This window comes from Chitinophaga rupis, from assembly GCF_900109685.1.
Taxonomy (GTDB): domain Bacteria; phylum Bacteroidota; class Bacteroidia; order Chitinophagales; family Chitinophagaceae; genus Chitinophaga; species Chitinophaga rupis.
The window spans coordinates 285,663-343,333 of sequence record NZ_FOBB01000002.1 but is presented as its reverse complement, the minus strand read 5'-3'; the positions used below and the strand labels follow the sequence as shown (position 1 = coordinate 343,333).

Here is a 57,671-nt window from a genome sequence, read left to right as displayed (position 1 = left end):
CGCGTAGCAAAGCATTAGCAATAGATACGCTGTCAGCGCCCTGGAAGCCCGGCCTGCCGGCGAAGCTGCTTGCCAACCGCCCGGATATTAAACAGGCGGAGCTGGAGCTGGCTGCATCTAAAGCAGATGTGCAGGCCGCCCGCAAAGCATTTTTACCTTCTTTGAATATTACGCCATACGGAGGTTTTAATGCTTTTAAAGCCGGGTTGCTGCTGGAGCCTGCATCCTTTGCCTATGGCGTATTAGGCGGTATTACTGCGCCACTGTTCAATCAAAAACAATTACAGGCGCAGTACCGCATAAATGAATCCGACAGCAAAATATCTTATTATCATTACCAGCAAAAGATCCTGCAGGCTTACCAGGAAGTGTCGGTTGCATTGGGTAATGTGCACAACCAGCAACACATCTACGCCTTACGTGAAAAGGAAGTAAGTGTGCTGCAAAGTGCAGTATCCACCGCAAATGACCTGTTCTTAAGTGGTTATGCTTCTTATTTAGAGATCATTACCGCGCAAAAAAGTGTGCTGGAAGCAGAGCTGGCGCTCATTCATGCCCGCCGTGATATGATGGCCGGTACTGTACAATTATACCAGACCTTAGGCGGCGGATGGCAGTAACTACTTAACAATGAATCATTAACAAAGCAGCAGGAATAATTGTCAATTGTACAGTTTCTATACATCAAACCATCTACTGTACAATACTTTATTCCCTGCTGCTTTTTTTGATACTTATTAATTTAAGTAATACATGTATCTGTACAAATTGTTTGCGTTAAGATACAGGGTAACCCCGGGAGATTTCTTCATGCAATGTTTCATCTTATATCCCCCTCAAAAAAGTCAATAACAAATAAACCCGCTTCATAAACATTCACTATGCCCCTTTTTACTGGCATTCGGCAGATATTACAAAAAATCATATTCCTACCACAAATGAAATTCGCGTGTTAAAAACATGTTACCACCGGATCACCGTTTGCTTTTTTTGTAAATTCATGTAAGAATTACTCAAAATACACACCTATGAACCTTACATTTTACCACCTTGCTCATGATGAAATAAAAACCATGATTGTTTTAGCATCACCTTTCGACTGATCATGCAATTGAAGTACCATTTAAATGAGAATGCATGTCAGCGATAATACGCATGTGAAATAACATGTGAAGTGTGAAATAACAGATTGGATTTTAGAACCAGTGGACTATATCTTTTAAATACGGCCCTATTTTAATCTTTACTCCCTTGAGAAGATTGAAAAACCTTTTTTGCCTTTATTGAAATCACCTTGCCTGGTTACACCTATAAGTAGTTTTAATATATATTTTTTTTGAGAACCCATCCAGGCAAATAGGCCGTATATATAGGAACAATAGAACCAACTATTTGCAATAACCATAGAACTATCCGGTATCGAACATAAAAAACCCTTGTATCTAACAGTCTTACACTACCTGTTTACATTGGTATGCTTTGCCGGAATAAAATCATAACCATGGGAAAAATAAAAATTATCGGAGTGACTCCCCTGGAGCAACCGGATGCAGGCCTTGTATTGGCCTTGCTGAAAGCAAAAGCCTTACCTGTACTTCATTTGGGCCGTGATCTGTCAAAAGCCCAGGCCGCACTGAACACCATTACCGCAAAAACCAGCCAGCCGTTCGGTGTATGTTTTGCAGATGAGCAGCTGGCCTCCATTTCCCTGCCGGCACAGGTTACACTGGCAATTATTCCTTATGGTTTTAAAATAACGTTACCCAAACATGTAGCAACTTATTACCAGGTACATACGGTTGGTGAGGCGCACAAAGCCAAAGCAGCCAATGCACAGGGCATTATTATAAAAGGAAATGAAGGCGCAGGCACCGTGAGCGACGAATCATCCTACATCCTGTTCCAGCGCGTGGTGCGGGAAATAAGCGGACTGGAAATATGGGTGCAGGGCGGCGTAGGCATACATACCGCCGCAGCGCTGGCAGCTACCGGCGCTACCGGTGTGGTGCTGGACAGCCAGCTGGTATTATTCCCGGAAAGCAATGTACCTGCCCCCATTAAAAATATATGTGAAAAGCTGAATGGTAATGAAACCCGCGTAATAGATCATTACCGTGTGCTGGCAAGGCCCAATTCACCCCTGTTGCCTGAAAAGGCCACCCAGCAGGACTTAGCGCCTTACCTGGGTATAACGGATATGGATAAAGGTTACCTGCCCTTAGGCCAGGATATAGCCATTGGTATTGACCTGGCATTACGTTACAAAAAATTGAACCGCTTAATATTTGGTTTGCAGGAAGCCGCTTACGGCCACCTGCAGCAAGCCAAAGCATTAAATGTATTAAGCCCGGGTAATGCCTTATCCAAAGAGCTGAACATCCCCTATCCTATTGCACAAGGCCCCATGACCCGTGTGAGTGATGTACCTGCCTTTGCCGCCGCAGTAGCGGATGCGGGCGGGCTGCCCTTTGTAGCGCTTTCCTTATTAAAAGGCGAACCCGCCAGAAAGCTGATCCAGCAAACCAAAACCCTGGCAGGCAACAAACCCTGGGGCGTAGGCATCCTGGGATTTGCGCCGCCTGAATTACGGGAAGAGCAGATCGCTTATATTAAAGATGAAAAACCACCCATCGTATTAATAGCCGGCGGCCGGCCTTCACAGGCTAAGTCGCTGGAGCAGGCAGGCATTAAAACCTACCTGCATGTACCTTCCACTTCTTTGCTGGATATGTTCATTAAAGAAGGAGCTAAACGTTTTGTGTTTGAAGGGCGGGAATGCGGCGGTCACGTAGGCCCCTTATCCAGCCTGGTGTTATGGGAGCGGCAGGTAGAACGCTTGCTGCAGGAAGAGCATGCCGACCAGTTCAGTGTATTCTTTGCCGGTGGTATTCACGATGCATTGTCAGCCGCCTTTATTTCCGTAATGGCAGCACCCTTAGCGGCACGCGGCGTTAAAACCGGCGTACTAATGGGCACCGCCTATATTTATACACAGGAAGCCGTAAGCAGCGGCGCCATCCTGCCCCAGTTCCAGGAACAAGCCATTAACCATAAAGACACCATTTTACTGGAAACCGCACCAGGCCACGAAACCCGCTGCCTGTACACCCCATTTGCCGATTTCTTTAATGAGGAAAAAGAACGTTTACAATTAGCCGGCGCCGATAAAAAAGAAATATGGGCGCAGCTGGAACAGCTGAACGTAGGCCGTTTACGTATAGCCGCCAAAGGTATAGAACGCCGCGGGAATGAGCTGCTGAACATTAACACAGCAGACCAGCTCACGGGTGGCATGTACATGATAGGCCAGGTAGCTGCCTTAAGGGACCGTATCACCACCATTGCTGATCTGCACAAAACGGTAGCAGCAGATAATTATGCCATTATAGAGCAGGCAGCATTACCCGCCGTACCTCATGCGCCGGAAAAAGCGCTGAACGTAGCTATTGTAGGCATGGCCTGCATTTACCCCGGCGCACGCAACATAGAAGAATACTGGCGTAATATTATACTGGGTAAGGATTGTGTGACCGAAGTGCCGGATGAACGCTGGAACAAATCACTTTACTATGATCCCGCATCTACCAACGGGGAAAAAACGCCTTCCAAATGGGGTGGCTTTATTCCTAAGATAGATTTTGATCCCGTAGCCTTTGGCATTCCCCCGCAATCCCTGGCAGCCATTGACCCCACGCAGCTGTTAAGCTTACTGGTGGCCAAACAGGCGCTGGATAACGCGGGTTATGGAGAGCTGAATATTAACCGTGAAAATATATCTGTGATCATTGGTACAGAGGCGGGCACGGACCTGGCCAACAGCTATGGCTTCCGCTCCCTCTTTACCCAGATCTTCGGGGAAATGCCGGCAGAGCTGCATGAAGCATTGCCCAAGCTCACAGAAGACTCTTTCCCCGGTGTGCTGGCCAATGTAATTGCCGGCCGTATCACCAACCGTTTAGACCTGGGCGGGCGTAACTACACGGTAGATGCTGCCTGCGCCTCTTCCCTGGCAGCTATTGACCTGGCCTGCCAGGAGCTGATCCTGGAAAAGTCCGACATGGTAATAGCCGGTGCAGCAGACCTGCACAACAGCATTAATGATTACCTGATGTTTTCCAGCACACACGCTTTAAGCCGCAAAGGCAAATGCGCCACTTTTGATGCTAACGCAGACGGCACTACGCTGGGAGAAGGCATTGCCATGATGGTGCTGAAACGTGTGGAAGATGCCCAGCGCGATGGCGATACCATTTACGCAGTAATAAAAGGTGTAGGCGGCTCCAGCGATGGTAAAAGCCTGGGCCTTACCGCACCACGCAAAGCCGGCCAAACCAGCGCCCTGCAACGGGCCTACGAGCAGGCCGGTATTTCTCCGGTAAGCGTAGGGCTCATAGAGGCACATGGCACCGGCACCGTAGTAGGTGATAAAACAGAGCTGAGCGCTATTTCCGATATGCTCATCCGCTCCGGCGCTACCCATGCACAAACACACCTGGGCTCCGTAAAAACGCAGATAGGGCATACCAAGTGCGCCGCCGGTCTGGCAGGGCTTATTAAAGCAGCGCTATCTGTATACCACGGGGTAAAACCACCTACCCTGCACCTGAAAGATCCCAATAGTTTTTATAATGCAGCAACCAGCCCCTTTGCCTTTAACACGCAAACCGGCATCTGGAACGAGGATAAAAGAGTAGCAGGCATCAGCGCATTTGGTTTTGGCGGCACCAACTTCCATGCAGTGATAGAGAATGATGTGAATACGCCGCAACCTGCCACCGTGCTCAATTCCTGGCCGGCGGAGCTGTTCGTGTTCCGTGGCGCAACGTATGAAGCTGCACAGCAACAGCTGCTGAAAGTAAAAGGCCTGCTGGAAAAAAATGATAACATTCCGTTGAAGGACATTGCCTTCAGCCTTTATAAAAACCACACTTCACCCGTTCAGTTATGTATTGTGGCCGACAGCGCAGACGATCTGCTGCTAAAGCTAGACCTGGCCTTGTCCGGCGCCGCTACCAACGGCGTGTACACCACACAGCAGCTGGAAGGTAAAGTAGCCTTCCTGTTTCCCGGACAGGGCAGCCAGCGGGTTAACATGGCGCGCGAGCTGTTTGTTACCTTCCCGGTAATGCGCCGTTTGCTGAAAGACAAACCGCAGTATGAACAGATCCTGTTCCCCTCCGCTGTTTTTGATGAAACAGCGGCCAAAGCGCAACGCAATGCCATTAAAGACACCCGCCTGGCGCAACCGCTTTTAGGTATGGTGGATCTGGCCATTGCCACCTTTTTACAGGAGCTGGGCATTGTGCCGGATATGCTGGCAGGCCATAGCTATGGTGAGCTGCCGGCCCTGTGCTTTGCCAAAGTGTTTGAAGAAGATCAGCTGCTGCCTTTAAGTGAAAAAAGAGCAGCTTCCATACTGGATGCCATTGGCGCTGATAAAGGCGCTATGCTGGCCCTGAGCTGCCGGGAAGAAGTGTTAACCAGCGCCATTGAAGGCGAAGCCGATGTGTACCTGGTGAACCACAACTCGCCCCTGCAATGGGTAATGGCCGGCACCACACCCGCTATTGCAAGGCTGTCAGCCAAGCTAACAGCCGCTAACATCTCCTTCCAGCCGCTGGAAGTAGCCTGCGCATTCCACAGCCCCCTGCTGTCCGGCGCCAAAGGCTTATTTGCCGATGCGCTGAAGGATGTGAGCTTTAAAACGCCTGCTATTCCCGTATGGTCAAACACCACTGCAGCAGCATACCCTACGGAGCCTGCATCCATTAAGGAAAGGCTGGCAACACACCTGGTACAGCCGGTGCGTTTTACAGAAGAAATAGAACAAATGTATGCACAGGGCGCACGTATATTCATTGAAGTAGGTCCGGGTAAAGTGTTAAGCAACCTTACCAGGTCTATTATAGGTGATGATGAGCTGATCCTGCATACAGAAGATAAAGACCAGCCGGGCATTACCCACCTGCTGCACACCATTGCCCGCTACATGGCAAGTGGCAGAACCGTGCAGCTGGACCGTTTATTTGACGGCCGTAATGCAAAGCAGCTGGACCTGGAAGCCATTGACCAGTATAAAAAACCAAGTACTGTCTGGCTGGTGAACGGGCAGATGGCAGTACCCGCTTACGGAAAGCTGCCAGCCCATGGCGCCATGCCCATTATAACACCACTGGCATTAAAAGGTACGGAGCCTAATACAGTAGTGATCAATAATAATAGTGGTGCGGAACAGATGGTAGAAGCTTACCTGAACAGCCTGAAACATATTGTACAGGCACAGCGCGATGTGATTTTAGGTTACCTGGGCCATACCCCGCAAAGCTTCCACAGCGCAGACCTTCCCATGCAGGACCCGGCGCCCCGCAAGATCATTGCCGTACATACCGATGGTACAAACATCACTAACCTCAGCGATACTTATAATGGCTCCAATGGACATAATGGCAATAACGGCCACCATAGTAACGGGTCAAACGGGCATGCTTACACGAATGGTGTGCAAACCCTGGCCGTGGAAAAAGATGTAAAGGCCATTCTGCTGTCAGTGATCAGCGATAAAACCGGTTACCCGTCGGATATGCTAGGCATGGAAATGGATCTGGAAGCAGACCTGAGCATTGATTCCATTAAACGCATGGAGATTATTGGAGAGCTGAAAACCCGCCTGGGCGGCTTTAATAGCAGCACGCACAGTGAAGAATCGCTGGTTGAGCAGCTGGCAGCCATAAAAACGCTGAAAGGGCTGGTGGACTGGTTAACAACCAACGCACAGGAAAACGCAGCTACCGCACCCGCTCCCATACCCGCAGTTACTATCCAGGCAGCTGCAACACCCTCCAAAGGTTTATCTGTTACTGAGATCCAAACCGTACTCTTAAATGTAGTAAGTGAAAAAACCGGTTACCCGCCGGATATGCTGGGCCTTGAGCTGGACCTGGAAGCAGACCTGAGCATTGACTCCATTAAACGCATGGAGATCATTGGAGAGCTGAAAACCCGCCTGGGTGGCCTGCAGCAGGCCAATGGCAATGGGGAGGAGATGATGGAAAAGCTGGCATCCATAAAAACCTTACAGGGTTTGATCAGCTGGATAGCAGAAAGCACTGCCGGTAATTTTGAACCAGTGCAGGAAGCTAAAAAGATCATTGAAGAAGGTTTTGTAAAAGAGAGCCTGAAGGAAAAGCTTTCCCGCCTGCGCTTTGAGCTTACGCCCTCCGCCATGCAGCGCCTGTCGCCCGCGCAGTTAAAAGGCTTACACTTTGCCATAACAGATGATGGCGGTCCCATTGCAACAGCGGTTAAACAGCTGCTGGAACAGCAGGGCGCACAGGCCTCCATAATAACGGAAGCTGACTCACTGGAAGCCTATCACGGCCTTATTATACTGGATATTTTCTCCTCGCCAAAAAGAAACGATATTATCACCTCCGTTTCCATGGTGAAGAAGCTGGATTTTGAGAAAGTGAAATGGGTATATGCCCTCTCTGATTTTGACGGGCATGTAACACAAGCGGCAGATCACCTGTTGCTGCAGCACTTCCAGGGTTACAGCGGCTTTTTCAAAAGCCTGGATAAAGAGTATGAGCATACTACCTGCCGTACCATTAACCTGGCCAATAAGCTGTCGCCGGAAAAAATTGCCGCCATTGCATTAGATGAAATTCTCCATCCGGAAGGCCCTGCAGAAGTTACCTATCTTAACGGGCAGCGCCAAACGCTGGAACCGGTGCATGCCCCGCTTACCATTGGCACTACGTCCGGCATTCACCTCACCAAACAATCTGTGGTGCTGGTATTCGGCGGTGCACAGGGCATTACAGCGGAGCTGATGATCCGTTTCTCTAAAGAATATCCCTGTCATTATATCCTGGTAGGCCGCTCTGCCGATCCGCGCAAGCTCTCACAGGAAAGCCTGGTGCATCTTAAAACCAAAGACGAGATCCGCCAGTACCTGGTAGCGCAAGGTGAGCTGAAAAAACCGGCCGACATTGAAAAACGTGCAGCAGAGATCCATAAACATAACCAGATCCTGAATACCCTCACAGCTCTGGAACACAACGGCGCTACGGTTAGCTATCATTCGCTTGACCTGCGGGATGAAGCCGCCCTGCGCGCTTTCATGAGCCAGGTGTATAAAGAGTATGGCCGTATTGATGGCGTGGTGCATGGCGCCGGCCTGCTGGAAGATAAGCTGTTTCACCAGAAAACACCGGAATCCTTTGAGCGCGTATTCTCCACCAAAGTAACACCGTTGCGCGTGCTGGCTGAACACCTGAATGCAGATACGCAGTTCGTGGTCCTGTTCTCCAGCGTAGCCTCTGTATATGGTAACCGCGGGCAAACGGATTATGCAGCCGCCAACAGTGTAATGGACCGTTATGCACGGGTGTTGAAACAGCAGCTGAAAGCTAAGGTGATGGCCATTAACTGGGGCCCCTGGAAAGGCACCGGCATGGTATCCCCTTCGCTGGAAAAGGAATACGAACGCCGTGGCATAGCCTTAATACCACTGGGCGATGGTATGGAAACCTTTATTGATGAACTGAAGTATGGCAATGAAAGCCAGGTAGTGATCATGGCCGGTAATGTTACTTTCTGATAAAGAAAGAGGGAAATAAATCATAAAAATGGACCACAACATAGACGTAGCTATCATAGGTATGTCCTGCATTTTCCCGGGCGCCCCTGATGTAGCTGCTTTCTGGAAAAATATCATCAACAGGGTAGATGCGATACAGACCGTACCGGAAAACCGGATGGAGAGTATGTTCTTTGACGGGGAGGTAGCGGTAGACCGGTTCTACTGCCGGCGCGGCGGGTTTATAGATGATTTTGCGGAATTTGATCCTATACAATTTGGCATACTGCCGCTGGTAGTGGAAAGCACGGAGCCGGAGCAGCTGCTGGCCCTACACCTGGCCCATAAAGCGCTGAATGATGCCGGTGTGTTTGAAAAGAATTTATCGCTGGAAAAAACAGGCATCATCATTGGCAAAGGGAACTACCCCGGACCCGGCGCAGTAAGAGGTATTGAAATTATTAGAACTGGTGAACAAATAGTACGGGTATTGCAGCACCTGCTACCCAATTTAAGATCAGAAGAATTAGACCTGGTAAAAAAAGAGTTCCAGGTAAAGAAAGGCCGCTTTGGCCCGGATACGGCCATGGGCCTGATCCCTAACCTGGTAGCCTCTCTGGTGGCTAACCGCCTGAACCTGGGTGGCACAGCGTATACCATTGATGCCGCCTGTGCAAGCTCCCTCATAGCAGTAGATCATGCCGTGCAGGAGCTGAGCAGCCGCCGCTCTGATATGGTAATAGCCGGCGGCGTGCATGCCTCGCAGAATGCGCCTTTCTGGAGCATCTTCACCCAGCTGGGCGCCTTATCACGCAACCAGCAGATCAGGCCTTTTGACCAGCGTGCAGATGGCGTGATCATTGGGGAAGGCTGCGGCTTTGTAGTGCTGAAAAGACTGGAAGATGCCATCCGCGACGGACATCGTATATACGCTGTCGTTAAGGGTGTAGGCGTATCCAGCGATGGCGCAGGCGTAAGCGTAATGAGCCCCTCCGTAAAAGGGCAAACAAAAGCCATTCTGCAAGCCTGGCAGCAGGCCGGCGCTGACCTGCGTGATATTGGTTTAATAGAAGCGCACGGCACCGCCACCCAGCTGGGCGACAAAACAGAGCTGGAAACCCTGCTGAATGTATTTGGCAGCGCAACGGATCTGCCCAAAGCAGGCATTGGCACCATCAAATCCATGATAGGCCATGCCATGCCCGCAGCCGGTATAGCAGGGCTTATTAAAACCGCGCTGGCACTGCATCACGGCCAGCTGCCCCCCACCCTGCATTGTGAAGAACCCTTACCTTTTATGGAAAAAACACGGTTCACACCTATACACTACGCAACGCCCTGGGATGAAACCAGGCTGCCGCGCCGTGCCGGGGTGAACGCGTTTGGCTTTGGTGGCATTAATGCACACGTAGTAATGGAAGCCGTAGCTATCCAGGAAGGTATTGCTAAAAAACAATTCAACGGCATAGGCGCTGCAGCGCAAAAAGATGCGGTGCTGTTACTGGCAAGGCCCAATAAAGCCGCGCTGCTGCAGGCATTGGAAACCAATGAAACCTTTACCGGTGAAGGCGCTTACCGCATAGCCATTTTTGATCCCACACCGGAACGTATACAACGCGCTCTAAAAATTGTAAACAAAGATGTGCCCTGGCGTAACCGGCAGGACATCTGGTTCTCCAACGAACCCATGTTATTACAGGGTGGTAAAATAGCCTTCCTGTTCCCGGGGCTGGATGGCCTGGCCGGGGGCGAAACCAGCAGCGTAGCACAGTATTTTAACCTGCCCGGCTTACCGCGGGTAGCCGCCACCGATGGCGTGTTAGGCGCAGCGCAGCAGCAAATGGAGAACAGCGGTATCCTGGATAGCGCCCTGAAGCGCTTAGGCGTACAACCGCACCTGAATGCAGGGCATAGCCTGGGTGAGTGGCTGGCAGGCCGCGCCGCTGAAATGGTAACAGAGCAATCACTGTTACGCCTGCAGGCGCAGCTGGACCCTACCCTGTTTGAACAAAAGAACGCTACCTTTTTGGTAGCAGGCTGCGGCTACGAACGGCTAAAACCATTGCTGGCCGCCACTAAGGACATTTACCTTTCTATTGATAATTGCCCGCAGCAGGTGATCCTTTGCGGCACCAATGAAGCGGTGGAAGAATTTATCCATACCTTAAAAGCAGAACAGGTCTTTTACCAGGTGCTGCCCTTCCAGTCAGGCTTTCACTCCCCCTTTGTAAAAGACAAGCTGGAGCTGCTGCTGGATGGTATGAACCAGTTAGAATTCCAGCAGGCGTCAGTACCGGTATGGTCTGCCACTACATTAACCACTTACCCGGATGATGTTGCCGCCATCCGCGCGCTGAGCGTGGAGCATTTGGTAGAACCGGTGCGCTTCCGGGAGCTTACAGAGAAATTGTATGAAACCGGTGTACGTGTATTCGTACAGGTAGGCGCCGGTGGTTTAATAGGTTTTGTGGATGATACGCTGAAACAAAAAAATTACAGCGCCGTAGCCGCCAGCGTGCCCACCCGCTCCGGCCTCACACAGCTGCAACGCGTACTGGCTGCCCTGTTTGTAGAAGGCCAGGCCGTGGACAGTTCATTTATGGAAGCACCTGCAACTGCCGCTTCCACTATAAAAAGCAAACCGGCTAATCGCCCTATAAAGCTGCAATTAGGCTCTCCCATTGTGCGGGAGCTGCCTTCCCTGAAAAAGCTATCGGTACCGGCTGCCAACCGCAGCGCAGTGCCGGAAACAGCAGCCTCCCCGCTGATGCAGGCTTTGCTGAACAATTTTGCAGAGATCTCCGACATACAGCAATCCGTAATGGAAATATTCCAGCAAAAGGCTACCCATCGCAATGGCACTAACGGCCATGCCCATACGGCGATGCATGCTGCCCCACTGCAAAAACAGCCGCTGGTAAAAAAGCTGGATGTATCGCTGGATACGCATCCTTACCTCATAGACCATTCCCTGATACGCCAACGGCCGGGCTGGCATTGTGCAGATGACTGTGAGCCCGTGATACCCATGACCATGATCCTTGAAATGTTTGGCGATATAGCCAAAGAGAACGCGCCCGGCATGGAAGTACAAAAGATCATGCAGGTAAAAGTGTTCCAGTGGATGAATGTGGCCACCCCCTTCCGCGAAACCGTAAAAGGAGAATGGAAAGCACCTGACCGTATTTACCTGGACCTGGAAAAATATGCCAATGCAGAAGTACATTTATCACAGCAATATGGCACGCCGGAAAAAACGGCAGCAGATATTGGTACGCCTTTGCAGATTACTATCACGCCGCAGCAGATCTACTCCCAGCGCATGTTTCACGGCCCTGCATACCAGGGTATTACCGAAGTAAAGGTAATTGCTGAAAAAGGTATTGCCGGTATTATTGAAGGCGGCGCCGGCAAAGGCTCCCTGCTGGATAATGCCGGGCAGCTGTTTGGATTATGGCTGCAGCTGACCCTGCCAAAAGACCGTATAGCCTTCCCAGTTAAGATCCAGGAAGTAGAGTTCTACCAGCAGATGGAAGACCAGCAGGGCAGCTTTGAATGCACCTGCCAGCTAACTTCCCTGAACGATGAATTTGCATTTGCAGATTTTATCCTGAAACGGGATGATAAGGTATGGGCCATCATCCGCGGCTGGCAGAACCGCCGCCTGGAAATTGATGAACCGCTGTGGAATGCGCTCATCTCCCCCAAACATACGCTGGCAAAAGAAATTGTGCCTGGTGTGTTTATGTTCCACAACGCTTACAGCCGCGTGAACTCCTGGGATTTTATTGTGAAACGTTACTTTAACCAGGAGGAGAAAAAACATCATAACAGCATGCCCCTGCATAAAAAGAAAGAATGGGTCATTAGCCGGGTAGCCGTAAAAGATGCAGTAAAAGCCCTGCTGCTGGAAGCAGGTAACCTGTATTACCCGGTGGAATTTGCCATCAGGTCCAATGAAGCAGGCCAGCCCTTTACGGAGGGCGACATGACGGGCAATGTACACATTTCCCTGGCGCATAAAAATACAGATGCCGTAGCCATTGCCCGCTTTGGCAAACCCGTAGGCATTGATATAGAAGAAATACGGGAGCACAACACCGCTTTTGAAGGGCTGGTATTTGATCCCTCAGAGCTGGCGCTGCTGGGTAACCGCAACCATGCGGAGTGGCTTACCCGCTACTGGGTAGCCAAAGAAGCCTATGGCAAATCACTGGGCAAAGGCCTGCAGGGCAACCCCAAGGCTTATGTGGTAGAGGCCATTAACGGCGAAACCTTAACCATACAAGGCGTACACATTCAAACTATTCAATACAAAAACTACATTATCGGATGGACCAGTTAACACAACCCGCTAAGCTGAGCGAAGCAGAGATCCTGCCTGTACTGAAACAATTCATCACAGAAGTAATAGGTGAAGAATTTGTGGAAGACCTGGATATTACAGCAGCCAGCTCCTTTACCAAAGACCTGGAAATGGACAGCATTGAGATCGTAGCCTTTTCTGAAAAAGTAAAAAACCATTTCGGCAAAGACATTGATTTTACCGGCTGGTTATCCAATATGGACCTGGACCAGATCATTAGCCTGAACCTGGGCGATATTACCAAATACATCCAGTCATGCCTGTAGTGGACCTGCCACATACACGCATTCACCTGCAGGAGATGAACAAGGGAGCAGCCGAAACCGTGTTAATGGTACATGGCATGTTCACCAATCTCTCTATCTGGTACTTTAATATTGCGCCCATACTGGCAGAACGCTACCATGTGGTATTGTATGATCTGAAAGGCCACGGTATGAGCGGCCGTTCGCAGCATGGTTACGACCTGCAATCCATGAGCGATGAGCTGTTAGCGCTAATGGACGCTTTACAGCTAACATCCGTGTACCTGGCCGGTTACAGCTATGGCGGCTTAATAGCCCTGAAAACAGCCATCCGCCACCCGGAAAAAATTAAAAAGCTGGCGGTGATCGAAAGCCCCAATCCTTATGAGCAGGAAACCATGAACGTAGTGGATGTGTATAGCAAAGAGTTGCTGGTACACTTCGTGAACGGGCAGGGCGACCACTCCCCTGCAAAAATGGGCAAACGGCAGCTGGAACGCCGGCACCGGCTCTACGAATTCCTGTTAAAGGAAAGCACCATCCGGCAGGATATGCAGCAGGAAAGGCATTTCTTCAGCAACGGAGGTATTAAAGACATACCGCACGAAACGCTGCTTATTTACGGTAAGGATTCCGACTGTGTAAGCGCCGGGCTGGAGCTGCAGGAAAAAATAAAAGATGCCCGTTTACTCTTTGTGAACGGCGATCATAACATACCGGTGCAGGAGCCTTTTACCATTGGCAATGCACTGAAAGATTTTTTTTACACTCAAGAATAACCATAACGGCTATGGCAAAATTTGCTTTTGTTGTTCCTCCATTAACGGGCCATATTAATCCAACACTGAGCGTAGGCGCGGAATTGCTGCTGCGCGGGCATGAAGTGGGCTGGATAAGCCTGGAACCTGCCCTGCAGGAAAAACTGCCGCCCGGCGGACAGCTGCTGCTGATCCAGTATGATGAAACAAATAATGGAGAAGAGAACCAGCCCTACATGGATGCTATCCAGCAAAAGAATGTGTACGGCGTGGAAAGCATTAAATTCCTGTATGACGATGTGCTGGTGCCGCTGAACAGGTATATGTTTCCCGGCATTATGGAGTGGCTGGATACTTTTCAGCCGGATGTGGTGATCAATGACCATGAGCTGTTTGCCGGCGCCATGGCAGCCGTTAAAAAGGGCATTCCCTATGCCACCGCCGTTACAGCGCCTGCCGCAGTACGCGCCATGGACAATCTGCCCAAAGTAAAGGAATGGGGCGATCAGCGTATAGTAGCCTTACAGCTATCATTAGGCTTAACAGCTACACAACCCATCCAGTGTTCGGACCAGCTTACGCTGGTATTTACCTCTAAAACATTTTTTGGCGATAAAGAATTACCGGACTATTACCAGTTTGTAGGGCCGGTAATTGCGCACCGCCCGGCTAATATTCCCTTTGAATGGGAACGGTTTTACCATATGGGCCAGCCGCATAAAGTGCTGGTATCAATAGGTACCACCTTTGACCATACCTATAAAAAAGATTTCTTCAGCAAAGTATGCACCGCATTGGGTAATGAGCCACTCACGGTAGTAGTAGTATCTGACCCCGCGCTTTTTGATACCTGGCCGGATAATTTTATTGTACAGGAAAAAGTGCCGCAGCTTGGGCTGCTGCCTTACCTGGATGCCGTAGTATGCCATGGCGGGCATAATACCGTGTGTGAAACGCTGGCCCATCATCTGCCGCTGGTAGTGATACCCATTGCATACGATCAGTCTTTTGTAGCCGGCTGCGTAACCGCTACGGAAAGCGGCGTACGGCTGAACTTTAAACGTTTTAAAGCAGAACATTTGAAAAATGCAGTGTGGGATGTGCTGCAGGATCCGAAATACGCGGCAGCAGCGCAACAGGTGAAAACATCTTTTGAAAATGCAGGCGGCACCGGCAGAACAGCGGCTTTGCTGGAAGAGCTGGCGGTGAGCGGTCCACTGACCACTGTCCACAGTCCACAGTCTTTAACACAACAATTGTAGATCAATATAAAGCCCGGCGGGCTTTTCGCGGACAGTGGTCCGTGGTCTGCCGTAGTCCAACAAAACACGATCCATGAAAAAATACCTATTCGTTGTCCCTCCCTTCTTCGGGCATATCAGCCCTACGCTCAGCGTAGGCGCCAGCCTGTTAGCCCGCGGCCATAAAGTAGCCTGGGTAGGCATCCAGGAAATTGCCGCCAAACATGTACCTGCCGGTGGCGAGTTCATTGTACCGCATGCGGAGCTGGAAGAACATTTACCTGAAATACAACGGATATTAAAACGGCAGGACGATGGCCCGCATATTTCAGGAGCCGAAACCCTGAAGCTGGCGCTGGAAGAAACCTATATGCCCTTTTGCCGCTTCATTATGAAAGGCCTGGAGCGCATTGTAGACGAGTTTCAGCCGGATGTGATCGTGAGCGACTGTATCACCTTCGCCGGTGCTATTTGCGCGCACAACAAAGGCATTCCCTGTGTAACTACCACCCCTGTGCCGCCGGATGTGGGAGGCGATGCAATGAGCGCGCCCAAGGTGCATGCCTGGTGGGTGCATAACATTCTTTCCCTGCAGCAGGAGTTTGGTATTTATACGCCGCAGGCGATCGTAAACTCTAATCAGCTGAACCTGGTGTTCACTTCGCAAACATTTGCCAATGTGCCTAACGCACCCGCACATATGAAATTTGTGGGGCCGGTAAAAGGCCGCCCCAATGAAACACCGTTCGACTGGGAACGCCTGCGTAAGGTAACCACGCCAAAGGTATATGTATCCCTGGGCACGCTGCTGGTAGATATTCGTAAGGAGTTTTTCAGCAAGCTGATAGAAGCCTTTGCAGATCAGCCTTTGACTATTATTGCCGCCACCAGCCCTGATATTTTTGAAACCTGGCCGGATAATTTTATTGTGCAGGGTTTTGTACCGCAATCTGAGCTGATGGCGGAAATGGATGCTGTGATCTGTCATGGTGGTTTTAACACGGTGAACGATACTTTCGTGAACGGCCTGCCCATGCTCATTACCCCCATTGCCTACGATCATTTTCATACCGCATCCCTGATAGAAAAGGCCGGCTGTGGCATTAAGCTGCGCTATAAACGCCTACGGGTAAACGATCTTAAAACAGCCATGTGGGAGCTGCTTAACAATCCGCAGTACCGCAGGGCCGCACAGCGTATCCGCGAAACCTTTGTACAGGCCGGCGGTAATGATAAAGCAGTGGAATACCTGGAAAGCTTTGCAGCAGAGGCTAAGATGGTAGCGTTCTAGTCCATAGACTACTGCAAAACGGATAGGCTTCTAATATTACGCAGATCAGCAAATTGAAATATGCTATGGACCATGGACCATCGACTATGGACTATACAAAAATTAAAACATGAAACGTAAACTACTTTTCCTGGAGCGCTTCATTTATGGAGATGGCATCATTCCCAAGAATATCACCTTTACGGTAAAGATTAACGGCTCCTTTACAGAAGTGGCGTTGCGGAATGCGCTGGCTAAGATCCAGGCCCGGCATCCATTGCTGACTGTAGGTGTGCAGGAAGATAGCAAAGGACAGCCCTGGTTTGTATCTCCCATGCCGGTGCCGGATATCCCGGTGCGCATCCTCACACGTACATCGGATGAGGACTGGATGCGGGAATCTGAAAAGGAATGCCAGCAACGGTTTGATATGCAAAATGGTCCGCTGCTGCGCATGGTGTGGCTCCGCTCCGCAGAAGTATCGGAGCTCATTATGGTATGCCATCACTGTATTTGCGACGGCGCCTCCATTGTAACCTTGTACAAGGAAATGCTTACGTTGCTGGATCAGCCGGACCTGGCCATTGGGCAATATGAAACATTTAATACAGTAGAGGACCTGGTACCGGAAGCTATTTTATCAGACAAAAAATTACAGCGTAAAGGCAAGGTCACAGCGGCCATTTTACGTTTGTTCCTGCTTTTTGTATCCGGCAAAAAACAGATCCGCTGGGGTAAGGATTATACGGTGCGCTGGAAAATGGACAAAGCTGCAACCGCAGCCCTGGTAAGGCGTTGCAAGGTACAGCATACTACTATGCACGCAGCTTTATGTACAGCATTCCTGCTTGCGTTCCGTCATGTAAGAGGCAGCAAAAATGTAAAGAACCAGGTATTTTGCCCGGTCAACCTGCGGCGTTATATCCCGGAAATAAAAGATGATATGCTGTTTGGTTTTGCCACCAGCACTACCTTATCTATTGATAAAGATCCCATGCTGGATTTCCAGGAGCAGGTAAAGCGGCTGAATAACCGCCTGTCGGAAAAGCTCTCCAACCTGAAGGTGTATGAGGAGATCATGCTTAATGAATACCTGCACCCGGTAGTAAAAAAATTATCGCAGTACCTGGGCACGGCCAGGGGCAATAATGATCTTACGTTCTCCAATATGGGCCGGCTGGATATACCAAAAAAATTCAGCTCCTTTGAAGTAGAGGCGGTACACAATCCCATTCTCATCTTTAAATCAGCCAATCCGAACGGCATTATTGCCAGCACATTTGATGAACAATTAAATTTCTCTTTCCTCTCTAACGATGCGTATTTGTCGTATGAAGAGGCCAGCGCCATCCGGGATAAAGCCATGGAGCTTTTACTGGAAGGAAAACGGGTACCTGAAGCAGTGCAATTGGTGTAAAGGGTGAAGATGATCAACTGATGCCGGTATGCCACCACTGCATTTGCAACACAGCTCTTATTCAACACATGGATGTCGGCGCCCAGGCTGGCCGTTATGAATACCTTATAAAAAATTAAATCTCAACGGATGAAACGAAAACTCATCATCGGTGAAAGGATCATGTACGGAGATGGCAACACGCCCTTGAACAGCTGTTTTACGGCCAGGATCCGGGGCACTGTTTTCCCGGAAAACCTGCGGCATGCGCTATCCAGGATCCAGGCCAAACATCCGCTGCTGAGCGCGGGCGTGGTCACAGATAAAAAAGGCCACCCCTGGTTCACCACCAATGAGCAGATAACGGCTATACCCGTACGAAAAGTAGCCCGCCATAGTGATAACGACTGGCAGCGGGAATCCATGCAGGAATGGGCTACCCCGTTTGACATGCAGAACGGCCCTTTGTGCCGGGTAGTATGGATCCAGTCGCCGGAGGTATCAGAGCTGATCCTGGTATGCCACCACTGCATTTGCGACGGTGGCTCTGTAGCCACCATCCTGCAGGAGCTGCTTGTCCTGCTGGACCAGCCTGACCTGCCGATGGAACCTTACCTGGCCTTTAATGATATTCACGAGCTGATACCCGCACCTTTTCTGGAGAACAAACAGTTACGGCAAAAGGGCAGGAAATCGAGGGTGCTGGCCTGGCTTACGTTGTCTGTAGTATTGCTGGGCAAAAAGCAGCCGCCTAAAGGCCGTGACTACCTGCTGCACTGGAAGCTCAGCAAAGCACAGTCTGCCGCATTTGTGAGCCGCTGCAAAACAGAAGGCACTACGGTGCATGCAGCCTTAAGCGTGGCGCTACTGCGGGCTTTTAAACAGGTGAAAGGTGAGCAGGCTAAGAATAAGATCATATCGCCGGTGGATATACGCCGTTTTATTACGGCCATCCGCCCGGATCATTTGTTTGCCTACGCCCCTACCGTAAATCTTTCTTTAAGTGAAGATGCACCAGCTTCGGCCAAAGGCTTCTGGGTGCAGGCCTATAAGCTAAAGGATGACCTGGCGGAGAAAATAGCGGAAGTAAATGTGTTTATACAGCTGATGATCGGGGAATATGTACATAGCTCTGCAAAAAAGCTGGTGAAGCTGTTAAAGGTCACCAATGGGAATCATGACGTTACTTTCTCCAATATGGGGCGGTTAAACGTACAGGAGCACTACCAGACCTTCCAGGTGGAAGCTATTATGAGCCCTACGGTGGCTTTTCCCTGGCGCAATCCTAATACCATTGTAACCACTACATTCCGTGGGCAAATGGACTTTGTGTTTATATCGAATGAGAACTTTTTGCCGGAGGCAGAAGCGGTAGCTATAAAGGAAGCGGCCATGGCATTAGTGCTGGCGGAGGCGGAAGTGGAAATGGCGGTGGAAAATTAACTTTTCCGTTAACACCTTATTAGCTAAAATGTGCTATCTGTTTTTGTAAATTACTCTTGATATTAAATGAATTTTCCTATTTCATCAGGGGACCGGATTTCCATCCAGTCCCCCTTTTTATTTCCCCCCCACCCAACCACTATACACATCATATAAAAATCGCATCATTAACTTCTGATTAGCATCCCCTCATTCTGTAGCGCGTAATTTTGCCCGGGATTTTTTAATATCTTATTTTGAGGAATAAGGGATCCACCCCGCTCTTTTGCGCGGGGTTCTTTTTTTTATATATTCAGAGCACAGTAATACGCTGCCATCTCTTATATACCTCTATTCTCAGCCATCTGCGTATAGACAAATAAGCATTAGTATATTCAATGCCATACTAATAACCCGCATCATTAACCATTAGCCTTAAACCGCAGGCAGTCATCCGCCGCCCATTAATTTAACCGGTCTTTTGTATCTTGCCGCATGAATTTTAATTCCGCCTTGATAAGAATAATATTCATTACTGTTAGCATTCTTTGTTCCACCCTAAGCCATGCCCAACACCTGTTACGCAAAACCGTAACAGTTAATGTCAAAAAACAACCCCTGGTAAAGGTATTGAACAGCATAGGCGAACAGGGACAGTTCCATTTTTCCTACACCAGCGATGTAGTAAAAAACGACAGCCTGGTTACCCTTTCGGCTGTTAATAAACCCGTAAAACAGATCCTGGATCAGCTCTTCGGCGGCGCTTATCAATACAAGGAAGTAAGCGATCATATCATTATTGTACCTGACTTTTCCAAACAATTCACCATCAGCGGGTATGTACAGGACCGGGAAACCGGCGTAAAAGTGGTGAACGCCACCGTATATGAAAAACAGCAGTTCATTTCCACCCTTACCAACGAACAGGGTTTTTATCGCCTGCGCCTGAAGGGCAGCGACCGCAATGCAGCAACCATCACGGTAAGTAAAGACCTGTACCGCGATACTACCCTTGCCGTGCATGCCGGTGTGGACCAGGAAATGGATATCTCCATAAAACATGCCCCCACCGTAATGCTAATGCCGGTGGATATTGGCGTGGAAAAAACCTGGATGGGTAAGTTCTTCCTTTCGTCCAAACAGCGTATGCAAAGTTTGAACCTCAGCAGCTTTTTTGCAGATAAGCCTTTCCAGTCCTCTATTGTGCCCGGCCTGGGCTCTCATGGCCACCTGGATGCGCAGGTGGTTAACAAAGTTTCATTCAACCTGATAGGTGGCTATGCCGCAGGGCTGAATGGCGTTGAAGTAGGCAGCATTTTTAATATCGATAAAAAGGATGTGCAGTACGTGCAGGTAGGCGGCATTTTCAATGTAGTAGGCGGGAAAGTAGTAGGCCTGCAGGCAGCGGGTATCCACAACTATGTGCTGGATACCGTTACAGGCCTGCAGGTAGGCGGTGTGCTGAACATCGTAAAAGGAAAGATGGTGGGGCTGCAGGCAGGTGGTATCTATAACAACACCCGCGATTCTGTAAAAGGGGCACAGGTGGGCGGTGTATTTAACCTCAATGGCAAAAATGTGCAGGGTATGCAGGCAGCCGGTGTGCTGAACCTGGCGAAGGATGATGTGCAGGGATTGCAGGTAGGCGGCGTGAGCAACATATCAGATACCATGCAGGGCTTCCAGGCTGCCGGCGTATTAAACCTGGCTAAAGGGGATATGTACGGCATGCAGGTAGCGGGCCTTGGCAACATAGTGCACGGCACTGCCAAAGGCTTCCAGGTAGCAGGTGTATTTAACTATGCGGATACTTTACGCGGCCTGCAGTTTGCGCTTGTGAATGTGTCCGATACTTCCACCGGTTACAGTATTGGCCTGCTCAACATTGTTAGAAAAGGCGGTATCCACCAGCTCTCTTTATCCACCAACGAGATCACCTTACTGAACCTGACGGTTAAAACAGGCACCAAAAAGCTCTACTCCATTTTTACAGCAGGTTATAACCCCGTGGCTAATAAAAAGGCTTTCCTGTTCGGGTTTGGCCTGGGGCATATTTTTACGTTATCGGATAAAATGTACCTGGCTGCGGAGTTCCTCTCCCCCAGCCTGTATCTGGGCAGCTGGGAAAAGTTACAGCCTCTGGTACGGTTGCAGCCTTTACTGCATTACCGGCTAAACCGTCTGTGTAGTGTGTTTGCAGGTCCTGCATTTACCATTTATTATGATGAGCAGGAGGTTATCCGTAAAACCGGCTACCGTAGCCGCCCGGGCGCAATAGGCTGGAATGCGGGGATCACCATATTTTAATTACGGATTGAGCCGAATGCTGAATGCTAAACGCGAAACACTGTTTGTGTTTTGTTCAATGCACAGCCTAAGGACCTTAGCGTTAAGCATTTGGCGTTAAGCGTTCGGCATTCATTCATAATTCGTAATTTACCCTAAACATTGTCATTACATGAGAACTCTCATTCTAGTACTCCTCCTGATACCCTTTTGCCTGCTTGCGCAACAGGAGCCGGTAGATCAGGCTATGATGCAAAAGATCAGGACTGAAGGCCTGGAGCATTCGCAGATCCCTGTCATTGCGCATTACCTGACGGATGTTAACGGGCCGCGCCTGACTAACTCCCCCGGCTACACGCATGCAGCCAAATGGGTAGTGCAAACCCTTAAACAATGGGGCCTGCAAAACGCTGCCATGGAGCCCTGGGGCCAGTTTGGCAAAAGCTGGAGCCTCACCGGCTCTTACCTGGCGCTGAAAACGCCCTACTACCAGCCGCTTATTGCCTATCCCAAAGCATGGAGCACCGGCACCAAAGGCCCCATCACCGCACCGGTAGTATTGCTGGATACCTTATCTGAAGCTGCTATAGATAAATTAGGAGCCAGCATTAAAGGAAAGATTGTGATAGTACGTCCGCGTGATACAGCGCTGGTATCCAACTTCAAACCCTTTGCCACCCGCTATGCAGATACTACCGACTTTAGCAAGCTGCCTGATATGTATATGTTAGAGCGGGATGACATAGCTAAATACGGCGATTTTTTCCAGAAGCTTTATGCAGTAAGGAAACACCTGGCGGCCAAAGGCGCCGCAGCCTTACTGAATGCCAATCTGCATGGCAGGGACGGCACCATTTTCGCAGATGGCCGTATGTACTACGCCAAGGGTTATACGTCGCCTTTACCGGAAGTAACCGTTTCCACAGAAGATATGCTGCGTTTATACCGCCTGCTGCGCTCCTCACAGCCCGTACAGCTGGAAATGAATGTAAAAGCCAAATGGGACAGCACAGATACCAAAGGTTACAATGTTGTAGGTGAAATACCGGGTACAGATAACGAGCTGAAAAACCAGGTAGTAATGCTGGGCGGCCACCTGGATTCCTGGCATAGCGGCACCGGTGCTACCGATGATGGCGCGGGCTGTATTGTGATGATGGAAGTAATGCGCATTTTAAAAACACTGGGCGTACAGCCTAAACGCACCATCCGTATTGCACTGTGGGGCGGTGAAGAGCAGGGACTGTTAGGTTCTTTTGGTTATGTGAAAAAGCATTATGGCAACCCTGCAGATATGAAATTAACGGCGGAGCAGAAAAATGTATCGGCCTATTATAACCTGGATAATGGCTCCGGTAAGATCAGGGGTATTTATTTGCAGAACAATGAAGCGGCAGGCCCTATTTTCCGCAGCTGGCTGGAACCCTTTGCAGACCTGGGCGCTACCGGCATTACCAGCAGCAATACCGGCTCTACAGACCACCTTTCATTTGATGCAGTAGGCATTCCCGGCTTCCAGTTTATACAGGATCCGCTGGAATATGAAACCAAAACGCATCACAGCAACATGGATACCTACGATCATTTATCTATGGATGATATGAAACAGGCGGCTACCATTATTGCAGCCTTTGTGTATAATACAGCTATGCGGCCGGAAATGATGCCCCGTAAGCCTTTGCCGCAGCCATCGCGTTTTGTGTTTGACCTGGATTTCCCGTTGTAATTAACGGATACGGTTGTTATTAATTTGTTTTGCGGAGGATGGGTCTGTCTGATAAGTGAGTACAGATCCATCCTTCAATATTTCCACCACACGGTAACCCTTATACGCAGTACCCCAGGTGCCGGCCACATGTGAATCCCAGAAATAATACTTTCCGTCTTTTTCACGCATGCCATCCTCATCATGGTCATGCCCGTGGAAAACAGCTTTGAGATTAGCCTGGCGGCTGAACAGCTCCACAATGTCCGGCCGGTCAATACCGTATTTGGTCCACTTTACCGGCGTAATGTGCATGAACACAAATACCTGCTGCTTATCCTTGTAAGCATCCAGGAAAGCCTGTGTTTTTGCCAGGTCAGGGCCGGTGTATACCCCTTTTATATCCGCTGTATTAAGGGTAATGAAACCAATATCTTTTTTAGTGAACGCATGATCAAAGGGCGTTCCCCATACTGACTGCCAGTTTGCTTCCTCCGTCATATCATGGTTGCCATGCGATACATAATAGGGCACGGATAATTGATCCCAGGCGGCTTTTACGCCCGGCAGCAAAGCAGGATCGTTATGAAAAAGGTCCCCGTTGATCATTACAAAATCCAGCCCGCGGCCTTTGGCTTCTGCATTAAGCCAGTCCGTCATTTGCCGGTGCAGCACTGCATATTCCGACTTAGGTTCTCCAAAATGCCCGTCAGATGCCAGTGCAAAACGCAGCTTTACATTCTTACGGTCAGGCAATGAAAAGTTGTCCGGCATAAATGCAGGCAAAGCATTGCCCATGCCGATCAGGATCACGCTTTTGATGGTAGATTGTAAGAACTTTCTGCGGGAAAGAGTCATAACGGGCGGTATTATACGTTATACAAACAGGTGCATGATCAGCACCCCGAATAAACCTGTTATGGAAACAATGGTTTCCATTAATGACCAGGAACGGAACGTATCGTTCAGGGAAAGATTAAAATATTCTTTGAACAGCCAGAAGCCGGCATCATTTACATGCGAAAAGAACAGGCTGCCTGCGCCAATGGATAATACCATCAGGCTGGGATTTACGTGCAGCTGCCCCATCATGGGAGCAATAATGCCTGCAGTGGTTAAACCTGCTACCGTAGCAGATCCCAGTGCCACCCGTATCACCGCTGCAATTATCCAGGCCAGCACCAGGGGCGGTATGCTCCAGCTTTGTAAGGCCGTAGCTATCTGCGTGCTTACACCGCTGTCTATAAAGATCTGTTTCAGGATCCCGGCGCCGCTAACGATCAGTAACACCATAGCCACGTCCTTTACTGCATCTGTATAAATATTCATTATCTGCTGCATGGTTTTACCCATGTTAATGCCTAAGCTGAAAGTGGCAATAATAACAGTGATCAGCATTACGATGCCCGGCTCCCCCAAAAAGGTAAGCAATGTTTTAAAAACACCTTCTTCCGGCAGCATAAACAGCAGGATGGTGGTAACGATCAGCATCATAACCGGCAGCAGCGACGATAACAGGCTGTTGAACACACCCGGCAGCAGGTGCTCCGGTAACGGCTCTACGCTAAAGCTGGCCAGCGGCTTGGCTTCCAGCTTTCTGATGGTTTTTGAGAACACGGGCCCCGCCAGTATTACAGCCGGTATGGCTATTATTACACCATAGATCAGCGTAAGCCCCATGTTGGCGTGGAACTGCCCTACCAGTGCAGCAGGCGACGGATGCGGCGGCAAGAAACCATGCGTAACCGATAAGGATGCCAGCATAGGTAAACCAACATACACAGCGGGTAATTTGTATTGATACGCCACAGAAAAGATCAGAGGAATGATCAACACAAAACCTACATTATAAAACAGGGGTATACCAATAATAAACCCGGTAAGCATCAGGGCCCACTGGATATATTTTGCACCGAACAATTTCATTAACACCGTAGAGATGCGTTGCGCAGCACCGCTTTCCGCTACCAGCTTGCCCAACATAGCTCCTAATACGATCACCACTACCAGCGATCCCAACGTATCGCCAATACCTTTGTATATGGATGCCGGAATGTTGTTCAGGGGTATGCCCAGCAATAAACCCGTGACAATTGACACTACCAGGAAAGCCAGGAACGCATTAACCTTACCCCACGAGATCAGTAATATCAGCGCAACAATACAAAGGAAGATGATCAATAAAGTCATGTGATTTTAGATTTTAGATTTACGATTTTAGATTTGATCTAAGCGATAAACTAATGTTAGATTGCTGGAGTTGCCCCGAAATCTAAAATCGTAAATCTAAAATCGTAAATTTTTAATGCGAATCCCTGCTTACTTCTGATCCGGAGCCGCCTACCAGGAAGTCAAAGTCGGCGCCTTTATCGGCCTGCAGCACGTGGTTTACATACAGGCTTACATACCCGCGGTTCATAAGCTGGGCGTCTTTTTCCCAGCGCTGGCGGCGTTGCTGCAACACCTCGTCCGGCACATCCAGGTGCAGACGGCGGCCGGCAACATCCAGCTCAATAAAATCCCCGTTCTCTACCAGCGCCAGGTTGCCGCCAATAGCAGATTCCGGGGATACGTGCAGCACTACGGTACCGTAAGCAGTACCGCTCATACGGCCATCGGAAATGCGTACCATATCGGTAATGCCTTTGTCCAGCAGCTTTTTGGGCAGGGCCATATTACCCACTTCCGGCATACCGGGATAACCTACAGGGCCTACGCGTTTTAAAACCATTACACAGGTTTCATCAATATCCAGCGCAGGATCGTCTATGCGTGCATGATAGTCTTCAATAGTTTCAAACACCACGGCGCGGCCACGGTGCTGCATCAGCGCAGGCGTAGCAGCAGAGGGTTTTATTACGCAGCCGTTCAAGGCCAGGTTGCCTTTTAATACGGCGGTACCAGCTTCTGGGATCATAGGCTGCTCCATGGGGTAGATCACATCCCGGTTATAACAGCTGCAGGTATCGGTAATATTTTCTGCATGCGATTTACCGGTAACAGTAATGGCATCCATATGCAGATGCTCTTTCAGCTCATTAATGATCACGGGCAAACCACCGGCATAATAGAAATCTTCCATCAGGTATTTACCGGAAGGCATCAGGTTTAACAGCAGTGGAATACGGCTGCCCAGCTTATCAAAGTCTTCCAGGTTAAGCTCCACGCCTATTCTGCCGGCAATAGCCGTAAGGTGAATAATAAAATTGGTGGATCCGCCTACCGCTGCATTTACTTTTATAGCATTCTCAAATGCCTGCCGCGTAAGGATCTTCGACATTTTCAGGTCCTCCTTCACCATTTCCACAATGCGGCGGCCTGAAAGATGGGCCAGCACTTTTTTGCGGGAATCAACCGCCGGGATAGCGGCTGCACCGGAAAGCGTCATGCCCAGGGATTCTACCATGCAGCCCATGGTAGAGGCAGTGCCCATGGTCATGCAATGCCCGGCGCTGCGCGACATACAGCTTTCTGCAAACAGGTAATCCTTGGGCGTCATACTGCCCTTTTTCATTTCATCGGCAAACTTCCATACGTGCGTGCCGGAGCCAATTTGCTGCCCCTGGAAACGGCCATTGAGCATAGGCCCGCCGGGTACCACAATGGTAGGCAGGTCCACGCTGGCAGCGCCCATTAAGGTAGAGGGTGTGGTTTTATCGCAGCCGGTGAGCAGCACCACCCCGTCCACCGGGTTACCGCGAATGGATTCTTCCGCATCCATACTGGCCAGGTTACGGAACAACATGGCGGTGGGTTTCAGCAGGGTTTCGCCCAGCGACATGATCGGGAACTCCACGGGAAAACCACCCGCTTCATATACGCCGCGTTTCACCACTTCTGCAATATCGCGCAGGTGCGCATTACAGGGCGTTAGCTCTGACCAGGTATTACAAATGCCGATCACAGGACGGCCATCAAATAGATCTTCCGGGAAACCCTGGTTCTTCATCCAGCTTCTGTAAATGAAGCCCATCTTGTCTTTCTTTCCGAACCAGTTCGAACTTCTGTATGTAGACATTACTATATCCGTTTATACGTTAACGTGGAAACTGCCTTCCTTTCTAAATTGTTATCAATGCCAACTTACAAAAAAATGCCTCCTTTTTTCCAAAAAATTGAAGACCGGCAGGCGTATTATTTTGCTGCAATGCATGCCACCAGCTCCGGCTCCGTTAGCTGGTTGCGCCCGGGCGGGTAAACCGGCTGCTTATCTAGCGCCCGCAGATCAGCCGGTCCGCTGCGCAATGTTCGCGGTGATCAGGTATTATAATACTTACGCATCATACGTTCGTATGTGCGTTCGGGTAAGCATTTCTTCAGGATCACGGAAAATTTTTCTATGGGTTTGCCCACCCGGTAATAACGTTTTACGTAAGGCGAGTTAATGATCTTTTCTATGACCGGGCCAAACTGCTCCGCCGGCAAACCGTGGTCTATACTGGCATCTATGGTTTCATATACACGGTCAAAGCTGGCCTTGTAGGGAGAATCTGCCGGTACCGCTGTTTTAATCCGGTTGGCATTAATATCCGTATGCACAGCGCCGGGCTGCACGCAGCAGGCCTGTATACCATAGGTGCCTGTCTCTAACCGTAATGCCTCTGTGAAACGGTCCACAGCAGCCTTGCTGGCGCTGTACACGCCCCGGTAGGGCAATCCCGCTTCTGCCGCAATGGAGCTGATATTAATGATCAATCCTTTACCCAGGCTGCGCATATGCGGCAGTATGGCCTGGCAGGTACGGATCACCCCAAACACATTGGTGTCAAATGTTTTCTGCACATCCTGCAGCGACAGGTATTCCGCCACACCGGCAATGCCCACACCGGCATTATTGATCAGCACATCTATCCGCGGCTGCTCCTGTAAAATAGTCTGGATGGTTTGTTGGATGCTGCCTTCGTTACAAACATCCATCACCAGGGTACGGAACTTCTTCCCTTCCTGCTGAATGCTGCGGGAGGTGCCGTACACTGTAAATCCTTTTTCAGTAAGATAGTTGCCAATGGCCGCGCCTAATCCGGCAGACGCGCCGGTAATGAGTACTACTCCGGGCATGTAATGTTATTTGTTGTTAAGGTTATTTCTATAGGTATGATATCGTTCCACTACCTGTTTGAATATATTGGAAAGTGCTTCCCACTCTCCTTCTTCTATCAGCTGCCGGGAAAACAGCTGGCTTCCCATGCCCAGCCCTTTAGCGCCAGCGTCCAGGAAATCTGTAAAATTATCCGGCGTAACGCCGCCCGTAGGCAGCAGCTGCAGGTAATCCATAGGCGCCAGCACTTCTTTGATATAGGAAGCGCCCAGCTTTGTGGCAGGGAACACTTTTACCATAGTAGCGCCCAGGTGCCATGCTTTATAGATCTCCGTAGGCGTATAAGCACCGGGAAATACAGGCACCTTCGCCTGTAAGCAGGCGCTGATCACCTCCTCCTGTAAAATAGGTGTTACAATGAATTGCGCACCGGCCGCAAGAGCCTTTTCCAGGTCATCCGGCGTGCAAACCGTACCGGCGCCTATGTTCAGCTGTCCTCCAAAATCCTGTACCAGCCGGGTAATGGTGGTAAGGGCTTCTTCTGAGTTCATGGTCACTTCCAGCGTAGTTAACCCCGCTGCATGGTAATACCGCGCCAGCACCGGCACCGTTAACGGCGGCACATTGCGCAGAATGCCCACAATGGGCATCTGCTCAAACAACGCAGGTGAAAAAGTATGTGACATTGCTTAGCTGTTTAACTGGTTAAAGATCCTGTACTGCCCGCGGATCACAGCTTCCTCCGTCCATGCGGCAGAAAATACCACCACATTGGTTAATCCCAATACCGATAATGCCGTAGCATATCGTTGCTGCAGGTGAGCGCCACCACAAAGGTACAGGGTGCCGGGGTCTGTAAATAATAATTCCTGCAGCTCTGCCCCTATCAAAAGGCCGCTCAGGTAATCCAGGTTCTCCACAGGGGTAAAGCTGCCGAACAAATGATGCGTTCTTACACGGAAGGCAGCGTGCAGCAAGGGTAAGGTTACCGCATCCTGCACTCCCTGGCTGAAAGAACTGTTGGTAGTAACAATCAGCGGGGCTTCATGCCCGGCAACGGCATCTTTCAGTATGCTCTGGCGGCGCAGCAGCTCAAACAGCTCGCCGGTCATAAAGGTCTTGAACTCCACGGCCTGCCGCTCCTTTACCTGTATGTGCTTGGAATGGGTACCCGGGAAAATAAAGGTTCCAAAATCGGCCAGGGCCAGGTCATCGCTGATACAGCCTACCAATTGTGTTTCCTCCCCGCGCATTACATCCAGCTTGCTACGCACACCGGAGATCAGGAATGTTTCATGAGGAAAATCTGCGGTGGGCGCTACATAATGCGTGTGCACATTGGCCCCATCCACGCTAAAGGGCAGGGCGCCGTAAGGCAGCTCCATCATACCAATGGAAGAAGAAGCCATACCGGAAATAATAACCGGCACCTGCTCCAGCGTATAGCCGATACGTTGCTCAATAGCGGTAATAGCGTTATGGATCACCTGCAAATAAAATTCCCATCTGCCGGCGCGGTCCCGCGGGCCGCCGGACTCCCAGGCCCGGCAGGTGGGGGCAATACCCTGGCCGGAGATCTCGGAGGCCAGTATGTCCAGATCCAGCGCCTGTACTAATCTTAACCGAAAGGAGGAAGTACCCCAGTCACAACTTAGAAAGGTAGTCATGGGGGAAAATTACGAATTATCAATTACGATCCCGCAAAAAACGGGACATGAATGCCACTAAAATAATTATGTATGATTATGAATAATTACGAATTGAAGATGTTTTTGTTGTTGATGTTTTTTTTATACCTTATACTTTTAGACTTATTCATACATAACCAACCTCATTTACGCGCTACATCATCCGTAGTTCGTAATTGATAATTCGTAATTCACCAAAATCTAGCCGTCTATGCGAAACCTGCTATTACTCCTGACCCTTATCTCCCCTATCCTGGGCCTGGCACAAGTTAAAGAGCTGGATCAGCGTGTTGCCGGTGTAAAAGATTCTGTAGTGTCCTGGAGAAGGCAGCTGCATCAGCACCCGGAACTATCGAACCGGGAATACAAAACGGCCGCTTTTGTGGCGGCCCATCTTAAAAAACTGGGACTGGATGTACAAACCGGTGTTGGCAAAACCGGCGTGGTAGCCATTTTAAAAGGTGGCAAGCCTGGTCCGGTAGTAGCTTTGCGGGCAGATATGGATGCCCTGCCCGTATATGAAAGGGCTGACCTGCCGTTCAAATCCACCGACTCAGCTGAATACCTGGGCCAGCAGGTGCCGGTAATGCATGCCTGTGGGCACGATTCCCACATTGCCATACTGCTGGGCACTGCCGAAGTATTAAGCAGCCTGAAAAAAGATATACCCGGCACCGTGAAGTTTATTTTTCAGCCGGCAGAAGAAGGCCCTCCCGGTACGGAGGAAGGCGGCGCACCTTTAATGATCAAAGAAGGCGTAATGGATAACCCGAAGGTAGATGCCATCTTTGGCCTGCACATTAACTCGCAAACGCCTATTGGTAAAGTGAAATATAAATCCGGGGCGGAGATGGCTTCCAGCGACTGGTTCGTGGTAAAGGTAAAAGGCAAGCAGTCGCACGGCTCACAGCCCTGGAGCGGTATTGATCCCGTGGTGGTGGCCGCACAGATCATACAGGGCTTCCAGACCATTGTAAGCCGGCAGGCAGAGCTTACCAAAGCGCCGGTAGTGATCACCGTTGGAAAAATTCACAGTGGTGTACGCAGTAACATTATTCCGGAAGAGCTGGTGATGGAAGGTACCATCCGCACGCTGGACAGTAAAATGCAGCAAATGGTGCATGAAAAAATGAAGCTGATGGCCACCCATATTGCAGCCGCATCCGGCGCCACCGCAGAAGTAAGCATTGATACCAAAACCAAGGTAACCTATAACGACCCTGCACTGGTAAAATTAATGGCGCCTTCTATTGAAGCTGCCGCCGGTAAGGAGAATGTATATGAAACCGACTGGACCACCGGTGCGGAGGACTTTTCTTTCTTTGGTGATAAAGCGCCGGCCTTCTTCTTTTTCCTGGGTGGCATGCCTGCCGGGCAGGATCCTGCCAAAGCAGCTGCACACCATACGCCTGATTTTTATATAGATGATTCTAAGCTGGATGTAGGCGTGAAAGTATTTTGCCAGCTGGTATTTGATTATGCAAAAGTGAAAAAGTAGCACGGCGTATATCAGTCCGGACCACATTCATTTTGGCAAACCTTTAATGCGCGCTGATCCGGAACAATTTGCTTTGCCAATGATTCCTTTTCAATTTGTTGCTTGCCCCAGTTGTGTAAATGCGCTATAAACGGGATCAGTTCCTGTCCGGTATCACTCAATGAATATTCTACTTTGGGTGGCACTTCGTGATACATTTTGCGGACGATCAGATTATCATCTTCCAGTTCCCGTAATGTTTGGGTCAGCATTTTAGTCGTAATATCAGGCAGGGTTCTGCTTAACTCCCCATAACGCAATACCTTTTTCATGCTCAGGTACCATAAGATCCTGGCTTTGTATTTACCCCCGATGCGTTTAAACGCATAATCCACTGCACACATTTGCGTTACCTCAGGCTCAATCGATCTGTTTTTCATCTTTCTTTTGTTGTAAATGACTAATAATCAACAATACATACTTTTTAGTATGTAAGATACATAAAAGTACATACTTGCCAAAAGTACATAATTGATCTAGTATTGCATCTGAATTAAAAATAAATAACAATGGACTTAAAATTAAAGGATAAAGTAGCCGTGGTTACCGGGGCATCAAAAGGGATCGGTGCAGGGATTGCTAAAGCATTTGCAGCTGCAGGCGCAAAAGTTGTTGTCAATTATGCATCCAGTAAAGAAGGTGCTGATAAAGTGGTAAATGAGATCACACAAAATGGCGGTACTGCTATTGCTGTTCGTGGCGATGTTACAAAGTCAGCAGATGTGAAAAACCTTTTTAAAGAAACAAAAAGCACTTTTGGCAGGCTGGATATCCTGGTCAACAATGCAGGTGTTTTCAAATTTGAGCCACTGGAGGCAGTTACAGAGGATACCTTCCATGCACAATATAACACGCATGTGCTGGGCAACTTACTGTCTACTCAAAATGCGGTTGAAATGTTCGGTGATGGTGGCGGAAGTATCATCAATATCAGCTCTACGGTAAGCCAGAATCCCATCCCGGGCCTGGTTGTATATTGCGCAGCAAAAGCGGCCGTGGACAATATGACGAAGCTGCTGGCAAAGGAGCTGGGAGGAAGAAAGATACGGATCAATACTATTGCACCCGGTGTTACAGAAACGGAAGGCACGCATAGCGCCGGTATCATTGGTGGCGATCTTGAAAAACAAATGGTTGCGAATACGCCTTTGGGCCGCACAGGTCAGCCGGAGGATATTGCAAAAGTGGCTGTTTTCCTGGCTTCTGATGATGCGGGTTGGGTAACCGGGGAAAGAATTACGGTTTCCGGCGGTCTGCTATAATTGTTTCAGCGCTTGTGTAAATGCCGTCCATCAGGGATGGCATTTCCTGTTGGTGGCTTAACTGCCGGCCACCTGGTAATACCGCATTCCGTTTACAGCGCCTCCACCTGCCCCGTTATTACATTATACACAGGTAAGCCTTTAATCAGGTTATACCTGTGTTTTCCGCTTAAATAAGTAAGGTTCCCATTCACATCCCGGCTTTCCCGGAATTTTGATTGCACATAACCTTCTTCTGCGCTCCTGGGCACAAGGCTGCCCAATCTTTCTTTTTTTACAAAGTAAGCGTTGGTGCCAACAGAATTGGAGCCCACAAAGGCATAGCCCTTTTCTTCAGCCAGTAAGCATAATGCCTTCAGCGAGGTACCAAAATAAAGGTTACTGTAATGTGCTTTTGTGCGGATGAAATCCGGGTTATAGGGAACAGTAATAGCCCGCTCAGATCCCAGCACGCTATTATATTCAACAATTACAATGGTGGGGCTTACTACGTTAATGGCTTTCCAGATCCAATAGTCGTTGCCGTCAATATCTATGCTCAATAGCCCGATCTCTCCTGAGATCCCGCCGGAAGAGATCAGCTCATTAATATTCTCACTGGTAATAAATGCGCAAAGGGTACTCAGATCGTGCTGGTAGCAGATATCATCTGTTTTTATGAAATTAATATGCTTCTCTGAGCCATCGATCACCAGACCAGACCAGTTATCATTAACCAGTAAGAAACGGGTATTGGATTCAATGTAATTCTCTACACCAAACTCCACGAATGTGTGGTCGGTAATATCAGCCTTGCTTATTAAGTATTGAATAATGCCGTCATCACCGGTTTGAGAGAAAACCCGGAACTCAGTTTCAGCCAGGTTGCTGACCTGCTGCAACGCCTTATTTTGCCGGGAAAGTATTTTCCCGAGCAATAAAAGGTCCGCTTGTTGTGTCTTTCTTGATTTATATACAGAATGGGTAAAAATGCTAAGGAGCCTTTTTATCTTTCTCATTGGGGGGCTTTAAATATTTATGGTTACCTGGTGTATTCTGAATATTTAAAGTAATTAATTATTGTCAAAGAGAAAAATTTGACAGCTTCCGCTTGACGCTGCACTACATTAAAACATCTGAAAAGAGCTGCTGAAACCCCTTCCAGATGTTTTAATTATGAATTATTCATTCTTAATTATTTCACCGGCTCCTTCACGGCCTGCCTTGCCAGCAATTTCCATTGGCCCCCTTCTTTTGCCCATACCAGCAGCACGCGTAAATGCACAGTGCCGGGTTTGCCGCCGTCGTTGGTTTCTGCATCCAGCACGTGGCGTACAATAGCGGTATTACCTACTATGGTAATGGTTTGGCCGCTAAGGTCTATCTTAACAAAATCAGATTTTCCGCTTACAATGTTCCCTACAAAAGTAGCCTTGTCTTCCAGGTTACCATTGGAATGCCCGTAGCTCAGCTTGTCGTCAGACACTTTTTCCAGCGCGGCCTTATCACCATCTACCATCGCTTTGCGCAGGTTTTCTACCGCCTGCGTAACGGCTGCTTCGTCCCTGGATTGTGCATAGGAGAATTGTAACAGCAAACACACAACGGGGAATAATAAAAGACGTTTCATTCGTAATTTTTTTTTGTCTTAAAAAGGATGATCCTCCAATATAATAAATATTAAGGTGTTTCTCTTTCTTCCAGGTGTTCCATTACCTCGCTGCGTTGCAGCCAGGGTGTACGCATTTTCTTTTGCGACAGCAGCTGCAGCTGATCGCCCCGGTATTTGTTACCCGGCTGGGTGGCATTACCATAGCTCAGTAGTACCTGCGCTTTCAGGGGTTTGCTGAACTCCACAATGGCTACATAGCTATCTCCCCCTGAAGCGGTGTATTTTTTGTCCTCATCTTCCTGGTAATCGATCACCCGGAAAATGCCATAGTGGCCGGAGCCGCCGTTACCGGCATAGTTCCGCTTATTGAAGCGCATACGGGCCAGGCTGCCCCAGGGCACATCCAGGCGGCCATATTGCTGTTGCATTTCTGCGGCAGCTGTTGCCAGCAGCTTTACTGCACCGGCGGGGTCTTTCAGGCCGGCCGGTGTGGTTACCGGGTGTGCCGGATCAAAAGGCGTACGGATCATGCCGGGCTTCAGCTTATCAAACCAATGAGTAAATAACAGCGCGCCGGTGCTGGCAGTATCTGTGGCCCGGTCCCATTGCTGTAATACAGCGGCAGCACGGGTGGCGGCGGTATCCGGGTATTGTTTTACGGCAGCCAGCAATTCATCCAGGTAACGGTCGGCTGCTTCCATGCCGGTATTGTATTTATCAGCTACCAGCTCCTCGTAGGTAATGGAGCTATCTTTCCGGATCATATTCAGCGCTCGTTGCGGGCGCAGACCGGTGTTACGGGAAGCCATATACGAAGGGTAATTGGCGGGATCCAGCAGGGTGGGATAAGTACAGGTCCAGGGCGGATCATTGGCATTCTGTAAAAAACCGGTGGATGGGTTATGCAGCTTAGGCAGATCTTTATAAGGGTGCGTTTGCTGCCAGATGTAGGCGCTGTTACTGCCATCTACCGGCTGCTGCCAGAAATCCCAGTTACCCTGCGCACGTACCGGTACATTACCGGCAAAGAAGTAATTAATATTGCCGGCATCATCAGCATACATCACATTAAACATGGGCAGCTGCATCAGCTTCAGCGCAGCCTCAAACTGTGCCCAGTTCTGTGCGGCGCCCATCTGGTGCCACTGGTAGATCATGTCCGGGCGCTCCATGCCGGCAATACGCACGGCGTAGGCATCCCCCTTCTTTCCCATTATTACAGGCCCTTGTTTGCTGTATCTCAGGGGCACGGTTTGCGATTGCAGGCTGCCGTTATCCTGCTTTACTTTTAACGTAATGCTCTTTTGTAAGAACCGTACCGGTTTATTATCCAGGATATATGTATTGCTGTCTTTCAGCTGCAGGGTATAGCGGTCAGAGGCATCAATGGTGTTCACGGTATGCGTCCAGCCCAGGTGCTCATTAAATGCAATGGCCAGGGTAGGCATCCCTATTAACGTAGCACCGTAAGCGTTATATCCCGGTCCGCTTAGCTGCGCCTCAAAAAAAAGATACAGATCGGCCCAGGGCAAATGCGGATTGGCCAGCAGCATGGCATTGCGGGAAGCGGAGCGGGATGGTCCGATGGCAATGGCATTAGAGCCACGCCCCGCCACCTGCATGGCTTCATCAATATCATCTATAGCCAGGAACTGTATGTACAATACCCGCAGGGCATGCGCCGTAACATCAGTGGGCTGGATGGGCAGCACCTGTTTAAACTTTTCTCCGATAGCTTCCGGGTGCGCTTTGGCATAAGCATTAACACCTTTTACAAAAGCATCCAGGCAGCTTTTAAAAACCGGGTTTTGACGGGCATAATGCGCTTTAGCCAGCTCCGGTATGTTGAATAAATGAATGATCTCATCACGAAGCAGGTTCTTTTCTCCCCAGTATTCAGCACTACGGCCCCTGGCCTGCCCATAGAGCTGCAGTAGCAGGTTAGCATGGTTGTGCATTTGCGCCCAGCCAAAACCATAATACATATCGGCCAAACTTTTACCATATACATGCGGCACACCATAGGTATCCCACAATACTTCCGTTTTAGGCGGCTGTTGGGCACAGGCAGTTGCTGTTAATAATAGTAAGGGAAGGATAGCAAACATCCAGCTTTTGAGGAAATGCATGTATTATACGTTTATGAGAGTTAGGGTTACTGAAATGATCGTAGGGAAGAAATTACATCATTTCCACAAATATTTCCTAAAAAGTTGACAGGGGGTGGTTTTATTTTTGTTTTCGTGGCTCCCTCTCCGTTATGTAACCGTTGAACATAATAGGTTGCCGGTTATTACTGCTTACCTGCAGGGTGCCGTAACCATCTTCAGAAAGCATCAGCACCATTTGCCGTACATCATCTGCATCTTTTGGACTGATCTGTATATTCCAGCCCCCTTTTTTGCCGTTATTTACCGTGTAATCAAATTTACGGGAGGTGAACTGGATACCGCCCTTGCTGGGATCCAGCGGCGCCGTATAGGCACGGCCAAAGTATGGCAGGTAGGTGATCACAGAATCTTTGGCAACCTTCACCTCATACTCGCTGGTAAGCTGCCGCGTGCGGCCGCTCATGGGCAGTGCTGTTTGTGCTTTAAACACATAGGACTGGGTGGCTACCAGATCTTTTATCTTATCTTTTTTATTATCCTGGGCAAATAGCTGGCCGCAGCAGGTAATGGCCATTATTAAAAAGAGGCTTCCGTTCAAAAACTTTTTCATAACACTGTTCTTTTCCTAAATTTACACCAATTGCCATAATTTATGAAAACCGTTCTGCTACTGTTAACCATCCTGCTGTTAGCCCATCCCCTGCACGCACAGCAAATGGATTCTCTTCAATATGCCCAGGGATATTTGTACTATCATACTTACGGTACCGGCGCCCCGGTAATAATTTTAAGCGGTGGCCCCGGCAACTCTTATTTGCAGCAGGAGGAGGTAGCCATTGCATTAGGTACATCCTATAAAAGCATTTTATTGGAGCAAAGAGGTACCGGCCGTTCCATTCCCACGCCATTTGATTCAACTACCATTACCCTGCAGGCCGAGGTGGAAGATGTAAAACGCCTGCTGGATCATTTACACATTCAGCAGGGCATTATTTACGGGCATTCCTGGGGCGCTATGCTGGCTATGTGTTTTGCGGCAGCGCATCCTGAGCGGGTAAGAACGCTAGTGCTGGCTAACCCCGGTTATTATAAAATATCAGAGGAGAATTTTGCAGTGCATGTTGCCAACCTGCGGGTACGCCTTGGTGTGGCCGACCTGCAGCTACTGGATACGCTGACTAAAAAAATGACCGACGGCCGTGCCAGCGCCGCAGATTCTGTTGAGCTGGATAAGCTGGGCCGCCTCTCTTACATTTACAATAAAAGTATGCTGGACAGCCTGTTGAAAAAGATAAACGCCGGTAAACCCAACATAAAAATGCGGCAGCTGCTGATCCGGGACCTGTTCCGGGTACACTATGATGTAAGCAAAACCCTGCCCCGTTACAAAGGCCCTGTTCACGTAATTGCCGGCCGGCAGGATGCGCTGGCCTTCTACACCTATGACCTGAAGATCATACGCCCTTCCATTCAGCTGCACTGGATCCAGGAATCCGGCCATTTCCCCATGTTTGAGCAGGCCAAACCGTTCTATGACACTTTGTTTACAGTGCTGAAGACCGTCCGCTAGTTTTTAGCGATTATTTAACATCCGCGCAACATCAAATTTGCGGCTGCCTGTTCATTATCCACCGTTCTGGCGTAATTTTGTAAGGCTGAGACCCCCTATGCCCAAAACGCTTAAAAACTTTCAAAAATGGACAAACAACAGCTACGCGACGCTTATAAATTATACTGGCTGGAGAATGGCAAACCACCTGTTTCCGTATACGCTTTTTGCAAGATGGTAAGCCTGCCGGAACCGGCTTTTTATGATCTTTACAGCTCCCTGGAAGCAGTGGAAAAAGATATATGGCTGGGTATTTTTGAGGATACTATTAGCCAACTGCAGGGAGATGAAATTTACAGGAACTACTCCGCCCGTGAAAAGCTGCTCACCTTTTACTTTATGTGGGTGCAAAAGCTGAAAGCCGACCGTAGCTACATTCTGCTGCAGCAGGAAAAATTCCGCTTCCCGGTCTTGCACCAGGGCCAGCTGGAAACCTTTAAAAAGGCTTTTTACAAATACGTGGAAGACCTGGTGAAAGAAGGTTACCAAACCAGCGAGATCAAGGAACGCAAATACATTTCCGACCAATACGTACATGGCTTCTGGGTACAGGCGCTGTTTGTGCTCCGCTACTGGATAAACGACAGCAGCGAGCGTTTTGAAATGACGGATGCCGCTATTGAAAAGGCTGTACACCTGAGCTTCCAGCTGATTGCCGCCAATACGCTGGATAGCCTGTTCGATTTTGGCAAGTTTATGTTTACGGGGAAATGAGGCGATTTCAGATTTGATTGAAGCGGATTATTCCGGGAACCATAAAATAAAAGTCCTGTTCATACGTCAATCATATAAGATCGTATTCCTGAAATACTTCTTGTGATGTCAGGAGAGCTGTTCTTGTGGCCAGCTAATCGTAAATCTAAAATCTGATTGAACTATAAAAAGTAACGATGTACATTTTAGAAAATCTAAAATCGTAGATCGTAAATCTAAAATCAAAAGATGAAGGAACAATCCAATATCCCGACCGGCAAAGTGGAAAGGGCTGGACGTTTTATAACCACGGGATTAAAAGTAGGCTCCAACTATTTAAAGCACTATACCAAAAAGCTCATGGACCCTTCTATCAGTAAGGAAGAGCTGCATGCGGATAATGCGGAAGATATTTACGATACCCTTAGCCAGTTAAAAGGCAGCGCCTTAAAGGTAGCGCAAATGTTAAGCATGGATAAAGGCATGCTGCCCAAGGCTTACACAGATATGTTTGCCATGTCGCAGTACAGCGCCCCGCCACTTTCCGGCCCGCTGGTAGTGAACACCTTTGTAAAAACGCTGGGTAAATCACCTTCACAGCTATACGATAAGTTTGACCTGCATGCTTCCAATGCTGCCTCCATTGGGCAGGTGCACAAGGCATGGAAGAACGGCCAGCAGCTGGCTATTAAGATCCAGTACCCCGGTGTGGCCAACAGCGTAAAATCCGACCTGCGCATTGTAAAGCCATTTGCCGTGCGCATTGTGGGCATGAGCGAGGTGGATATGGATAAATACTTTGACGAGATCGAGACCAAGCTGCTGGAAGAAACCGATTACCAGCTGGAGCTGCGCCGTTCCGTAGAGCTGTCGGCCCTTTGCGCGCATATTCCCAACCTGGTATTTCCCCGCTATTACCCGGAGCTTTCCTCTGACCGTATTATTACTATGGACTGGCTGGATGGCTTTCACCTGAAAGAGTTCCTGTTACGCAACCCTTCACAGGAGGTGCGCAACAGCATTGGACAGGCGCTGTGGGATTTTTATGATTTCCAGATGCACCAGCTGAAAAAAGTGCATGCAGATCCGCACCCCGGCAATTTCCTGATGCGGGATAATGGTACGGTAGGCATTTTTGACTTTGGCTGCATAAAGGAGATACCGGAGGATTTTTATACCAACTATTTTATGCTGGTCGATAAAACCATCCTGCAGGATGATGCCAAACGGATGCAGATCTACATGAACCTGGAGATGATCCACCCATCTGATACGGATAAGGAAATTACATTTTACTCCGGGCTTTTCCAGAAAATGATAGACCTGCTTACGCTGCCTTTTACCGTAACCAGCTTTGATTTTGGCAATGAAGAATATTTCCAGGAAATATATGCCTACATGGATTATGTGTACAACCTGAAAGAAGTACGCGATTCCAAGGTAGCCCGTGGCTCCCGCCACTCGTTGTATGTGAACCGTACTTACTTTGGCCTGTACTCCATATTAAGCGATCTGAAGGCAGAAGTATACACCGGCGCAGGCCGTTTTAAAACGCTGATGCAGTAAGCAGGGCTATTGCCTGTCAAGGTTTTTCAGCTTCAACAGCGCCTGCAGGTAAGCCTTTCCTCTTTTTGTCCGGCAATTATCCAGCTTTGCTTGCAGGCACATCCTGCTTTCAGGACCGGGCAGGATATTTAAATCAATCAGGGATTGTTGATCTATCATGGATGAGCGTATAATACCGGTAATGAATATACGCTAATAAGTGTCTATAGAAATGTTAAAACAAGGCAGGTAAAATACATTTGCAACATTGTTTCATTTTTTATTTATCTTCGCTTTATGGAGCATAAACAAACATTAGACGTTATTATCATCGGCGGCAGCTACGCGGGCCTTTCTGCTGCCATGGCCCTGGGCCGTGCCCTGCGGCAGGTATTGATCATTGACAGTGGTAAGCCCTGTAACCGGCAAACGCCGCACTCCCATAACTTTCTTACGCAGGATGGCGCTACCCCGGCTGCCATAGCGGCTCTTGGCAGGGAGCAGGTACTGGCCTACCCTACCGTTCAGCTGAAACAGGGAAAAGTGGTGAACGCCGTGCAAAAGGATAATGCTTTTGTAGTAACCACTGAAACGGGTGAGCAATTCACCGCCGCTAAATTATTGCTTGCCACCGGCGTACAGGATATTATGCCCCCCATTCCCGGGTTTGCGGAGTGCTGGGGCATTTCCGTGCTGCATTGTCCTTATTGCCATGGTTATGAAGTAAAGAACACACCTACCGGCGTACTGGCCAATGGAGAAATGGCATTTGAGTTTAGCAGGATGATCCGCCACTGGACTAAACAGCTTACCCTTTTTACCAATGGCCCTGCTGCCTTAAAGGATGAGCAAATGGCCCAGCTAAAGGACTGGAATGTACCTGTACAGGAACAGCCTGTCGCAAACATCATCCATGAAAAAGGCTACCTGCAAACCATTCAATTGCAGGATGGCAGCGCACATCCGCTTACAGCGCTCTACACCAGGCCGGCCACGCCGCAGCAGGATATTGTACAGTCGCTGGGCTGCACGCTTACAGAAAACGGCTATGTAGTAATTGATGATTTTCAGCAAACCACTGTACCCGGTGTGTATGCAGCAGGCGACAATACCACCATGTTCCGCGCAGTAAGCGTTGCAGTTGCAGCCGGTACCAAAGCCGGCGCTATGATGAATAAAACATTGATAGAAGAAGGCAGGTAATGCTTACTCTGCCTTTAAGCTCTTTACCGGGTTGGTAAGCGCAGCTTTAATGGATTGAAAACTGATAGTGGCCAATGCAATGGCTATCACCAGCATGCCGGCCAGTGCAAACATCCACCAGCTGATGTTTACGCGGTACTCAAAATCCTGCAGCCACTTGCTCATAGCCCACCATGCAATGGGTGATGCCAGCAGCACTGCTATCAGCACCAGCTTCACAAAATCTTTGGATACCAAGGCCGTTACCTGGGCTACAGAAGCGCCCAGCACCTTGCGGATACTGATCTCTTTGCTGCGCTGCTCCGCCATATAAGCGGATAATGCAAACAGGCCTAAACAGGCTATAATAATGGCCAGTATGGAAAAGCAGGTAAATATGCGGCCGGTACGCTGCACATCATCATACATCTGTGCAAAACGTTCGTCCAGGAAATTATAGCGGAAAGGCTGGTTAGGGGCAAAACTTTTCCATACACCGGTGATCGCGCTAATCATCTTTGTCATATCTGCTGTATGCACTTTTACAGATACAATGGTAGGGCTGTTACCCAGCGACATACAAAGGGGGCCCACCTTACCGCGCATGGATTCAAAATTGAAATCCTTCACAATCCCGATCACCTGGTAATGGCCATTACCGGCATTCATAATACGCTGGCCAAGCGGGTCTTCTTTGCCGGGGAATAATTTTTTTGCCAGCGTTTGATTGATGATAACGGCCTGTGAGTCCGTAGGCATGTCTTTGGAAAAATTACGGCCGGCCACCAGGTGCATACCCATTGTAGCCAGGTAATCATGATCCACCTTCCAGAACTGCGCAAACTCCGGCATATCAATCTTGTTTCTGCCATCTTTCCAGAGGCTGTTGCCATTACGTTTGGTATTGGAAACCGGTAAAAAGTCGCTCACAGCCACATGCGCCACATTAGGCAGCCGCTGCAGCTCACTCTTAAAGGTTTGCACCTTATCACCCAGGGTATGCGCACCCTGTATCATCACTACCTGCTCCTTATCAAAGCCTATCTTACGGTGAAGGATATACTGCATTTGCCGGTAAATAACCACCGTACCAATAATAAGGATAATGGATGTGGCAAACTGGAACACGACCAGGATACTTCTTAGATTGGAATTTTTAGTGCCGCGGCTAATACTGCCCTTCAATACCTGCATGGGCTGAAAGGATGAAAGATAAAACGACGGGTAAATACCTGCCAGCAGACCAATGGCCACAGCAGCCACTAACAGCGCAGGCGCCAGCCAGGGCTCATGCCAGGGAAATACCAGCGTTTGGGCCGACAATTGATTGAAATAAGGCAGCAGCACCCAGGCCAGGAAGCTGCCCAGTATAACAGACAGGAAGCTGAATAAAAAAGATTCTGTAAGGAACTGTTGTACCAGGCTGCTGCGGAATGCGCCGATCGTTTTTTTCAAACCCACTTCCTTAGCGCGATTGGCTGACCTGGCAGTGGAAAGGTTAATGAAATTAATACAGGCTATCAGCAGTATGAAACAGGCAACAGCACCAAATAACCATATAAAACGCATATCACCATGGTTCTGTATATTGTCACTAATATTATGGGAGCCGAGATGAATATCACTTACCGGTTGCAGGCTTATCCGCAGCTCCAGTGTTTTACCCAGGCGGTCCAGGTCCTTATTACCGGCCTCCCTCATGATAGGGATATAATACTTCTTCAGGATATTATCACCGATACTTTTACCCAGCAGTTTGGCATCTGTGCCAGGGCGCAGCCGCACATAGTTATCATAGTTGCTGGACATCCAGTTAGTTTGCTCACCCTTCCAGAACGACACGCCGGAAAGGGTTAACAGGAAATTGTACTGCAAATGAGAAGTGGACGGCAGATCTTTCATTACGCCCGTTATGCGATAAGCATAATCGGTGTTATCATTCAGCAGCATCACCTTTCCAATGGGATCTTCATGCGGGAAATATTTTGCTGCCATCCGCTGAGAGATCACCATGGTCTTGGGCTCATCCAATGCGTGTGCAGCATCTCCGGCCACCATTGGCCATTGAAAAATATTCAGCAGCTGCTGATCCATGTAGGTAAACCCTTCTTCGTATGTATTTTCAACTTTATCGGCCCGCCGCAGCTGGTTGCTGCCTGCACCGGTGAACAGGCGGTTGGACATTAAGCGCCCTGCTTCTTCAACCTCAGGGAAATCATCTTTTAAAGAACGGGCAAACGGCGCCGGGAAGGATACGCCTTTTTCATCTACTCCATTGTCAATGGATTCGCCTATTACCCGGTAAATGCGGTCAGCATTAGGATAGGAACGGTCATAGCTTAGCTCATGCCTTATGTATAACGTGATCAGCAAACAGGCTGCAATGCTTAATGCAAACCCGCCGATCTTGATGACGGTGTACATCTTTTGCTTCAATAATTGTCTTACGGCAATTTTAAAGTAGTTCTTCAGCATGAGAAGGCATTTAACCCGGATTGCACAAAGTAAATGCCTGCCTGTGCCCTGCCTGAAAACCAATACATTAAGAGGCCAGAGAACATAGAAGCTGTCCGTTTCCGGACAGGCAATGTCCGGTATTTAAAGACTACACCCTTCCCATCAGCGGGTCGGTAAAGCTGGGCTTACCGGTTTCCACACGGCCGGCATATCTTTTCTCAAAACCGGCACGCCCTTTTATCTGCACGCTGCAATCGTACCAGCCATGGCTTTTGCCAAGCATCAGCAGCATGTTTTTCGTTTGCCCTGGCGCCAGTTCAAGGCTGCGTGTACCGGTTTTATAGGCATTATCAATTACGTTAACGGTATATTTTTCTTTACTGCTGTTTTGCAGGTGCAGGGTTATATTCCCTGTAAGCTCAAACGCTTTACCTGGCGCCTCCTGGTACTGGCAGCTTACCTGTAATAAGGGGTCCTGGCTGTTACCGGTGAATTCCCGGAAAAAACCATTGGGGCCATGTACCTGCAGGTGATACTGCCCGTTATCAAAATCCTCCAGGGGCCAGGTATCCTGCAGCTCCCCGCCGGCAGCCACGCCGTAAGACCATACCCGCATATCTTCTGTTTTATATTTACCCGGTGCATAAACCAGGAAAGGCGCGCCGGCAGCCTTTTTACGAAACACTTCCTGTTTGGCTGCAAAGTGAATACCGAATGATCTTTTATCTTCACTTAGCTGCCCTTCCACATACAGCTCATACGGCAATACACAGGCATGACGAATGCCTTTTTCCTGCTGCATGCTGTCTATCAGCAAAGGATTGCGTTTCACCTGCGCTATATCAGCGGCGGTAAATGACCGGTAGCCCTGCGGTAATCCTTTGAACTGCGCCTTATGTACACTTTCAATAAATGCATCTTTTTCTACCACAGCAGGCAGCGCTGTTTTTTCGCCGTTATACGGGCGGAATACCGATGACAGGTCTCCGCACACCGTGCGCCGCCAGCTGCTGATATTTGATTCTGTTACCGCTTTGCCGGTTTTGTGCTGCAGGAATGTTTCCAGGAATTGCAAAGACGATGTATGATCAAATACCTGCGAATTTACCCATCCACCGCGGCTCCAGGGCGAAGCAACTACCATGGGTACACGATAACCCAGTCCAATAGGGCTTTCACGCTTATGCTCCTGCCGCAAATAGGTTTTGCGCTGCTCCTGTTCCATGCTTACGAATTCCACACCTGCATCCACACCCTGAGAAACCTTACCGGTGGCGGGGTTCTGCGGGTCGGGCGCTACAAATGGCGGCACATGATCAAAGTAACCGTCGTTCTCATCATAGGTAAGCACAAAAATGGTTTTCTTCCATACTTCCGGGTTTTGTGTAAGAATGTCCATTACTTCAGATACATACCAGGCGCCATACCAGGCAGCGCCGGGATGATCTGAAAAGTTTTCCGGCGCTACCAGCCAGGATACGGTAGGTAAAACACCGTTCTTCACATCTTCCCGGAACTGGTACAGCACATCGCCTTTAGGCACGGTCACTTCGCGGGCAGTATCGCCATCCTGGTAGCTAAGCGTGGTGAGCTCTCCAAAATGCGGATCTTTATGATTAGCGCAAAATGCTTTCTCATGCAGGTTCTTATCGTGCTGCGAAAGCTGCGCATATTTTTCGCGGGTGTATATCTTCTGATCTTCCTGCACTCTTTGCAGCCTGGCCTTTTTTTCTTTCAGCTGTTTTTCCAGCGCGGCGCGGTTAGCATCTGCAGCCGGTAATGCAGCCAGCTGTTTTTCCAGCTCAGTTATTTCACCCGGTAATGTGGCAATGCTTTTTTCCAGGTAAGTAATGTAGCGGTCAGAGAGCTTTACATTGTACTGTGTAAAGAACTCAATAGGATTATCTGTGAAGTTAGCCAGCCAGGCGTCTTTTTCGCCGGTAAAGCCACCGTCTACGCTAATATCGTTCTGGTAAATTTTCCAGGAAATACCATTTTCTTCCAGCCTTTCCGGGTAGGTTTTATAATTCACCATGCTGTCATAATCTGCTTCCTCATTCCATACCAGCGCATTGGACTGGCTGTTCTGTTCTGCACGGATGGTGCCGGTCCAGAAGTATAAACGGTTAGGCGTAGTACCGGTAAGGGAAGAGCAGAAGTGCTGGTCGCACACGGTAAAAGCATCTGCCAGTGCGTAATAAAATGGAATATCCTGCCGGGTATAATACCCCATGGTTAGCGGCATCTTTGCATATTCAGTGTGCCCGGATTGTTTTGCATCCAGCCATTTATCGTATTTACCATTATTGCGTGCATCCACCTGGTTACTCCATGCATGGGGCAAAGAGCCCATCCAGGTAACCTTTGTATCTTTTATATCCAAACGGAAAGGGGCATACGTTTCGCCGGCAGCATTGGTTTGCAGCCATACCGGTTTTTTATCGGGCAGGTTTATGGCACGGGGATCATTAAAGCCACGTACGCCCTGCAGGCTGCCAAAGCAGTGATCAAAGGAGCGGTTCTCCTGCATCAGGAATACAATATGTTCTGCATCCAGGAAAGTAGTGCCGGGCGCGGGGTTAATGGCTAATGCTTTCTGTACTGAAGCGGGCAATGTGGCAAAACCGGCTGCACCGGAAAGCAGCGCAGCCTTTTTAATAAAATCCCTTCTGGAATCCATAGCGGTACATGATTGTTATGCTATAAAAGTATAGAACATATTATAAATCAGTACCGGCATTTTAGAATTAAAGAGAAAATAATATAGGTTAATGCTCCTTCGGCTGCGTCATGCTAAACCAGTTACCACAGCCATCGGACATAATACATTCTATACCGTAAAACTGCTCTTTGGGAGCGGACTTAAACTCTACACCCTTTGCTTTCAGCTCCTCATAGGTGGCATAACAGTCCGGCGTATAAAATACCCCGGCGCCCATTAAACCTTTTTCCAGCAATAAACGGATGGCAGCCTGCGCATCAGGCTCTAAACCAACTACCGGCATCAGGATGATCTCCAGGTCCGGCTGTTCCGGTGTGTTCAGGGTTAACCAGCGGAAACCGCCGGCAGGCGGCTGTTCCTCACTACCGTCCTCAGAGGCGGCATCGCCCATTACTACATCGGTATTTACTTTAAAGCCCAGCTTATTCACATAAAAATCATAGGCTTTGTCCTGGTCCAGCACAAACAGGGAGGTGTGCGACATTTTTGTGATCATAGCAGTTGTATTTATACAGGCAAAACTATAATGCAGCGGGGGAATACAGTTCTTGGATCTTGCTTTATTGCCGGTTCAGCTTATACCCTTCAATAAAACAATGCGGAATAAAAGTACGGGGTTGCGCTTTAGCCTGTTGCTGCTGCACAATACGCATGTTGCGGTAGTGCTGCGGGCCTATGCCGGTTTCTTTTTTAAACAGGGTACTGAATGAGCCTATGCTTTCAAACCCAACGCTGTTGCATATTTCGCTTACACTTAGCCCCTGTTGTGCCAGCAGGTCCCGGGCTTTATCCATACGCCGCCGGGTAAGGTAGCGGTGTGGGGTGCTGCGATAAATGCGGGTGAACAAACGGTGAAAATGAAAGCGTGACAAAAACGCCTGTCCTGAAATTTCCCCCAGGTCAATGGCCTCATGGTAATGCTCATCTATGAACAGCTTGGCGGCAACAATACGCTGATAGATATCTTCAGGAAGCTGCATAAAAAGGTTTGTTATTCAAATGTAACGATTGGGCTGCATTTTTTAATAGGTGCCACGCTGAACAACTGTAATTAATTTTTGTTATATTCAATGCCGGTTCTGTAGCAGTGAATGTCAACCAAACCTTTTTCAACTATCCATGCAGGAATTTATTCTTTTGATCTGGCAGGATGATACCCTGCTTTCAGATGATCAACAGCAGGCGCGCAGCAAGCAGCTTTCCCGCTGGATCCGGGACCTTTCACAGCAACAGCTGTTTGTTACTGCGCACACTTTCTGGGACTATGGGTATACGGTTACCGGCGAGGCTAACAGGCCGTTGCGGAACATTAATCCTATCAGGGGCAATATGCAGATAAGCGGTTACATGATCGTGCTGGCAAAAAGCATCCAGGAAGCCACCTCACTGGCTAAAGCATACCCCGGTATTAATTTTGGCGCGGAAGTAGAAGTACGGGAGCTGCGGCGATCGTGAACGCCTATTCTCTCCAGGCGTGGTAAATGGCCATTTCACAGCCATCCCGGATTATAGCCACTATGCCATTGGTGGTAGTGTGGTTATTTCGTATATTTAATAAGCATGAATCTGGACGCATACACATACCTGCAGCAGGTGCGCGCCATTGCGCTGGCCCTACCCGGTGTAACAGAAGCTCCCTGCCATGGAACGCCAGGCTTCTGGGTGCATAAAAAGCTGCTGGGCCGTATTAAGGAAGATGGTGAAACCCTGGCCATTCGCACCCAGGAACGGGAAAAGTGGATGGAAGCCGCCCCCGATATCTTTTTCATTACCGATCATTACCAGAACTATCCCATGATGCTCATTCACCTGGCTAAAGTGGATCAAAAAGACCTGGCCGGCCTTTTCCTGGCTGCCTGGAAAGAACGGGCGCCTAAAAAGCTGCAGCAGGCGTATGAAGAACCGGCTAAAAAGCAAAAAAAGTCGTAGCCGTTCCCACCGCCCTGCCTGTCCCCAAACTTTCCTCATTTCCGGCTTTTACTTTATCTTAATGCTGCTAAACAGCTTCCTTTCATGAACCGGAGAACTTTTCTGACCAATACCGCCCTGCTGAGCGCCGCCCTGCCACTGTCTTTGACTGCCCGGCCACATACGCCGGAGCAGGATGACACTTTTGTGATTAATGCCGGTATTGGCGGTAACAATACCCAGGATCTGCTGAACCGCCTGGAAAAAGATTGCCTCTCCCACCAGCCGGAGCTCACGGTTCTGATGGCAGGCACGAACGACAGTATGAACCATGATAAATACATTCCTTTAGAACAATATAAAGCCAACCTTACAGAGCTGGTACAACGCATTGGTAACAGCGGCAGCAAGGTGCTTTTAATGACCATCCTTCCTTTTTACACCCCTTACCTGCTCACCCGCCACCCGGCTTCTTTTTTTGCCAATGAAACGCCGGAAGAGCGGCGCACGGCCATCAACAATGCTATACGGGAAGTAGCGGCCGCACAAGGGGCTACCCTGCTGGAGCTGGGCGCAGTGTTTGAAAAGGTTGGACAAGTGGGAACCGATAAAGCAGCGCTGCTGCGGAATGAAGCCAACAGCCGTAGTAAGGATGGGGTGCACCCTACTGCAGATGGTTACCGCTTTATAGCGCTGGCCGTGTATGATTGTATCACCTACAAACAGCTGCCGGCAAAGCGGGTGGTTTGTTTGGGAGATAGCATTACACAGGGTTCCGGTGGTACGGAAGCAGAAAGCTACCCCGCTAACCTGGGAAAATTATTGTTGCAATAAATTGGGAATGGCACACTGCTAGAATAGCGGTACCGGCGTCAGGGACGACGATGTTCTCTTGTGTTTCCCGTCTATCCACTTATTCAGCTTATAGCTCAGGTATGCAGACCCGGTGCCTATCACCGCGCCTACCAGCACATCACTGGGATAATGCCGGCCCAGGTACATGCGGGAATACCCAACAGCGCCTGCCCAGGCAAATGAAGGTGCTATTACATACCATTTGGGATATTCAAGGCTAAGCGCCGCCGCACAGGCAAACGCAGTAGATGTATGACCAGAGGGGAAAGAAGGACTATTATCTGTTTGGGCTGTTAACAGCTCAGGGTGATTCATAAAAGGCCGGTTACGGCGGAATGCATTTTTCATAGCGGTACTGGCGCCAAAACTTATTGCCAGCGCACCTACAGTAGTCCAGCCATTTTGAATGGTGGTTTTATTGCCGGTGGCATACCCTACCACCAGCTGTCCGATGGGTAAAGCGGCTGATACGGTGTACATGCTGTTGCTGACACCCGTCATAAAACCGTCAAATTCATCGTCGCGGTTGTAATTAATAGTTCTGAGTAACTTGTAATCAAGGCCTTGCGCTTTCACCTCAGGCCGGTAGGCAAATACTAGCAGCGACAGCAGTAGGACACGTACAATTCTTTCCACGGAATACTTTTTATGAGTACTGATAACGAATTACATTGCAATCTAGTATGGGATTCTGGATAAAATCTGTAGGTTTTGGTCTACAAATACAGGATCATAGTCCACAACATTATGCATCTCACTAAATATACCAAATATTTTGAAATCACCAAATCACATGAATATGGCAGGGGCCGCCCATAGGGCATCTTAGCCTGAAAATCATTTCCTTATCAGTGCAAATACTCCTTATAAAAACTTATTATATTTGAACTAAATACCCCCCTTATATGGCGAAACAGAAAACCCAGCCCACCAATAGCAGTGTTACTGCCTTCCTGGATACGATAACAGATGAAAAAAAACGTACAGACAGCTATGCCATCCTGGAGCTGATGCAGCAGGCCACCGGCTATGCACCCAAAATGTGGGGCCCCGCCATTGTGGGCTTTGGCAGCTACCATTACAAATACGACAGCGGGCATGAGGGCGATGCGCCTTTAACCGGCTTCTCACCCCGTAAAGAGGCTTTTACTTTTTACCTGATGCTGGGCTGCTTTGATCACTCTCCCCTGCTGGAAAAGCTGGGCAAACACAAAACAGGCAAAGGCTGCCTGTATATCAAAAAGCTGGAGGATGTAGATACCACTGTGCTGAAAACAATGGTTACACAGGCCAGCAATGCCATGAAAGAAAAATACCCCGGTTCATTATAAGTGAGCGACAACCTCCTCCAGGTATTCCATACTTCTTTTTTCTGCCGCGCTTTGTAAAATAATGCCGGCGGGAAACAGCTCCTCCCGCAAAGCCCTGTACAGGTCTATACTCTGGCGCAAAGCATCCAGTAAGGATAAAGGTTTGTATTGTGGTACAGTGGCCATTAATCTGTCCAGGTCTGCGGGCGGTAAATTGGTTTCCAGCCGCCGCATACCCCGTGGCTGCAACCCGTTCCGGACCTGTAACAGCGGTGCCAGTACCCGCGCCCGTAAAAAGGACAGCATATCCATGGCTTCAAAATACTCTCCCCGCCCCAATTTGGTGGCTCCGTAATGTACCCAGGTCCAGAAGCGGTCTTCCAGCCACTGGTAGTCCGGGTAAGGCCAGGCAGCCGTGGTATTGCTGATGATGTTTGTTAGCTGCTGATCCTTTTCCAGCAGCACCACGGGGTTTTCCACGCGATGATGGAACTCCGCTAAGGTCAGGAATTTAATATCCACATGCAGCAGCGGATCATCGTACAAACAAATGAGCAAACGGGGCTCGCCCACATGCTCGCCGGTAAAGGCATTCAGCAGCTTGCCAAATTGCTGCGCATAGGCCAGCATTTGTGTTTTGTTACCGGCAACAGCATCGCGGGTAACCAGCACCAGGTCCAGGTCAGAGAAGGCATCTATTTCATTCGTGATCCAGGAACCGGCTGCTGCCAGGCCAATTACGCGGTCATCATCTTTCAGCATGTTTACTACGCGGTTAGCAAAGTCTTTTTGTATCATAACGAACTCAATTTAAAAAAGACTTTTAAAGCCAAACGCTGAATGCTAAACGCAGAACGCTAAAAGCTAAAGGCTAAATATCCTGTCTACAGAAAACCGGCCGCCACCGGTAAGGAGCAAAGCCACGCACATCCCTATCACCAGCAGGTGATATTCAAACCCCTCCTGCCCTGCCGGCGCCTGTGCAAACCAGTTCATGAAAAAACCGCTTTTATAATGCACCACTACAATCATCCCAATGAATAAACCCATGATGCCTACGGCAGCAACACGGGTGGCCAGACCACTTAGCAGCAGTAGTGTGCCACCGCATTCTACCAGTATTACCATTACAGCTGTAAAGGTTGACAGGCCAGTGGTTTGCGTGAGGTAATGCATTTCGCCGGATAATCCCGGGCCATTAAACCATCCGAATAATTTTTGTGCAGCATGCGGAAAAATAACCAGTCCTAATGTAAGGCGTAAAATAAGGCCGGGCCAGTTGTTATCTGTACTAAAGATCTGTTGGAACATAACTTTGTGCTTTAATTTTTATAGTGCAAAGTTGCAACGGGTAAGCACTTTAAAACATTGATCCAGGATAAAAAAAAGCATTGATAAATATCACGGTCCCCTGTTCCATTTAACGGTTGCTTTCCACCACTTGTTAATCAGCAGCAGCCAATTACGCAATGGTGGCTGGCCGGCACAGCAATATGCTCTAACTTGCCACGTATATTATTTGACCCCAAAAATTCCCTAATGAAAAATTTGCTACTAACCCTGTTACTGGCCATTTCTGTCATGTCGTTCAGCAGCTGTTATTCCTACCGTATTGCTACCAAAAACCAGGAAGGTTCGGAGATCACCAGGCTAACCGCGCATAGCTGGTTCTGGGGCCTGGTACAAAAGCCCAAACAGCTTAGCACCCCTAATTGTGATAGCCTGAATATCTATGGCATGTCGGAGGTGCGGGTTAAGACCAACCTGGGTTATGCGCTTGTTACGGTAGTTTCCCTGGGCATTTATTGCCCGGTAAAAATGGAATACCGCTGTGGTAAACCTTGTCCTAAAAACGGCCGGTTATGAGCATGAAAATTTTTAAAACCAACAATACCCAGTGGGAGAACCGGCATGAAACCTTTGCCTATACCATCCAGAACCTGTATGAACTGGGCAATGGCAGCGGCACAGCGCTGGATACGTATAATGCGGCCACCAAAGGCTTTCAGCAGCTGATACAGGAAGCCATTAACAATGGCAGCGCTTTACGCGGCTTAGGCGCAGGCTGGTCATTTACTCCCATTGCCGCTACCAATGGTATTATACTGGATACAAAGGCGCTGAACACGGTGTTTGAAATTTCACCGGCCAGTGTTACGGCGGCGTATAAAGGCGATCCGTCAAAGCTTTTCCTGGCGCAGTGCGGCACCGCCATATGGGAGCTGTCTGCGTATCTGAAAGAGCGTGGGCTTTCCCTGAAAACATCCGGCGCCAGCAACGGGCAAACCATTGTAGGCGCTATATCCACGGGCGCACATGGATCGGCCTTTGATGTAGGCGCAGTGCAGGATGTAGTAACGGGCATGCACCTCATACTGGCGCCGGACCGGCACATATGGCTGGAGCGCAGCACCAATCCCGTGGTATCAGATAGCTTTATTGCTTTACTGGATGCCGAGCTGGTACGGGATGATGAGCTGTTTAATGCTGCGCTGGTGAGCTTTGGCAGCTTTGGCATTATTCACGGGGTAATGATAGAAACAGAACCGCTCTTCCTGCTGGAAGCCCATCTTGAATGCAGGCCTTTTGATGCCGCTTTACGCAGCTGGATGCAAACACTGGATTTTTCCAAAGCTACGCTGCCGGGCGGGAATGAACGCCCTTACCATTTCCAGGTGATCATTAACCCATATAACTTACAAAAAGGCGCTTATGTTACCAGCATGTATAAAAGGCCCTACCGCACTGGTTATACCCCACCGGTAAGCAATACACAGGGCATTGGCCCGGGCGATGATGCACCCTGTTTTATAGGCAAGCTTACAAATGCCATACCCAGCACCGTGCCTCTGCTGGTAAATAATTTACTGGCTGGCGCACTAACACCCTACAAAAACCAGCTGGGCTGTTTAGGGGAAATATTCTCCAATACCGACCTGCATGGCAAATTGCTGAGCGCTGCCGTTGGTATACCGCTTGAGCATGTGAATACGGTTATAGACCTGTTACTGGCCCTCAATAATTCCAAGGGCCCCTTTGCAGGACTTTTTGCTTTCCGGTTCATAAAGCAGTCCGGCGCTTTGCTGGCTTTTACGCGATTTCCTTACACCTGTGTAGTGGAGCTGGATGCAGCCTTTTCCAAAACCACCTACTCTTTTTACAAAGCAGTATGGAAAGAGCTGGAAAAGCAGCATATACCTTTCACCTTTCACTGGGGCAAGGTGAATGAGCTTACGCCTAAGCGTATGAAAAAAATGTACGGTGAGCGGCTGGATGCCTGGGTAAACGCCAGGAACCAGTTGTTAAAGCCAGATGCAAAAAAGGTATTTACCAATACTATTATGGAGCAATGGGGACTGTGATCCTTATTGATGTGTGTAGGATTCCAGCTGTGTTTCCAGCATCTTTTTATAATACCGGAAACGGATGTCACTCAGCTCCCCGGCCACTTTCACGGCCAGGTCATACAGCCCGTTCAGCTCATCATTCTGGAAAGTATTGTCCTTGAAATAGGTATAACGGGTATCTATAAACGCTGATATCTTATTGTATAGGTCACCGGGTGTTTCCGGGGTGATCACCTGTTCATTAATAAGCGCCTGCAAGGCTCTTTTAAATTCCCATTCATAATTATTGCGCAGCTGTTCTACGGCTGCATTCACCTGCCCCAGGGTAAGGTTGCCGTCATAAAAGGGCTGTAGTGTAGTGTTGATCTTATGCACAATTTCCAGGTAGGCATCATTGCGTTTGCCAAATGCCTGGAACTGCCGGTACTGCGCCAGCACATGCTCCTTCTGGCCATTGGCATTGGTATAAAAAAAGCTGAAGGCCTCTTTATCCAGCTGCGCCTGCTGCGCTTTTAATTGTTCGATCTCTTTTTCCAGCCGGGCTATGATGCTGTCACAATCGTGGTGGGTATACTTGGCGCCATCAAAGTCAAAGCTGGTAACATCCAGCCGTTTTTCCTTAATCGCTCTTAAAATGGCCAGGTCGTTCTCATTGCTGGTAATGGAAGCCTGGATCTGCCCGTTCTCTTCGCTGAACAGCGTTTCAAAGCCGCCTTGCTTTGGCGTATATTCGTTAGCGTTAAGATCCCATTCCGTTACGTTAATATAACGGCTGTCATAAAAGCCCTTGTAGGCAGCCGGCAGGCGGTAAGTTTCCTGCTGTTCTGCATGCCAGCTATCAAACTCCCGGTCATCGTAGTGCTTTATTTCACCTTCCATAGGTACTGCGTGGTACAGGTTAGCTGTGAGCTTTTCCTGCAGGGCCTCTGCATCGCGGAACAGCACCCAGGCGCTGGTATCATCGGCCGGGACATCCATGGCCACCTGCTCCAGGTGCACCTTACGTTCTTCCAGCGTAGGGTGGCTGGCCCATTGATTTTTATAATTGATCCTGGATTTGGAAAAAGAGCGGATGAACAGGTAGCTAATGTCCGGCAGGCCCTGTTTCAGCGGCAGCTGGTGCTGGCTGGCCATAGAACGGAACACGGTAAGCTGGTTACGGAAAATATTACGGGCCACCTTTTTCTCGCGCAGCCATTCATTGGCCGCATTAATGGCAGAGGTGTAGCAGCCGCCGGCCACCTCTACCCTGCTCAGTGCCGTAACCAGGTTATTACCGCCTGCTACACTGGCCGCAATGGTATCTGCATGAAATTCCATTTCCCGGCTCAGGGCCAGATAGCTTTTGTTGATCAGCTTATACATGCCGCGCAGGATCCATTGGATGCCCTGCGCTATCTTGATGGTAATGTTGGCAAAAAGGGCCAGGTAGCTGTGCAGGTTACCCCAGGCCTGCAGGAAAGCCGTATAACCATTGTTATCATACAGCATGTTATAAATAATACGGTTAGTATTATACGTAAAGCTGCCCAGCTTCATACTGCGCTGGCTAAAGTGCCCAAACTCATGTGCCATTACCGCTTTAAACTCACTGATATTAATGCTGTTCACCAGCCCCAGACCTATTTCCAGGTTCTTACGTACGGGCAGGAACATGCTCCAGAAGCTGGAATGATAAAATACACAGGCATTTACATCCGGCGACAGGAATATTTTTTTCGGGAAACGGGTATTGGTATCGGTGGTAAGCCGGCGTATGAAGGCAAAGAGCTGCGGCTGCTCTTCTTCTGTAACCGGAATGCGCGCGGCATTTTCATCCTTCGAAACCGCAAACATAAACTTCACCAGGAAGTACAGCACGGAAATACCTACACATATCAGCCCTCCACCTAAAATGATAGTGATCAACTTAGGTAAATGTACTACTATCCAGATACCGGCATAACAGCAGGCAATGGCCAAACCCACGGCCACAGCCAATAACAGCACATAGGTGATTAAAAAAAGCAGGATAGCGATAATAACTTTAACGGCTTGTTTTCTGAATCCGGGTGATGGCGTTAACTTTTCCGGATAAACATGGGCCGGCGGCAATGGATACGACAATGAATTCATGGCACAGGTTGTAGTGTTGGCATTGGTAAATATTACACAACATAATAAAAAAAATCTATAAGCCAAAGCAGCACATACCTTAATGGCATGTGCTGTGGATGTATGGTATGGGGATGAAAGATCAGCTGATGGCAGGCGGTGGTACGGGAACAGTGGCCAGCCGGGCTTTTTCCTTAGAGATCCTTCTGCCCCGGAAAAACAGGTGCAGGTTAAAGAACAGCATGATCCCCAGGTAGATGCAAAATCCGCCTATTTTGGTGCTCAGTATTTCCAGCAGGCGGCGGTTGCTGGCAATGTCAACCGCGATGGTCATTGCCGCAAAAGCAAAACCCAGATTCAGCAGGTAAAAGCCGGTTTCAAACAGCTTGTTGGTGGCGCCGGCAATTTCCGCCTTGCCGCCAAAAATGTCCAGCATGAACACTTTGCTGTTTTTAAACAGGGTATGCGCTACATACCAGGTTAATAAGATCACCACAGGCAGGTAAATTAAATAGGCCACGAAATTGTAAGAGGTTTGCATACAACTATATTTTAGAATGAGTAATGAATTGATCCCGTTTGCTGATAAAGTAAATGCTGGCCATGTTGCAAAAATGGATGAGCGCCAGTGTAAGCAGTATTTTGCCGGTCATGGCGGTAATGCTGCTCAGCAGCTCCGTCCAGGTGTGAATAGTATCCCAGGTAGTGAGCATCAGCGCGGCGTAGCCAGGTTCAGCAAGTAATAGCCCACCAGTAGGATCTTGTTTATAAAGTCTGTAAGCGCAGCATCCTGCCGTAACAGGTTTAGGATGAACAGGCGCCCATTGCGGTAAAAGATGAATCCTACGCGCACCGTTACCAGGTAAGTTATGAGCAGGTAAATGATATAGGCAAGTGTGTTCATAAGTGCGAAAGTTCCTGACAAAGGTATTCCGCCTTTCCGAATTTTCAAAATTTTCTGAAAATTCATTATTGATTAATAATTAAGATTAATAGGGCAAGAAAGGCTAGTAATTAGCTTTTAGCCTTTAGCGGTTAGCAGTTAGCGGTTAGTGATTAGCGGTTAGCCTTTAGCCTTTAGCAGTTAGTGATTAGCAGGTAGTGGATAGCGGATAGCGGTAGCGGATAGCGGTAGCGGATAGCGGTAGCGGATAGCGGTAGCGGATAGCGGTAGCGGATAGCGATTAACGGATAGCGGATAGCGATTAACGGATAGCGGATAGCGATTAGCGGATAGCGGATAGCGATTAGCGGATAGCGATTAGCGGATAGCGATTAGCGGATAGCGATTAGCGGATAGCGATTAGCGGATAGCGATTAGCGGATAGCGAGTAGCGGATAGCGATTAGCGGATAGCGATTAACGGATAGCGATTAACGGATAGCGGTAGCGGTAGCGGTAGCGGATAGCGGTAGCGGATAGCGAGTAGCGGATAGCGAGTAGCGGATAGCG

General features: G+C 49.0%; 45 protein-coding genes (1 of these 45 only partly in view). 23 read left to right on the top strand and 22 right to left on the bottom strand.

What is annotated here, in order from left to right; translation table 11 throughout:
• The 11 genes from BMZ54_RS08665 to BMZ54_RS08615 form a co-directional block, all read left to right on the top strand.
• Positions 1 to 620, top strand: partial view of a TolC family protein gene (locus tag BMZ54_RS08665; protein WP_089909265.1) — the end only. The gene continues 817 nt to the left of window position 1, outside the view; only the last 620 of its 1,437 coding nucleotides appear in the window; the start codon falls outside the window, past its left edge; the stop codon is at positions 618 to 620.
• A gap of 881 nt (positions 621 to 1,501) precedes the next feature.
• Complete coding sequence (locus BMZ54_RS08660) at positions 1,502 to 8,602, top strand: type I polyketide synthase (protein WP_089909262.1); 7,101 nt, start codon at positions 1,502 to 1,504, stop codon at positions 8,600 to 8,602.
• 28 nt (positions 8,603 to 8,630) lie between these two features.
• A complete protein-coding gene (locus BMZ54_RS08655) occupies positions 8,631 to 12,926 on the top strand; it encodes a type I polyketide synthase (protein ID WP_089909259.1) in 4,296 nt (1,431 codons plus the stop codon).
• The gene (locus BMZ54_RS08650; RefSeq protein ID WP_089909256.1) at positions 12,914 to 13,213 is read left to right on the top strand and encodes an acyl carrier protein; all 300 of its coding nucleotides are present in this window, start codon (positions 12,914 to 12,916) and stop codon (positions 13,211 to 13,213) included. Before BMZ54_RS08655 ends, BMZ54_RS08650 begins: the two co-directional genes overlap by 13 nt.
• Positions 13,204 to 13,971, top strand: coding sequence for an alpha/beta fold hydrolase (locus BMZ54_RS08645; RefSeq protein ID WP_089909253.1), 768 nt, complete (start codon positions 13,204 to 13,206; stop codon positions 13,969 to 13,971). Before BMZ54_RS08650 ends, BMZ54_RS08645 begins: the two co-directional genes overlap by 10 nt.
• A gap of 11 nt (positions 13,972 to 13,982) precedes the next feature.
• Positions 13,983 to 15,212, top strand: a complete 1,230-nt coding sequence (locus BMZ54_RS08640; RefSeq protein WP_089909250.1) for a glycosyltransferase — start codon at positions 13,983 to 13,985, stop codon at positions 15,210 to 15,212.
• Between the two features lie 73 nt (positions 15,213 to 15,285).
• On the top strand, positions 15,286 to 16,482 hold the full coding sequence (locus tag BMZ54_RS08635) for a glycosyltransferase (RefSeq protein WP_089909247.1): 1,197 nt from the start codon (positions 15,286 to 15,288) through the stop codon (positions 16,480 to 16,482).
• A gap of 109 nt (positions 16,483 to 16,591) precedes the next feature.
• Positions 16,592 to 17,878, top strand: coding sequence for a condensation domain-containing protein (locus tag BMZ54_RS08630; protein ID WP_089909244.1), 1,287 nt, complete (start codon positions 16,592 to 16,594; stop codon positions 17,876 to 17,878).
• Positions 17,879 to 18,007: 129 nt separating this feature from the next.
• On the top strand, positions 18,008 to 19,300 hold the full coding sequence (locus BMZ54_RS08625; RefSeq protein ID WP_089909241.1) for a condensation domain-containing protein: 1,293 nt from the start codon (positions 18,008 to 18,010) through the stop codon (positions 19,298 to 19,300).
• 492 nt (positions 19,301 to 19,792) lie between these two features.
• Positions 19,793 to 21,586: an STN and carboxypeptidase regulatory-like domain-containing protein gene (locus BMZ54_RS08620; RefSeq protein WP_143080941.1), complete on the top strand. Its 1,794-nt coding sequence runs from the start codon at positions 19,793 to 19,795 to the stop codon at positions 21,584 to 21,586.
• Positions 21,587 to 21,737: 151 nt separating this feature from the next.
• Positions 21,738 to 23,291, top strand: coding sequence for a M20/M25/M40 family metallo-hydrolase (locus tag BMZ54_RS08615; RefSeq protein WP_089909234.1), 1,554 nt, complete (start codon positions 21,738 to 21,740; stop codon positions 23,289 to 23,291).
• Here the strand turns inward: BMZ54_RS08615 and BMZ54_RS08610 are convergent, their stop codons facing one another.
• The 6 genes from BMZ54_RS08610 to BMZ54_RS08585 form a co-directional block, all read right to left on the bottom strand.
• Positions 23,292 to 24,128, bottom strand: a complete 837-nt coding sequence (locus BMZ54_RS08610) for a metallophosphoesterase family protein (RefSeq protein ID WP_089909231.1) — start codon at positions 24,126 to 24,128, stop codon at positions 23,292 to 23,294.
• An 18-nt stretch (positions 24,129 to 24,146) separates the two neighbouring features.
• Entirely contained in the window at positions 24,147 to 25,460 is a 1,314-nt protein-coding gene (locus BMZ54_RS08605; RefSeq protein WP_089909228.1) for a gluconate:H+ symporter, read from the bottom strand.
• Positions 25,461 to 25,572: 112 nt separating this feature from the next.
• Positions 25,573 to 27,288: an IlvD/Edd family dehydratase gene (locus BMZ54_RS08600; RefSeq protein ID WP_089909225.1), complete on the bottom strand. Its 1,716-nt coding sequence runs from the start codon at positions 27,286 to 27,288 to the stop codon at positions 25,573 to 25,575.
• 239 nt (positions 27,289 to 27,527) lie between these two features.
• Positions 27,528 to 28,328, bottom strand: coding sequence for an SDR family oxidoreductase (locus BMZ54_RS08595; protein ID WP_089909221.1), 801 nt, complete (start codon positions 28,326 to 28,328; stop codon positions 27,528 to 27,530).
• A gap of 6 nt (positions 28,329 to 28,334) precedes the next feature.
• A complete protein-coding gene (locus tag BMZ54_RS08590) occupies positions 28,335 to 28,994 on the bottom strand; it encodes a bifunctional 4-hydroxy-2-oxoglutarate aldolase/2-dehydro-3-deoxy-phosphogluconate aldolase (protein WP_089909218.1) in 660 nt (219 codons plus the stop codon).
• A gap of 3 nt (positions 28,995 to 28,997) precedes the next feature.
• Positions 28,998 to 29,975 carry a 2-dehydro-3-deoxygalactonokinase gene (locus BMZ54_RS08585; protein WP_089909214.1) on the bottom strand — a complete coding sequence of 326 codons (978 nt, stop codon included), beginning with the start codon at positions 29,973 to 29,975 and terminating at the stop codon, positions 28,998 to 29,000.
• A 232-nt stretch (positions 29,976 to 30,207) separates the two neighbouring features.
• Here BMZ54_RS08585 and BMZ54_RS08580 point away from each other — a divergent pair, with 232 nt between their 5' ends.
• The gene (locus tag BMZ54_RS08580; protein ID WP_089909211.1) at positions 30,208 to 31,494 is read left to right on the top strand and encodes an amidohydrolase; all 1,287 of its coding nucleotides are present in this window, start codon (positions 30,208 to 30,210) and stop codon (positions 31,492 to 31,494) included.
• A gap of 11 nt (positions 31,495 to 31,505) precedes the next feature.
• Here the strand turns inward: BMZ54_RS08580 and BMZ54_RS08575 are convergent, their stop codons facing one another.
• Entirely contained in the window at positions 31,506 to 31,913 is a 408-nt protein-coding gene (locus tag BMZ54_RS08575; RefSeq protein ID WP_089909208.1) for a winged helix-turn-helix transcriptional regulator, read from the bottom strand.
• Between the two features lie 129 nt (positions 31,914 to 32,042).
• Here BMZ54_RS08575 and BMZ54_RS08570 point away from each other — a divergent pair, with 129 nt between their 5' ends.
• The gene (locus BMZ54_RS08570) at positions 32,043 to 32,795 is read left to right on the top strand and encodes an SDR family NAD(P)-dependent oxidoreductase (protein WP_089909205.1); all 753 of its coding nucleotides are present in this window, start codon (positions 32,043 to 32,045) and stop codon (positions 32,793 to 32,795) included.
• Between the two features lie 92 nt (positions 32,796 to 32,887).
• On the opposite strand, the gene BMZ54_RS08565 is transcribed toward BMZ54_RS08570, so the two are convergent.
• The 4 genes from BMZ54_RS08565 to BMZ54_RS08550 form a co-directional block, all read right to left on the bottom strand.
• On the bottom strand, positions 32,888 to 33,793 hold the full coding sequence (locus BMZ54_RS08565) for a hypothetical protein (protein WP_238386533.1): 906 nt from the start codon (positions 33,791 to 33,793) through the stop codon (positions 32,888 to 32,890).
• A gap of 176 nt (positions 33,794 to 33,969) precedes the next feature.
• Entirely contained in the window at positions 33,970 to 34,404 is a 435-nt protein-coding gene (locus BMZ54_RS08560) for a nuclear transport factor 2 family protein (RefSeq protein WP_089909204.1), read from the bottom strand.
• Positions 34,405 to 34,454: 50 nt separating this feature from the next.
• Positions 34,455 to 36,515 carry an acylase gene (locus BMZ54_RS08555; RefSeq protein ID WP_089909201.1) on the bottom strand — a complete coding sequence of 687 codons (2,061 nt, stop codon included), beginning with the start codon at positions 36,513 to 36,515 and terminating at the stop codon, positions 34,455 to 34,457.
• Positions 36,516 to 36,615: 100 nt separating this feature from the next.
• Positions 36,616 to 37,107, bottom strand: a complete 492-nt coding sequence (locus BMZ54_RS08550) for a DUF4251 domain-containing protein (RefSeq protein ID WP_238386532.1) — start codon at positions 37,105 to 37,107, stop codon at positions 36,616 to 36,618.
• Positions 37,108 to 37,149: 42 nt separating this feature from the next.
• Between BMZ54_RS08550 and BMZ54_RS08545 the strand changes: the two genes are divergently transcribed.
• The 4 genes from BMZ54_RS08545 (at position 37,150) to BMZ54_RS08530 (ending at position 41,547) form a co-directional block, all read left to right on the top strand.
• Entirely contained in the window at positions 37,150 to 38,067 is a 918-nt protein-coding gene (locus tag BMZ54_RS08545) for an alpha/beta fold hydrolase (protein WP_089909200.1), read from the top strand.
• Between the two features lie 126 nt (positions 38,068 to 38,193).
• The gene (locus tag BMZ54_RS08540) at positions 38,194 to 38,820 is read left to right on the top strand and encodes a TetR family transcriptional regulator C-terminal domain-containing protein (protein ID WP_089909197.1); all 627 of its coding nucleotides are present in this window, start codon (positions 38,194 to 38,196) and stop codon (positions 38,818 to 38,820) included.
• 228 nt (positions 38,821 to 39,048) lie between these two features.
• Positions 39,049 to 40,365 carry an ABC1 kinase family protein gene (locus tag BMZ54_RS08535; protein WP_089909193.1) on the top strand — a complete coding sequence of 439 codons (1,317 nt, stop codon included), beginning with the start codon at positions 39,049 to 39,051 and terminating at the stop codon, positions 40,363 to 40,365.
• Between the two features lie 276 nt (positions 40,366 to 40,641).
• The gene (locus BMZ54_RS08530; RefSeq protein ID WP_089909190.1) at positions 40,642 to 41,547 is read left to right on the top strand and encodes an NAD(P)/FAD-dependent oxidoreductase; all 906 of its coding nucleotides are present in this window, start codon (positions 40,642 to 40,644) and stop codon (positions 41,545 to 41,547) included.
• A 3-nt stretch (positions 41,548 to 41,550) separates the two neighbouring features.
• On the opposite strand, the gene BMZ54_RS08525 is transcribed toward BMZ54_RS08530, so the two are convergent.
• From BMZ54_RS08525 to BMZ54_RS08510, 4 genes are all read right to left on the bottom strand, one after another.
• Positions 41,551 to 44,001 carry an ABC transporter permease gene (locus BMZ54_RS08525; RefSeq protein ID WP_089909187.1) on the bottom strand — a complete coding sequence of 817 codons (2,451 nt, stop codon included), beginning with the start codon at positions 43,999 to 44,001 and terminating at the stop codon, positions 41,551 to 41,553.
• A 130-nt stretch (positions 44,002 to 44,131) separates the two neighbouring features.
• Positions 44,132 to 46,663, bottom strand: coding sequence for a phosphocholine-specific phospholipase C (locus tag BMZ54_RS08520; protein WP_089909184.1), 2,532 nt, complete (start codon positions 46,661 to 46,663; stop codon positions 44,132 to 44,134).
• 88 nt (positions 46,664 to 46,751) lie between these two features.
• Positions 46,752 to 47,201: a VOC family protein gene (locus tag BMZ54_RS08515; protein WP_089909181.1), complete on the bottom strand. Its 450-nt coding sequence runs from the start codon at positions 47,199 to 47,201 to the stop codon at positions 46,752 to 46,754.
• A 64-nt stretch (positions 47,202 to 47,265) separates the two neighbouring features.
• Positions 47,266 to 47,685 carry a helix-turn-helix transcriptional regulator gene (locus BMZ54_RS08510; protein ID WP_089909178.1) on the bottom strand — a complete coding sequence of 140 codons (420 nt, stop codon included), beginning with the start codon at positions 47,683 to 47,685 and terminating at the stop codon, positions 47,266 to 47,268.
• 139 nt (positions 47,686 to 47,824) lie between these two features.
• Between BMZ54_RS08510 and BMZ54_RS08505 the strand changes: the two genes are divergently transcribed.
• From BMZ54_RS08505 to BMZ54_RS08495, 3 genes are all read left to right on the top strand, one after another.
• Complete coding sequence (locus BMZ54_RS08505) at positions 47,825 to 48,160, top strand: YciI family protein (RefSeq protein WP_089909174.1); 336 nt, start codon at positions 47,825 to 47,827, stop codon at positions 48,158 to 48,160.
• A 105-nt stretch (positions 48,161 to 48,265) separates the two neighbouring features.
• Positions 48,266 to 48,634, top strand: a complete 369-nt coding sequence (locus BMZ54_RS08500; RefSeq protein WP_089909170.1) for an MmcQ/YjbR family DNA-binding protein — start codon at positions 48,266 to 48,268, stop codon at positions 48,632 to 48,634.
• Positions 48,635 to 48,718: 84 nt separating this feature from the next.
• Positions 48,719 to 49,447: an SGNH/GDSL hydrolase family protein gene (locus BMZ54_RS08495; protein WP_089909166.1), complete on the top strand. Its 729-nt coding sequence runs from the start codon at positions 48,719 to 48,721 to the stop codon at positions 49,445 to 49,447.
• 18 nt (positions 49,448 to 49,465) lie between these two features.
• Here BMZ54_RS08495 and BMZ54_RS08490 read toward each other — a convergent pair whose 3' ends face one another.
• Complete coding sequence (locus BMZ54_RS08490; protein WP_238386531.1) at positions 49,466 to 50,104, bottom strand: phosphatase PAP2 family protein; 639 nt, start codon at positions 50,102 to 50,104, stop codon at positions 49,466 to 49,468.
• 269 nt (positions 50,105 to 50,373) lie between these two features.
• Here BMZ54_RS08490 and BMZ54_RS08485 point away from each other — a divergent pair, with 269 nt between their 5' ends.
• The gene (locus BMZ54_RS08485) at positions 50,374 to 50,799 is read left to right on the top strand and encodes a DUF1801 domain-containing protein (protein WP_089909163.1); all 426 of its coding nucleotides are present in this window, start codon (positions 50,374 to 50,376) and stop codon (positions 50,797 to 50,799) included.
• On the opposite strand, the gene BMZ54_RS08480 is transcribed toward BMZ54_RS08485, so the two are convergent.
• Both BMZ54_RS08480 and BMZ54_RS08475 read right to left on the bottom strand, forming a co-directional pair.
• On the bottom strand, positions 50,794 to 51,576 hold the full coding sequence (locus BMZ54_RS08480) for an aminoglycoside 6-adenylyltransferase (RefSeq protein ID WP_089909160.1): 783 nt from the start codon (positions 51,574 to 51,576) through the stop codon (positions 50,794 to 50,796). The two genes, BMZ54_RS08485 and BMZ54_RS08480, sit on opposite strands and share 6 nt — an antisense overlap.
• Before the next feature lie 66 nt (positions 51,577 to 51,642).
• On the bottom strand, positions 51,643 to 52,089 hold the full coding sequence (locus BMZ54_RS08475) for a DoxX family protein (protein WP_089909156.1): 447 nt from the start codon (positions 52,087 to 52,089) through the stop codon (positions 51,643 to 51,645).
• Between the two features lie 228 nt (positions 52,090 to 52,317).
• Between BMZ54_RS08475 and BMZ54_RS08470 the strand changes: the two genes are divergently transcribed.
• Positions 52,318 to 52,644 (top strand): Bor/Iss family lipoprotein, encoded by a 327-nt coding sequence (locus BMZ54_RS08470; RefSeq protein ID WP_089909152.1) that lies wholly within the window; start codon positions 52,318 to 52,320, stop codon positions 52,642 to 52,644.
• Positions 52,641 to 54,140, top strand: a complete 1,500-nt coding sequence (locus BMZ54_RS08465) for an FAD-binding protein (protein WP_202909185.1) — start codon at positions 52,641 to 52,643, stop codon at positions 54,138 to 54,140. Before BMZ54_RS08470 ends, BMZ54_RS08465 begins: the two co-directional genes overlap by 4 nt.
• Positions 54,141 to 54,143: 3 nt before the next feature.
• Here BMZ54_RS08465 and BMZ54_RS08460 read toward each other — a convergent pair whose 3' ends face one another.
• The 4 genes from BMZ54_RS08460 to BMZ54_RS08450 all read right to left on the bottom strand — a co-directional run bounded on the left by BMZ54_RS08460 (position 54,144) and on the right by BMZ54_RS08450 (position 57,123).
• On the bottom strand, positions 54,144 to 56,114 hold the full coding sequence (locus tag BMZ54_RS08460) for a M48 family metallopeptidase (RefSeq protein WP_202909184.1): 1,971 nt from the start codon (positions 56,112 to 56,114) through the stop codon (positions 54,144 to 54,146).
• Between the two features lie 247 nt (positions 56,115 to 56,361).
• Positions 56,362 to 56,760 (bottom strand): hypothetical protein, encoded by a 399-nt coding sequence (locus BMZ54_RS08455; RefSeq protein ID WP_089909146.1) that lies wholly within the window; start codon positions 56,758 to 56,760, stop codon positions 56,362 to 56,364.
• A 4-nt stretch (positions 56,761 to 56,764) separates the two neighbouring features.
• Positions 56,765 to 56,932: a hypothetical protein gene (locus BMZ54_RS32905; RefSeq protein WP_156093010.1), complete on the bottom strand. Its 168-nt coding sequence runs from the start codon at positions 56,930 to 56,932 to the stop codon at positions 56,765 to 56,767.
• On the bottom strand, positions 56,932 to 57,123 hold the full coding sequence (locus tag BMZ54_RS08450; protein WP_089909142.1) for a hypothetical protein: 192 nt from the start codon (positions 57,121 to 57,123) through the stop codon (positions 56,932 to 56,934). Before BMZ54_RS08450 ends, BMZ54_RS32905 begins: the two co-directional genes overlap by 1 nt.
• Positions 57,124 to 57,671 lie beyond the last annotated feature (548 nt).

Excerpts from the sequence above, each read along its gene's own strand:
- BMZ54_RS08660 (WP_089909262.1), top strand. The coding sequence starts at position 1,502 with ATGGGAAAAATAAAAATTATCGGAGTGACTCCCCTGGAGCAACCGGAT.
- BMZ54_RS08655 (WP_089909259.1), top strand. The coding sequence starts at position 8,631 with ATGGACCACAACATAGACGTAGCTATCATAGGTATGTCCTGCATTTTC.
- BMZ54_RS08650 (WP_089909256.1), top strand. The coding sequence starts at position 12,914 with ATGGACCAGTTAACACAACCCGCTAAGCTGAGCGAAGCAGAGATCCTG.
- BMZ54_RS08645 (WP_089909253.1), top strand. The coding sequence starts at position 13,204 with ATGCCTGTAGTGGACCTGCCACATACACGCATTCACCTGCAGGAGATG.
- BMZ54_RS08640 (WP_089909250.1), top strand. The coding sequence starts at position 13,983 with ATGGCAAAATTTGCTTTTGTTGTTCCTCCATTAACGGGCCATATTAAT.
- BMZ54_RS08635 (WP_089909247.1), top strand. The coding sequence starts at position 15,286 with ATGAAAAAATACCTATTCGTTGTCCCTCCCTTCTTCGGGCATATCAGC.
- BMZ54_RS08630 (WP_089909244.1), top strand. The coding sequence starts at position 16,592 with ATGAAACGTAAACTACTTTTCCTGGAGCGCTTCATTTATGGAGATGGC.
- BMZ54_RS08625 (WP_089909241.1), top strand. The coding sequence starts at position 18,008 with ATGAAACGAAAACTCATCATCGGTGAAAGGATCATGTACGGAGATGGC.
- BMZ54_RS08615 (WP_089909234.1), top strand. The coding sequence starts at position 21,738 with ATGAGAACTCTCATTCTAGTACTCCTCCTGATACCCTTTTGCCTGCTT.
- BMZ54_RS08610 (WP_089909231.1), bottom strand. The coding sequence starts at position 24,128 with ATGACTCTTTCCCGCAGAAAGTTCTTACAATCTACCATCAAAAGCGTG.
- BMZ54_RS08605 (WP_089909228.1), bottom strand. The coding sequence starts at position 25,460 with ATGACTTTATTGATCATCTTCCTTTGTATTGTTGCGCTGATATTACTG.
- BMZ54_RS08600 (WP_089909225.1), bottom strand. The coding sequence starts at position 27,288 with ATGTCTACATACAGAAGTTCGAACTGGTTCGGAAAGAAAGACAAGATG.
- BMZ54_RS08595 (WP_089909221.1), bottom strand. The coding sequence starts at position 28,328 with ATGCCCGGAGTAGTACTCATTACCGGCGCGTCTGCCGGATTAGGCGCG.
- BMZ54_RS08590 (WP_089909218.1), bottom strand. The coding sequence starts at position 28,994 with ATGTCACATACTTTTTCACCTGCGTTGTTTGAGCAGATGCCCATTGTG.
- BMZ54_RS08585 (WP_089909214.1), bottom strand. The coding sequence starts at position 29,975 with ATGACTACCTTTCTAAGTTGTGACTGGGGTACTTCCTCCTTTCGGTTA.
- BMZ54_RS08580 (WP_089909211.1), top strand. The coding sequence starts at position 30,208 with ATGCGAAACCTGCTATTACTCCTGACCCTTATCTCCCCTATCCTGGGC.
- BMZ54_RS08575 (WP_089909208.1), bottom strand. The coding sequence starts at position 31,913 with ATGAAAAACAGATCGATTGAGCCTGAGGTAACGCAAATGTGTGCAGTG.
- BMZ54_RS08570 (WP_089909205.1), top strand. The coding sequence starts at position 32,043 with ATGGACTTAAAATTAAAGGATAAAGTAGCCGTGGTTACCGGGGCATCA.
- BMZ54_RS08565 (WP_238386533.1), bottom strand. The coding sequence starts at position 33,793 with ATGAGAAAGATAAAAAGGCTCCTTAGCATTTTTACCCATTCTGTATAT.
- BMZ54_RS08560 (WP_089909204.1), bottom strand. The coding sequence starts at position 34,404 with ATGAAACGTCTTTTATTATTCCCCGTTGTGTGTTTGCTGTTACAATTC.
- BMZ54_RS08555 (WP_089909201.1), bottom strand. The coding sequence starts at position 36,515 with ATGCATTTCCTCAAAAGCTGGATGTTTGCTATCCTTCCCTTACTATTA.
- BMZ54_RS08550 (WP_238386532.1), bottom strand. The coding sequence starts at position 37,107 with ATGAAAAAGTTTTTGAACGGAAGCCTCTTTTTAATAATGGCCATTACC.
- BMZ54_RS08545 (WP_089909200.1), top strand. The coding sequence starts at position 37,150 with ATGAAAACCGTTCTGCTACTGTTAACCATCCTGCTGTTAGCCCATCCC.
- BMZ54_RS08540 (WP_089909197.1), top strand. The coding sequence starts at position 38,194 with ATGGACAAACAACAGCTACGCGACGCTTATAAATTATACTGGCTGGAG.
- BMZ54_RS08535 (WP_089909193.1), top strand. The coding sequence starts at position 39,049 with ATGAAGGAACAATCCAATATCCCGACCGGCAAAGTGGAAAGGGCTGGA.
- BMZ54_RS08530 (WP_089909190.1), top strand. The coding sequence starts at position 40,642 with ATGGAGCATAAACAAACATTAGACGTTATTATCATCGGCGGCAGCTAC.
- BMZ54_RS08525 (WP_089909187.1), bottom strand. The coding sequence starts at position 44,001 with ATGCTGAAGAACTACTTTAAAATTGCCGTAAGACAATTATTGAAGCAA.
- BMZ54_RS08520 (WP_089909184.1), bottom strand. The coding sequence starts at position 46,663 with ATGGATTCCAGAAGGGATTTTATTAAAAAGGCTGCGCTGCTTTCCGGT.
- BMZ54_RS08515 (WP_089909181.1), bottom strand. The coding sequence starts at position 47,201 with ATGATCACAAAAATGTCGCACACCTCCCTGTTTGTGCTGGACCAGGAC.
- BMZ54_RS08510 (WP_089909178.1), bottom strand. The coding sequence starts at position 47,685 with ATGCAGCTTCCTGAAGATATCTATCAGCGTATTGTTGCCGCCAAGCTG.
- BMZ54_RS08505 (WP_089909174.1), top strand. The coding sequence starts at position 47,825 with ATGCAGGAATTTATTCTTTTGATCTGGCAGGATGATACCCTGCTTTCA.
- BMZ54_RS08500 (WP_089909170.1), top strand. The coding sequence starts at position 48,266 with ATGAATCTGGACGCATACACATACCTGCAGCAGGTGCGCGCCATTGCG.
- BMZ54_RS08495 (WP_089909166.1), top strand. The coding sequence starts at position 48,719 with ATGAACCGGAGAACTTTTCTGACCAATACCGCCCTGCTGAGCGCCGCC.
- BMZ54_RS08485 (WP_089909163.1), top strand. The coding sequence starts at position 50,374 with ATGGCGAAACAGAAAACCCAGCCCACCAATAGCAGTGTTACTGCCTTC.
- BMZ54_RS08480 (WP_089909160.1), bottom strand. The coding sequence starts at position 51,576 with ATGATACAAAAAGACTTTGCTAACCGCGTAGTAAACATGCTGAAAGAT.
- BMZ54_RS08475 (WP_089909156.1), bottom strand. The coding sequence starts at position 52,089 with ATGTTCCAACAGATCTTTAGTACAGATAACAACTGGCCCGGCCTTATT.
- BMZ54_RS08470 (WP_089909152.1), top strand. The coding sequence starts at position 52,318 with ATGAAAAATTTGCTACTAACCCTGTTACTGGCCATTTCTGTCATGTCG.
- BMZ54_RS08465 (WP_202909185.1), top strand. The coding sequence starts at position 52,641 with ATGAGCATGAAAATTTTTAAAACCAACAATACCCAGTGGGAGAACCGG.
- BMZ54_RS08455 (WP_089909146.1), bottom strand. The coding sequence starts at position 56,760 with ATGCAAACCTCTTACAATTTCGTGGCCTATTTAATTTACCTGCCTGTG.
- BMZ54_RS32905 (WP_156093010.1), bottom strand. The coding sequence starts at position 56,932 with ATGCTCACTACCTGGGATACTATTCACACCTGGACGGAGCTGCTGAGC.
- BMZ54_RS08450 (WP_089909142.1), bottom strand. The coding sequence starts at position 57,123 with ATGAACACACTTGCCTATATCATTTACCTGCTCATAACTTACCTGGTA.